The 52,430-nt window shown below is 60.7% G+C and carries 50 protein-coding genes (1 of these 50 only partly in view); 15 read left to right on the top strand and 35 right to left on the bottom strand.

What is annotated here, in order from left to right; translation table 11 throughout:
- Positions 1 to 18 precede the first annotated feature (18 nt).
- The 3 genes from PMI25_RS10640 to PMI25_RS10630 form a co-directional block, all read right to left on the bottom strand.
- Positions 19 to 990: a thymidylate synthase gene (locus PMI25_RS10640; RefSeq protein WP_007965583.1), complete on the bottom strand. Its 972-nt coding sequence runs from the start codon at positions 988 to 990 to the stop codon at positions 19 to 21.
- 50 nt (positions 991 to 1,040) lie between these two features.
- On the bottom strand, positions 1,041 to 1,856 hold the full coding sequence (gene lgt, locus PMI25_RS10635; protein WP_007965581.1) for a prolipoprotein diacylglyceryl transferase: 816 nt from the start codon (positions 1,854 to 1,856) through the stop codon (positions 1,041 to 1,043).
- A gap of 93 nt (positions 1,857 to 1,949) precedes the next feature.
- A complete protein-coding gene (locus PMI25_RS10630) occupies positions 1,950 to 2,732 on the bottom strand; it encodes a sulfite exporter TauE/SafE family protein (RefSeq protein WP_007965580.1) in 783 nt (260 codons plus the stop codon).
- 130 nt (positions 2,733 to 2,862) lie between these two features.
- On the opposite strand from PMI25_RS10630, the gene PMI25_RS10625 reads away from it, so the two are divergent.
- Positions 2,863 to 3,609 (top strand): NRDE family protein, encoded by a 747-nt coding sequence (locus tag PMI25_RS10625; protein ID WP_007965579.1) that lies wholly within the window; start codon positions 2,863 to 2,865, stop codon positions 3,607 to 3,609.
- A 159-nt stretch (positions 3,610 to 3,768) separates the two neighbouring features.
- Here PMI25_RS10625 and ptsP read toward each other — a convergent pair whose 3' ends face one another.
- Entirely contained in the window at positions 3,769 to 6,048 is a 2,280-nt protein-coding gene (gene ptsP, locus PMI25_RS10620) for a phosphoenolpyruvate--protein phosphotransferase (protein ID WP_007965577.1), read from the bottom strand.
- A 22-nt stretch (positions 6,049 to 6,070) separates the two neighbouring features.
- On the bottom strand, positions 6,071 to 6,550 hold the full coding sequence (locus PMI25_RS10615) for an RNA pyrophosphohydrolase (RefSeq protein WP_003229203.1): 480 nt from the start codon (positions 6,548 to 6,550) through the stop codon (positions 6,071 to 6,073).
- Positions 6,551 to 6,693: 143 nt separating this feature from the next.
- On the opposite strand from PMI25_RS10615, the gene PMI25_RS10610 reads away from it, so the two are divergent.
- Positions 6,694 to 7,350, top strand: a complete 657-nt coding sequence (locus PMI25_RS10610; protein ID WP_007965576.1) for an HAD family hydrolase — start codon at positions 6,694 to 6,696, stop codon at positions 7,348 to 7,350.
- Between the two features lie 118 nt (positions 7,351 to 7,468).
- On the opposite strand, the gene PMI25_RS10605 is transcribed toward PMI25_RS10610, so the two are convergent.
- Entirely contained in the window at positions 7,469 to 7,894 is a 426-nt protein-coding gene (locus PMI25_RS10605) for a DUF2269 domain-containing protein (protein ID WP_007965575.1), read from the bottom strand.
- 39 nt (positions 7,895 to 7,933) lie between these two features.
- Positions 7,934 to 9,448 (bottom strand): threonine ammonia-lyase, biosynthetic, encoded by a 1,515-nt coding sequence (gene ilvA / locus PMI25_RS10600; RefSeq protein ID WP_007965574.1) that lies wholly within the window; start codon positions 9,446 to 9,448, stop codon positions 7,934 to 7,936.
- Between the two features lie 301 nt (positions 9,449 to 9,749).
- Between ilvA and rpiA the strand changes: the two genes are divergently transcribed.
- A complete protein-coding gene (gene rpiA / locus PMI25_RS10595) occupies positions 9,750 to 10,424 on the top strand; it encodes a ribose-5-phosphate isomerase RpiA (protein ID WP_007965573.1) in 675 nt (224 codons plus the stop codon).
- Positions 10,425 to 10,570: 146 nt separating this feature from the next.
- Here rpiA and PMI25_RS10590 read toward each other — a convergent pair whose 3' ends face one another.
- The 4 genes from PMI25_RS10590 to PMI25_RS10575 form a co-directional block, all read right to left on the bottom strand.
- Positions 10,571 to 11,488 carry an SdiA-regulated domain-containing protein gene (locus PMI25_RS10590; protein ID WP_007965572.1) on the bottom strand — a complete coding sequence of 306 codons (918 nt, stop codon included), beginning with the start codon at positions 11,486 to 11,488 and terminating at the stop codon, positions 10,571 to 10,573.
- A 197-nt stretch (positions 11,489 to 11,685) separates the two neighbouring features.
- Positions 11,686 to 12,609, bottom strand: a complete 924-nt coding sequence (locus tag PMI25_RS10585; protein WP_007965571.1) for an SdiA-regulated domain-containing protein — start codon at positions 12,607 to 12,609, stop codon at positions 11,686 to 11,688.
- A gap of 301 nt (positions 12,610 to 12,910) precedes the next feature.
- On the bottom strand, positions 12,911 to 13,576 hold the full coding sequence (locus PMI25_RS10580) for a fumarylacetoacetate hydrolase family protein (protein WP_007965570.1): 666 nt from the start codon (positions 13,574 to 13,576) through the stop codon (positions 12,911 to 12,913).
- A 39-nt stretch (positions 13,577 to 13,615) separates the two neighbouring features.
- The gene (locus PMI25_RS10575) at positions 13,616 to 15,010 is read right to left on the bottom strand and encodes an FAD-binding oxidoreductase (protein ID WP_045122034.1); all 1,395 of its coding nucleotides are present in this window, start codon (positions 15,008 to 15,010) and stop codon (positions 13,616 to 13,618) included.
- A gap of 204 nt (positions 15,011 to 15,214) precedes the next feature.
- On the opposite strand from PMI25_RS10575, the gene serA reads away from it, so the two are divergent.
- Positions 15,215 to 16,444 carry a phosphoglycerate dehydrogenase gene (gene serA / locus PMI25_RS10570; protein WP_003229219.1) on the top strand — a complete coding sequence of 410 codons (1,230 nt, stop codon included), beginning with the start codon at positions 15,215 to 15,217 and terminating at the stop codon, positions 16,442 to 16,444.
- 63 nt (positions 16,445 to 16,507) lie between these two features.
- Here the strand turns inward: serA and PMI25_RS10565 are convergent, their stop codons facing one another.
- Positions 16,508 to 16,933: a DUF4399 domain-containing protein gene (locus PMI25_RS10565; protein ID WP_007965567.1), complete on the bottom strand. Its 426-nt coding sequence runs from the start codon at positions 16,931 to 16,933 to the stop codon at positions 16,508 to 16,510.
- A gap of 135 nt (positions 16,934 to 17,068) precedes the next feature.
- On the opposite strand from PMI25_RS10565, the gene PMI25_RS10560 reads away from it, so the two are divergent.
- A complete protein-coding gene (locus tag PMI25_RS10560) occupies positions 17,069 to 17,632 on the top strand; it encodes a transporter substrate-binding domain-containing protein (protein WP_007965565.1) in 564 nt (187 codons plus the stop codon).
- Between the two features lie 107 nt (positions 17,633 to 17,739).
- Here PMI25_RS10560 and PMI25_RS10555 read toward each other — a convergent pair whose 3' ends face one another.
- Both PMI25_RS10555 and PMI25_RS10550 read right to left on the bottom strand, forming a co-directional pair.
- On the bottom strand, positions 17,740 to 18,225 hold the full coding sequence (locus PMI25_RS10555) for a DUF523 domain-containing protein (RefSeq protein ID WP_007968019.1): 486 nt from the start codon (positions 18,223 to 18,225) through the stop codon (positions 17,740 to 17,742).
- Between the two features lies 1 nt (position 18,226).
- Complete coding sequence (locus PMI25_RS10550; protein ID WP_007968017.1) at positions 18,227 to 18,859, bottom strand: 2OG-Fe(II) oxygenase; 633 nt, start codon at positions 18,857 to 18,859, stop codon at positions 18,227 to 18,229.
- 108 nt (positions 18,860 to 18,967) lie between these two features.
- Between PMI25_RS10550 and PMI25_RS10545 the strand changes: the two genes are divergently transcribed.
- Positions 18,968 to 19,720, top strand: a complete 753-nt coding sequence (locus PMI25_RS10545) for a DUF2059 domain-containing protein (RefSeq protein ID WP_007968015.1) — start codon at positions 18,968 to 18,970, stop codon at positions 19,718 to 19,720.
- Between the two features lie 103 nt (positions 19,721 to 19,823).
- Here PMI25_RS10545 and PMI25_RS10540 read toward each other — a convergent pair whose 3' ends face one another.
- The gene (locus PMI25_RS10540; protein ID WP_007968013.1) at positions 19,824 to 20,771 is read right to left on the bottom strand and encodes an alpha/beta hydrolase; all 948 of its coding nucleotides are present in this window, start codon (positions 20,769 to 20,771) and stop codon (positions 19,824 to 19,826) included.
- A 99-nt stretch (positions 20,772 to 20,870) separates the two neighbouring features.
- On the opposite strand from PMI25_RS10540, the gene PMI25_RS10535 reads away from it, so the two are divergent.
- Together PMI25_RS10535 and PMI25_RS10530 are read left to right on the top strand one after the other, a co-directional pair.
- On the top strand, positions 20,871 to 21,449 hold the full coding sequence (locus PMI25_RS10535) for a DUF6436 domain-containing protein (protein ID WP_007968011.1): 579 nt from the start codon (positions 20,871 to 20,873) through the stop codon (positions 21,447 to 21,449).
- Positions 21,450 to 21,551: 102 nt separating this feature from the next.
- Positions 21,552 to 23,963, top strand: coding sequence for a penicillin acylase family protein (locus PMI25_RS10530; protein WP_007968009.1), 2,412 nt, complete (start codon positions 21,552 to 21,554; stop codon positions 23,961 to 23,963).
- A gap of 115 nt (positions 23,964 to 24,078) precedes the next feature.
- Here PMI25_RS10530 and PMI25_RS10525 read toward each other — a convergent pair whose 3' ends face one another.
- The gene (locus PMI25_RS10525; protein WP_007968007.1) at positions 24,079 to 25,044 is read right to left on the bottom strand and encodes a GlxA family transcriptional regulator; all 966 of its coding nucleotides are present in this window, start codon (positions 25,042 to 25,044) and stop codon (positions 24,079 to 24,081) included.
- A 305-nt stretch (positions 25,045 to 25,349) separates the two neighbouring features.
- Here PMI25_RS10525 and PMI25_RS10520 point away from each other — a divergent pair, with 305 nt between their 5' ends.
- The gene (locus PMI25_RS10520) at positions 25,350 to 25,991 is read left to right on the top strand and encodes an HD domain-containing protein (RefSeq protein ID WP_007968005.1); all 642 of its coding nucleotides are present in this window, start codon (positions 25,350 to 25,352) and stop codon (positions 25,989 to 25,991) included.
- Between the two features lie 91 nt (positions 25,992 to 26,082).
- Here PMI25_RS10520 and PMI25_RS10515 read toward each other — a convergent pair whose 3' ends face one another.
- The 8 genes from PMI25_RS10515 to PMI25_RS28755 all read right to left on the bottom strand — a co-directional run bounded on the left by PMI25_RS10515 (position 26,083) and on the right by PMI25_RS28755 (position 34,894).
- Entirely contained in the window at positions 26,083 to 26,973 is an 891-nt protein-coding gene (locus PMI25_RS10515; protein WP_007968003.1) for an ABC transporter permease subunit, read from the bottom strand.
- Positions 26,970 to 27,851 (bottom strand): ABC transporter permease subunit, encoded by an 882-nt coding sequence (locus PMI25_RS10510; RefSeq protein ID WP_171061891.1) that lies wholly within the window; start codon positions 27,849 to 27,851, stop codon positions 26,970 to 26,972. The genes PMI25_RS10515 and PMI25_RS10510 overlap by 4 nt, the downstream gene beginning before the upstream one ends.
- 35 nt (positions 27,852 to 27,886) lie before the next feature.
- Positions 27,887 to 29,029, bottom strand: a complete 1,143-nt coding sequence (locus tag PMI25_RS10505; RefSeq protein WP_003229245.1) for an ABC transporter ATP-binding protein — start codon at positions 29,027 to 29,029, stop codon at positions 27,887 to 27,889.
- 67 nt (positions 29,030 to 29,096) lie between these two features.
- On the bottom strand, positions 29,097 to 30,194 hold the full coding sequence (locus PMI25_RS10500) for a polyamine ABC transporter substrate-binding protein (protein WP_007967999.1): 1,098 nt from the start codon (positions 30,192 to 30,194) through the stop codon (positions 29,097 to 29,099).
- A 187-nt stretch (positions 30,195 to 30,381) separates the two neighbouring features.
- On the bottom strand, positions 30,382 to 31,491 hold the full coding sequence (locus PMI25_RS10495) for a polyamine ABC transporter substrate-binding protein (protein WP_007967997.1): 1,110 nt from the start codon (positions 31,489 to 31,491) through the stop codon (positions 30,382 to 30,384).
- Positions 31,492 to 31,662: 171 nt separating this feature from the next.
- A complete protein-coding gene (locus PMI25_RS10490; RefSeq protein WP_007967995.1) occupies positions 31,663 to 33,027 on the bottom strand; it encodes an aspartate aminotransferase family protein in 1,365 nt (454 codons plus the stop codon).
- Positions 33,028 to 33,083: 56 nt separating this feature from the next.
- Complete coding sequence (locus tag PMI25_RS10485; protein ID WP_007967993.1) at positions 33,084 to 34,442, bottom strand: glutamine synthetase family protein; 1,359 nt, start codon at positions 34,440 to 34,442, stop codon at positions 33,084 to 33,086.
- A gap of 95 nt (positions 34,443 to 34,537) precedes the next feature.
- Positions 34,538 to 34,894, bottom strand: coding sequence for a glutamine amidotransferase (locus PMI25_RS28755; protein WP_150113620.1), 357 nt, complete (start codon positions 34,892 to 34,894; stop codon positions 34,538 to 34,540).
- A gap of 278 nt (positions 34,895 to 35,172) precedes the next feature.
- Here PMI25_RS28755 and PMI25_RS10480 point away from each other — a divergent pair, with 278 nt between their 5' ends.
- Together PMI25_RS10480 and PMI25_RS10475 are read left to right on the top strand one after the other, a co-directional pair.
- A complete protein-coding gene (locus tag PMI25_RS10480; RefSeq protein WP_003229254.1) occupies positions 35,173 to 36,549 on the top strand; it encodes a glutamine synthetase family protein in 1,377 nt (458 codons plus the stop codon).
- A 259-nt stretch (positions 36,550 to 36,808) separates the two neighbouring features.
- On the top strand, positions 36,809 to 37,447 hold the full coding sequence (locus PMI25_RS10475; RefSeq protein WP_007967991.1) for a TetR/AcrR family transcriptional regulator: 639 nt from the start codon (positions 36,809 to 36,811) through the stop codon (positions 37,445 to 37,447).
- A gap of 183 nt (positions 37,448 to 37,630) precedes the next feature.
- On the opposite strand, the gene PMI25_RS10470 is transcribed toward PMI25_RS10475, so the two are convergent.
- From PMI25_RS10470 to PMI25_RS10435, 8 genes are all read right to left on the bottom strand, one after another.
- The gene (locus PMI25_RS10470; RefSeq protein ID WP_007967989.1) at positions 37,631 to 37,846 is read right to left on the bottom strand and encodes a TOBE domain-containing protein; all 216 of its coding nucleotides are present in this window, start codon (positions 37,844 to 37,846) and stop codon (positions 37,631 to 37,633) included.
- Between the two features lie 32 nt (positions 37,847 to 37,878).
- The gene (ssuB, locus tag PMI25_RS10465) at positions 37,879 to 38,685 is read right to left on the bottom strand and encodes an aliphatic sulfonates ABC transporter ATP-binding protein (RefSeq protein ID WP_007967987.1); all 807 of its coding nucleotides are present in this window, start codon (positions 38,683 to 38,685) and stop codon (positions 37,879 to 37,881) included.
- The gene (gene ssuC / locus PMI25_RS10460) at positions 38,682 to 39,464 is read right to left on the bottom strand and encodes an aliphatic sulfonate ABC transporter permease SsuC (protein ID WP_007967985.1); all 783 of its coding nucleotides are present in this window, start codon (positions 39,462 to 39,464) and stop codon (positions 38,682 to 38,684) included. The genes ssuB and ssuC overlap by 4 nt, the downstream gene beginning before the upstream one ends.
- An 8-nt stretch (positions 39,465 to 39,472) precedes the next feature.
- Positions 39,473 to 40,621, bottom strand: a complete 1,149-nt coding sequence (gene ssuD / locus PMI25_RS10455) for an FMNH2-dependent alkanesulfonate monooxygenase (RefSeq protein ID WP_003229262.1) — start codon at positions 40,619 to 40,621, stop codon at positions 39,473 to 39,475.
- A 25-nt stretch (positions 40,622 to 40,646) separates the two neighbouring features.
- A complete protein-coding gene (locus tag PMI25_RS10450; protein ID WP_007967983.1) occupies positions 40,647 to 41,627 on the bottom strand; it encodes a sulfonate ABC transporter substrate-binding protein in 981 nt (326 codons plus the stop codon).
- Between the two features lie 90 nt (positions 41,628 to 41,717).
- Positions 41,718 to 42,311 carry an NADPH-dependent FMN reductase gene (ssuE, locus tag PMI25_RS10445; protein WP_007967982.1) on the bottom strand — a complete coding sequence of 198 codons (594 nt, stop codon included), beginning with the start codon at positions 42,309 to 42,311 and terminating at the stop codon, positions 41,718 to 41,720.
- 316 nt (positions 42,312 to 42,627) lie between these two features.
- Positions 42,628 to 43,266, bottom strand: coding sequence for a peroxiredoxin (locus PMI25_RS10440; protein ID WP_007967980.1), 639 nt, complete (start codon positions 43,264 to 43,266; stop codon positions 42,628 to 42,630).
- Positions 43,267 to 43,561: 295 nt separating this feature from the next.
- Positions 43,562 to 44,887, bottom strand: a complete 1,326-nt coding sequence (locus PMI25_RS10435; protein ID WP_007967978.1) for an OprD family porin — start codon at positions 44,885 to 44,887, stop codon at positions 43,562 to 43,564.
- 366 nt (positions 44,888 to 45,253) lie between these two features.
- On the opposite strand from PMI25_RS10435, the gene tauA reads away from it, so the two are divergent.
- Positions 45,254 to 46,240 (top strand): taurine ABC transporter substrate-binding protein, encoded by a 987-nt coding sequence (gene tauA / locus PMI25_RS10430; RefSeq protein WP_007967976.1) that lies wholly within the window; start codon positions 45,254 to 45,256, stop codon positions 46,238 to 46,240.
- Between the two features lie 134 nt (positions 46,241 to 46,374).
- On the opposite strand, the gene argA is transcribed toward tauA, so the two are convergent.
- Together argA and argE are read right to left on the bottom strand one after the other, a co-directional pair.
- Positions 46,375 to 47,673, bottom strand: a complete 1,299-nt coding sequence (argA, locus tag PMI25_RS10425) for an amino-acid N-acetyltransferase (protein ID WP_007967974.1) — start codon at positions 47,671 to 47,673, stop codon at positions 46,375 to 46,377.
- Between the two features lie 238 nt (positions 47,674 to 47,911).
- Complete coding sequence (argE, locus tag PMI25_RS10420) at positions 47,912 to 49,057, bottom strand: acetylornithine deacetylase (protein WP_007967972.1); 1,146 nt, start codon at positions 49,055 to 49,057, stop codon at positions 47,912 to 47,914.
- A gap of 156 nt (positions 49,058 to 49,213) precedes the next feature.
- Between argE and PMI25_RS10415 the strand changes: the two genes are divergently transcribed.
- A complete protein-coding gene (locus PMI25_RS10415; protein WP_007967970.1) occupies positions 49,214 to 50,584 on the top strand; it encodes a CYTH domain-containing protein in 1,371 nt (456 codons plus the stop codon).
- 134 nt (positions 50,585 to 50,718) lie between these two features.
- On the opposite strand, the gene PMI25_RS10410 is transcribed toward PMI25_RS10415, so the two are convergent.
- Positions 50,719 to 51,189: an Lrp/AsnC family transcriptional regulator gene (locus PMI25_RS10410; protein ID WP_007951785.1), complete on the bottom strand. Its 471-nt coding sequence runs from the start codon at positions 51,187 to 51,189 to the stop codon at positions 50,719 to 50,721.
- Between the two features lie 126 nt (positions 51,190 to 51,315).
- Between PMI25_RS10410 and PMI25_RS10405 the strand changes: the two genes are divergently transcribed.
- Together PMI25_RS10405 and PMI25_RS10400 are read left to right on the top strand one after the other, a co-directional pair.
- Positions 51,316 to 51,654 (top strand): hypothetical protein, encoded by a 339-nt coding sequence (locus tag PMI25_RS10405; RefSeq protein ID WP_007967968.1) that lies wholly within the window; start codon positions 51,316 to 51,318, stop codon positions 51,652 to 51,654.
- Between the two features lie 91 nt (positions 51,655 to 51,745).
- Positions 51,746 to 52,430, top strand: the start of a protein-coding gene (locus PMI25_RS10400) for a GspE/PulE family protein (protein WP_007967966.1). It continues 1,100 nt past the right edge of the window; 685 of the gene's 1,785 nt are visible here — the first part of the coding sequence; the start codon lies at positions 51,746 to 51,748; the stop codon falls past the right edge of the window.

The following is a 52,430-nucleotide window of genomic DNA, read 5'->3' as shown; positions in this document are numbered from 1 at the left end:
AGGTTTTTGTATTGCTTGTCAGACCGCCATCGGCGCGGTCATTGGCGCATGGTGCTCATAGCCTTCCAGCGAGAAATCGCTCGGCTCCACCAGCTCCAGCCACTCCGGCTGGTACACACCGGTCTTGGCAAACTCCGGTACACGATCGGAGATTTTCAGTTTCGGCATGGCAAACGGCTCGCGCTTGAGCTGTTCGTTGAGCATGTCCAGGTGATTCTCGTAGACGTGCGCATCACCGATGAAATAGGTGAACCAGCGCGGCGTGTAGCCGGTCAGGCGCCCGATCAGGCTGAGCAGCGCAGCGCCTTCGGTGAGGTTGAACGGCGTACCCAGACCCAAGTCGTTGGAGCGGATGTACAGGGTCAGGGAGATCTCTTTGGTCTCGACGTTCGGGTGGAACTGGTACAGCAGATGGCATGGCGGCAGGGCCATTTCATCGAGCTGGGCGACGTTCCAGCCGTGGAACAGGATGCGGCGGCTGCCCGGATCGTTGATGATCGTGTCGACGCACTGGCGCACCTGATCGATGGCTTTGTACAGCACCACGTAGGCCTGGCCGTCTTCTTCGCCCTGGGCGATCTGCTTGTAGCCATTGCTCAGGGTCTGTTCGATGGCGGCGGTGTTGCTCAGCGGGATCTGCTTGTACGCCGGCCATTTGCGCCATTGCACGCCGTAGATTTCGCCGAGGTCGTCTTCGCCCTGACGGAACGGATTGGCCAGCCACTGCGCGTTTTCGTTGGCGTTCTGGTCCCAGACCTTGCAGCCCAGCGCACGGAATTCAGCGGCGTTGTTCACCCCACGCAGAAAACCGCACATCTCACCGATGGCCGATTTGAACGCCATCTTGCGGGTGGTGATCGCCGGAAAGCCTTCCTGCAGATCGAAACGCAGCATCGCCCCCGGGAAGCTGATGGTGTTGATGCCGGTGCGGTTGGCCTGTTTGCTGCCGTTCGCAATGACGTGCGAGACCAGTTCGAGATATTGCTTCATGAGTTACCTGTGTCCTTTGAGCCCCGGCGTCGCGCGCCGGGGTTCGTAGTTTAAGCGGTCGGCGCGAGCGGCGCTGCCGGCGCACGACGATAGGCCAGCCAGATCAGGAACAGCCCGCCGACGATCATCGGTACGCACAGCACCTGACCCATGGTCAGCCAGTTCCAGGCCAGGTAGCCCAGTTGCGCGTCCGGTACGCGGACGAACTCGACGATGAAACGGAAGATGCCGTAGAACAGCGCGAACATGCCCGATACGGCCATGGTCGGACGCGGCTTGCGCGAGAACAGCCACAGGATCAGGAACAGCGCCACGCCTTCGAGCGCGAACTGATACAGCTGCGACGGGTGACGCGGCAGCTGCGCCGGATCGCTGAACGGCGGAAAGATCATCGCCCACGGCACGTCGGTCGGCTTGCCCCACAGCTCGGCGTTGATGAAGTTGCCGATACGCCCGGCGCCCAGGCCGATCGGCACCATCGGCGCGACGAAGTCCATCAGTTGGAAGAAGGTCTTGCCGTTACGCTTGCCGAACCACAGCGCGGCGAGCATCACCCCGATGAATCCGCCGTGGAACGACATGCCGCCCTTCCACACTTCGAAAATCAGTGTCGGGTTGGCGATGTAGGCGCTCAGGTCATAGAACAGCACGTAACCCAGACGGCCACCGACAATCACCCCCATCGACAGCCAGAACACCAGATCGGAGAGCTTCTCCTTGGTCCAGGTCGGGTCGAAGCGGTTGAGCCGGCTCGACGCCAGCAGCCATGCGCCGCCGATGCCGACAAGGTACATCAGACCGTACCAGTGGATTTTCAGCGGACCGATGGCCAGGGCCACCGGGTCGATCTGCGGGTAAGGCAGCATTGCGACTCCTCGTTAGAGTTGAAAGCAGAATTCCCGGGCGACGCTGCCACCTCAGGATTAAGTCAGGATTGCGGTCTGTTCTGAACCCGAAGCTCAGAGCAGAAAATTCAGGCCAACGCAGAACAGCAAAGCGGCGAACAGTCGTTTCAGCAAGCGTGGCGACAACCTGTGCGCCAGACGCGCGCCGAGACGGGCGAACACCATGCTGGTCAGGGCAATGCCCAACAGCGCCGGCAAATAGACAAAACCGAGACTATGAGCTGGCAACAACGGATCGTGCCAGCCCAGAATCATGAAACTTGATGCACTGACCAGGGCGATCGGCAGGCCACAGGCTGACGAGGTCGCCACAGCTTGCTGCATTGGCACGCTGCGCCAGGTCAGGAACGGCACGGTCAGTGAACCACCGCCGACGCCAAATATCGCCGAAGCCCAACCGATCACGCTCCCCGCCACGGTCAGACCGAGTTTGCCGGGGACGGTTCGACTGGCCTTGGGCTTGATGTCCAGCGCCAACTGTAGCGAGATCACCAAGGCAAATACGCCGATGATCTTTTGCAGGTTCGGCCCGGAAATCGCCTCCGCCGTCAGCGCACCGAAACCGGCGCCTAGCAGTATGCCAACCGCCATCCACTTGAAGATCGGCCAGCGCACCGCACCACGTCGATGGTGTTCACGCACGGCATTGACCGAAGTGAAGATGATGGTCGCCAGCGATGTCCCTACCGCCAGATGCGTGAGGATCGACTGATCGAAGCCCTGCAAGGTAAAACTGAACACCAGCACCGGGACAATAATGATCCCGCCGCCCACCCCGAACAGCCCGGCCAGCACGCCCGCACAGGCGCCCAACGCCAGATAGAGCAGAAATTCCACGGCCGTCTCCCAGACGCATCCCCAAAACCGGAGCGGCATGGTAACGGATGCATGCCCTTTGGCTCCACTGACGATGGATGCACGGACGCCGACTGCGTAGAGTGAGCAGAAAACACACAAGGACCACCTTATGTGCCTGATCGTTTTCGCCTGGCGCCCGGGCCATGCCCAGCCGCTGATCGTCGCGGCCAACCGTGACGAGTTCTACGCCCGCCCGAGCCTGCCGCTGGCGCCATGGGCCGACGCGCCGCACGTGCACGCGGGGCGCGATCTTGAGGCGGGCGGCACGTGGCTTGGGATTGGCGCCAACGGGCGCTTCGCCGCGCTGACCAATATCCGCGACCCGCACCAACCGCCGGCGCGCAAGTCGCGGGGCGAACTGGTGGCGCGGTTTCTCACGGGTGATGCTTCGATTGATGATTATTGGCGCGATGTGGTCGGTCGCTCGCCGGAGTACGCCGGGTTCAACCTGCTGCTGGGCAATGCCCATGAGCTGTGGCACTTCAATGCGCGGACGTCGGAACCGGTGATGCTCGAGCCGGGGCTCTACGGGCTATCGAATGCCGGGCTGGATACGCCGTGGCCGAAGTTGCTCAAGGCCAAGGCAGCGCTGAGCGCGGTGCTGGATGATCCACAGCCCGCGCGGTTGCTGGACTTGCTGGGCGATGCGCAGACCGCGCCGTTTGCCGAATTGCCGGACACCGGGGTCGGGCTGGCTACAGAATCGCTGCTGTCGAGTGTGTTTATTGCCAGCCAGAGTTACGGGACTCGGGCGAGTACGGCGTTGATCGTGCAGGCGGATGGCACGCGGCGGATGGTGGAGCGCAGTTTCGGGCCGTATGGCGGGCATTTGGGCGAGGTGGAGATCAATACCTGAAAGTGAGCAACCATTGTGGCGAGGGAGCTTGCTCCCGCTCGGGTGCGAAGCAGCCGCAACCCAGCCAATGCGATCTCTCAGAAGAATCTCATTGACCGGATTGGGAGCGCTCCGCACTCAAGCGGGAGCAAGCTCCCTCGCCACAGGGTCATCAGCCTTTCAGAGGGCCTTGTTGACCGCCGGCGGATTCATCTTCGACAGCCCGAGATTCTTCAGCGCCAGTTGCAGCGAACTGTGGATCACTTGCGGGTTGTCGATCTTCATCAGCTCCGCCAGCAGATCCTTGGCCTTGCTCAGGTTGATCTGACGCAGCATCCACTTCACTTTCGGCAGGTTGGTGGCGTTCATCGACAGGCTGTCGAAGCCCATCGCCATCAACAGCACCGCCGCTGCCGGATCACCGGCCATTTCGCCGCAGATGCTCACCGGTTTGCCTTCGGCATGTGCGTCGCGCACCACGGTTTGCAGGGCTTGCAGCACCGCAGGGTGCAGGTAGTCGTAGAGATCGGCCACTCGCGGGTTGTTGCGATCGACCGCCAGCAGGTACTGAGTCAGGTCGTTGGAGCCGACCGACAGGAAGTCCACCTGCCGCGCCAGCTCCTTGGTCTGATACACCGCAGCCGGAATCTCGATCATCACCCCGATCGGCGGCATCGGTACGTCGGTGCCTTCGTCGCGCACTTCGCCCCAGGCCCGGTGGATCAGGTGCAGGGCTTCTTCGAGTTCGTGGGTGCCGGAGATCATCGGCAGCAGGATCCTCAGGTTGTTCAGGCCTTCGCTGGCCTTGAGCATCGCGCGGGTCTGCACCAGGAAGATTTCCGGGTGGTCGAGGGTCACGCGAATCCCGCGCCAGCCGAGGAACGGGTTGTCTTCTTTGATCGGGAAGTACGACAGCGACTTGTCACCGCCGATGTCCAGGCTGCGCATGGTCACCGGTTGCGGATGGAACGCGGCAAGCTGCTCGCGGTAGATCGCCAGCTGTTCCTTTTCGCTCGGGAAGCGCTGGTTGATCATGAACGGCACTTCGGTGCGATACAGGCCGACACCTTCGGCGCCGCGCTTCTGCGCCCGCGCCACGTCCGCCAGCAGCCCGGTGTTGACCCACAACGGCATGCGATGGCCATCGAGGGTCACGCACGGCAGATCACGCAGGGTGTCGAGGCCCAGCGCCAGTTGTTTCTCTTCTTCGACCACTTCGGCGAACTGCTTGCGCAGCACATCGCTGGGGTTGGTGTAGACCTCGCCGCGGGTGCCATCGACGATCACCTCGATGCCGTCGACCTTGGCGTACGGCAGGTCGACCAGGCCCATCACCGTCGGAATGCCCATGGCCCGGGCCAGGATCGCGACGTGGGAGTTACCCGAACCGAGGACCGACACCAGACCGACCAGCGTGCCTTCCGGCACCTCGCCGAGCATGGCCGGCGTCAGCTCTTCGCTGACCAGAATGGTTTTCTCCGGGTAGACCAGGTTCTGCTGACGCTCTTCCTGCAAGTAGGCCAGCAGACGCCGGCCGAGGTCTTTGACGTCCGACGCACGCTCGCGCAGGTAGGCGTCGTCCATCAGTTCGAAACGGTTGACGTGCTCGGTGACCACCTGACGCAGCGCGCCCTGGGCCCACTGGCCGGTCTTGATCACGGTGGTGATTTCGCTGCCCAGCGAGGCATCGTCGAGCATCATCAGGTAGACGTCGAACAGCGCACGTTCTTCCGGGCGCAACTGGGTGGCGAGTTTGGCGGACAACGCGCGCATGTCGGCGCGCACGCCTTCGATGGCGGTCTTGAACAGCGCCAGCTCAGCGTCGATGTCGGTGATGTGCTTGTCCGGCACAACGTCCAGGTCCGCGGGCGGCAACATGACCACTGCAGTCCCGACCGCCGCACCCGGCGAGCCCGGTACGCCGACGAACTTGGCTTCCTGAATGCCCTTGCCCTGACGGCCCAGACCACGGATCGACCCGGTGGCCTCGGCGTGGGCGATAACGCCGGCGAGCTGCGCACTCATGGTCACGAGGAAGGCTTCTTCACCTTCGTCGAACTGGCGGCGTTCTTTCTGCTGGATGACCAACACGCCGACGACGCGGCGGTGGTGAATGATCGGCGCCCCGAGGAAGGAGGCGTAGCGCTCCTCGCCGGTCTCGGCGAAGTAGCGGTAGCGCGGGTGATCCGCGGCGTTTTCGAGGTTCAGGGGTTCTTCACGCGTGCCGACCAGACCCACCAGACCTTCGTTGGGTGCCATGCTGACCTTGCCGATCGAGCGCTTGTTCAAGCCCTCGGTGGCCATCAGGACGAAGCGGTTGGTCTCGGGATCAAGCAGGTAGACCGAGCAGACCTGGCTGCCCATGGCCTCTTTGACGCGCAACACAATAATCCCCAACGCCGCCTTGAGATCCTTGGCGGAGTTAACTTCCTGGACGATCTTGCGCAGCGTATTGAGCATGGCTCGGGGTCGAACTCCGTCGTCAGTCGCGCGCTAAAAGGCGCGGGGCAAGCTCTTTGAGGGCGCGTCGATACACCTCGCGCTTGAATGTCACCACCTGGCCCAACGGATACCAATAACTGACCCAGCGCCAGCCATCGAACTCCGGTTTACCGGTCAAATCCATCCGCACCCGCTGCTCGTTGGAGATCAGGCGCAGGAGAAACCATTTCTGTTTCTGGCCGATGCACAGCGGTTGGCTGTGGGTACGCACCAGACGTTGCGGCAAACGATAGCGCAACCAGCCCCGCGTACAGGCCAGTATTTCAACATCTTCACGTTCCAGGCCAACTTCTTCGTTCAGCTCGCGGTACAAGGCGTCTTCCGGCGTCTCCTCGGGGTTGATTCCCCCTTGTGGAAACTGCCAGGCATCTTGATTGATACGGCGAGCCCATAGCACCTGGCCGGCGTCATTCGTCAGAATGATCCCGACATTGGGGCGGAAACCATCGGGGTCGATCACGGCAACAACCTCGCAAACGCATGTCGCCGCATTGTTCCACAAAGCTTGATAAGGCGGCAACGAAGGTTCCTACCTTATGTGCACTCTTGTGAAAAGACCGTATTCTTGTCGCCTTTTTACTGACTTTTCAGCGGGTAACTGCAATGCGCCTGGCTCTATTCGATTTGGACAACACCCTTCTGGGCGGCGACAGCGATCACGCCTGGGGCGACTATCTGTGCGAACGCGGCTTCCTTGATCCGGTGGCGTACAAGACGCGCAACGACGAGTTCTATCAGGATTACCTGGCCGGCCAGCTGGATAACGCCGCGTACCTGAACTTCTGCCTGGAAATCCTCGGCCGCACCGAAATGGCCGTGCTTGAGCAGTGGCATAACGACTACATGCGCGACTGCATCGAACCGATAATGCTGCCCAAGGCGCTGGAACTGCTGAAAAAGCACCGCGACGCCGGCGACAAACTGGTGATCATCACCGCCACCAACCGCTTCGTCACCGCGCCGATTGCGGTGCGCCTGGGCGTTGAAACCCTGATCGCCACCGAGTGCGAGATGATCGATGGCCGCTACACCGGACGCAGCACTGACATTCCGTGCTTCCGCGAAGGCAAGGTGACGCGCCTGAATCGCTGGCTGGAGGAAACCGGGTATTCGCTGGATGACAGCTATTTCTATAGCGATTCGATGAATGATTTGCCGTTGCTGGAGCAGGTGGCGAATCCGGTGGCCGTAGACCCGGATCCGAATCTGCGGGCCGAGGCCGAGAAGCGCGGATGGCCAGTCATTAGTCTGCGCGGCTGATATAGCTATCGCTGGCAAGCCAGCTCCCACAGGTTTTTCAGGTGGTCACACCATTTGTGTTCGCTACAGATCCTGTGGGAGCTGGCTTGCCAGCGATTGAAGCAACGCAGTCTCAGCCTTAAACAGGCTTGGCGCCCATCAACCCGGCAATGGCGATAAAGCAGACAAAGCTGAACAACGCCAAGGCAAAACTGAACCTGCCAACCCCACCCGGCGCCTTGCGCAACCGATTCAACCGCACCAGCAACCAGAACCACGCCAGCGCGGCCACGGTGTACAGCACGCTTGAGGCCAGCAGCCAGGTTTGCCCCAGCGGCCAGCCGACCAGATGCACCATGCCCCAGCCGGTGAACGGCATGCTCAACAGCGCCAGGCCCATCAACAGCCAGATGAACACCCGTGGCCGTTGCAAGGTGCGACTACCGGCCGTTGCATCACCTTTGCGGCGCGCCAGAAAAACCCAGATCCCCAGCCCCAGCGCACTGGCCAGCAACACCACGGTGGCGACCATGTGCGCGGTTTTCAGGGCGGTTAACGTTTCCATTGTTCGATTTCCTTATGGCCTGCCCATCAGCGTAGCCGCTCAGCCAAGAAACAGCTTATAGGCCGCGTTGTCGCTTTCGTCCCAGTACGGGTAGCCGATCTCCGCCAGCGCCGCCGGTACCAGATGACGCTCGTCATGCGGTACTTGCAGACCTGCGACGACACGGCCATCCGCCGCACCATGGTTGCGGTAATGGAACATCGAGATGTTCCAGCGTCCGCCGAGCTTGTTGAGAAAGTTGAACAGCGCGCCCGGGCGCTCCGGGAATTCGAAGCGCAGCACCACTTCATCGACCACCTGCGCCGCGCGCCCGCCGACCATGTGGCGGATGTGCAGCTTGGCTAGCTCGTTGTCGGTCAGATCGATGACCGGAAAGCCCTGCTCGGCCAGACTCGCCAGCAGTGCGCTGCGCGGATCGTTTTCCGGGTGCGTCTGCACGCCGACGAAGATGTGCGCTTCGCTGCCGGTGTTGTAGCGGTAATTGAATTCGGTGATCTGGCGCTTGCCGATCGCTTCGCAGAAGGCCTTGAAGCTGCCGGCCTGCTCCGGAATGGTCACGGCGATGATCGCTTCGCGGCCCTCGCCCAGCTCGGCGCGCTCGGCGACGTGGCGCAGGCGGTCGAAGTTGACGTTGGCCCCGGAGTCGATGGCGACGAAAGTCTGGCCGCTGACACCACGCGACTCGACGTATTTCTTGATCCCGGCCACGCCCAGGGCACCGGCAGGTTCGGTGATCGAGCGGGTATCGTCGTAGATATCCTTGATGGCCGCGCAGATCTCGTCGGTGCTGACGGTGATCACTTCGTCGACGTAATCCTTGCAGATGTCGAAGGTGTGTTGGCCGATCTGTGCCACCGCCACGCCGTCGGCGAAGATGCCCACGGTCGGCAGAACCACGCGCTCACCGGCGGCCATGGCCGCTTGCAGGCAGTTGGAGTCGTCCGGCTCGACGCCGATGACCTTGATGTCCGGACGCAGGTATTTCACGTATGCCGCGATGCCGGCAATCAGACCGCCGCCGCCCACCGGCACGAAGATCGCGTCCAGCGGTTGCGGGTGCTGGCGCAGAATTTCCATCGCCACGGTGCCCTGCCCGGCAATGGTGTGCGGATCGTCGTACGGGTGGATGTAGACGTAGCCCTTCTCGTCGACCAGTTTCAGCGAATAGGCCAGCGCTTCCGGGAACGAATCGCCGTGCAGCACGACTTTACCGCCGCGCGAACGCACGCCTTCGACCTTGATCTCCGGGGTGGTCTTGGGCATCACGATGGTCGCTTTCACGCCCAGCACTTTCGCCGCCAGCGCCAGACCCTGCGCATGGTTGCCCGCCGACGCGGTGACCACGCCACGGGCGCGCTCTTCGTCCGTCAGCTGGGTCAACTTGTTGTAGGCGCCGCGAATCTTGAACGAGAACACCGGCTGCAAGTCTTCGCGCTTGAGCCAGATGTCATTGCCCAGCCGCTCGGAGAGCTGGCGAGCGTTCTGCAGCGGGGTTTCTACGGCAACGTCATAAACGCGCGAGGTGAGGATCTTTTTGACGTACTGTTCGAGCATCGGAAAGCATCACTGGCGATTGGGCGGGACCGACGAGTCTAACCCGGCTTTTGGGCGCACGACCACACTGAACAGGGGGTTTTAGGGTGTGGAGACCTATTGTGGCGAGGGAGCTTGCTCCCGCTCGGCTGCGCAGCAGTCGTAAATCAGAACATACGATTTGTCTGAAAGAATGCAAAAGGACCGCTTCGCGCTCCAGCGGGAGCAAGCTCCCTCACCACAGGAGTGTTTCCCCCTGCCTTGTCGCGGGGCCTATAATGCCGGCCTTTCCGTTCTCCCCTTGCCCGCTTCCGGAGCCCGCATGACCCAGGATCAACTCAAACAGGCAGTGGCTCAGGCCGCCGTCGACTTCATCCTTCCGAAACTCGACGACAAGAGCATCGTCGGGGTCGGCACCGGCTCCACCGCCAACTGCTTCATCGATGCCCTGGCCCAGCACAAGGGCGCGTTCGATGGCGCGGTTGCCAGCTCCGAAGCCACTGCCGCGCGCCTCAAGGGCCACGGCATTCCGGTGTATGAACTGAACACCGTCAGCGACCTGGAGTTCTACGTCGACGGCGCCGATGAAAGCGACGAACACCTGAACCTGATCAAGGGCGGCGGCGCCGCCCTGACCCGCGAGAAGATCGTCGCGGCCGTGGCCAAGACCTTCATCTGCATCGCCGATGCCAGCAAACTGGTGCCGGTGCTGGGCGAATTCCCGCTGCCAGTGGAAGTGATTCCGATGGCTCGCAGCCACGTCGCCCGCCAGCTGGTGAAACTGGGCGGCGACCCGGTTTACCGCGAAGGCGTGCTGACCGACAACGGCAACATCATCCTCGACGTACACAACCTGCAGATCACCAACCCGGTGGAACTGGAAGCGCAGATCAATGCGATCGTCGGCGTGGTCACCAACGGTCTGTTCGCGGCGCGGCCGGCGGATCTGTTGCTGTTGGGTACCAGCGAAGGTGTGAAGACCCTCAAAGCTGAATAATCCAGGCTGCCCACATTTTTATGGGCAGATGAAAAAACCTGTGGGAGCGAGCTTGCTCGCGAAAGCGTCGTGTCAGGCAATGAATGGGCTGACTGATCTGACACATTCGCGAGCAAGCTCGCTCCCACAGTGTTTTGTGGTGTTAGTCAAGGTTGCGCAGGTTTCCTGAAGACGTAGAACAAGTTCGGCTCACTCACCAGATACAACGTCCCGTCGTCATCCATCGCAATGCCCTCGGCCTGCGGTACGCTCTTCTGTAAACCCTGCCGCCCCTTGTTCAGCGACAAGGTACTCAGCGGCCGCCCGTCCACATCCAGCTCCAGAATCAGCCCCGACTCGTCGGACAGCGCCAGCAAATGGCCGCTGCGCTCGTCGTATTGCAGGCTCGACAGATCGCGCACGAACATCCTGGCATCGCGCTTGGGGTTGTTGATCACGTGCACCGCGTAGGACTTTTCCGGATTGAAGTGCGGAAAACCGTGCACCTCATAAATCAGCATGGGGTCACGCTCCTTGGCGACGAACAGGCGCTTGCCCACCGAGTCATAGGCCAGGCCTTCGAAGCCCTTGTTACCGCTCATGTGCACGCCGAGGGTCATCTGTTCAGCGTCCGCCGCATCGAGAAACGCAGTGTCCTGCTCAAGATGAACCTTGATCAGGCGTTGCTGGCGCTCGTCGGTGATCACATAGGTGTCGGCGCTGATGAACTCCACCGCTTCAGGATCGCCGAAGCCGATCAGCGCGATGCGCCGCAGGATTTTGCCGTCGAGGGACAACTCGACCAACTCGGCATTCTTGTTGGTCACGGTGAACAGGCTTTTGCGCACCGGATCGTAGGTCAGCGCCGAGACATCGTCGTTCAGGCCGTCGATGATCCTGGCCTCGACCTCGACCCGGTATTGATCCAGACCAATGGCCTCGTTGCTCAACGGCTGCCAAAAGGTATGCAGATTGAACCAGGCGCGCTCGAACAGGCGCAGGTATTGGCCGATCGCGATCAACACGATCAGGACAACAACCGACAGGATGATAAACAGGGGCTTGGGACGGGCAAGTCGACGCATTCAGGCAGGCTCGGGATCAAAACAGGCGGATGAAATATCACGCCTGTCTGAACTGAAGCTTAATGGCCACTTGCCCTTTCCCACAACAGAACCGTGCAGGAGCTGCCGAAGGCTGCGATCTTTTGATCTTGATCTTGAAAAACAAAAGCAAAAGATCGCAGCCTGCGGCAGCTCCTGCAGGGGAGAGATTCGGGCTGCTACTTTTGCTTTTCGAAGCGATAGAACAGGTTCGGCTCGCTGACCATGTACAGCGTACCGGCGTCGTCCATGGTCACGCCTTCGGCGCGGGGGATGGTGTCCTTCAAACCATTGAAGCCGCCAAGCAGGGTCATGAAGCTGACCTGCTCGCCCTTCTCGTCCAGTTCCAGCAACAGATGCGAGTCAGCAGACAGCACCAGGGTGTGGCCGGTACGCGGGTCGATGGCCAGCGCCGAGAGGTTGCGGATATCCAATTCATCATTGGCAAGCTTCTGCTTGTCGCCCTTGAGGATCTGGCTACCGTCGCTTTTCCAGGTAAACAGCGCAGGCGGACGCTCTTCGCCCAGCAACAACTGCTGGTTGCGCGGATCCCAGGTGATTGCTTCGAACGCCTTGTTCTGGTTTTTCGACGGGCCGAGGTCGTATTTCGGGAAATCGGCGATATTCAGTTCGCGAGTGCTGGCATCGACCTTGACGATGGTCAGCAGGTGCTCGCGCTCATCGACGATCGCCATCAGGCCGTTTTCCATCACGGTCACGCCTTCGGGGTTGGTCCAGCCCACCAGCGGCATCTTGCGCAGCACATCACCTTGCAGAGTCAGCTCGACCAGGAACGGATTCTTGCCCATCACCGAAAACAGGGTTTTGGTCTGCGGGTTGTAGGACAGGTCCGAGGCCTCGTCCTTTTCCATGCCCGGCAGCAGTTTGCCGTCGATGACTGCGCGATAGTCCGGCAGCCAGATACTCGCCTTTTGCTCGGTCTGGCTCTCGAAACGCTCACGCAGCCACAGCAGGCCACGGTCGTCCCAATGCATGATATGCGCCACGCCATAAGCGACAGCGAGCACCAGCAACAGCCAGACATACCAGCGCAGGGCGAAACGTGAGCGACGAGGAGGATTGAGCTGAGTGTGAGCTGACATCAGGGACGCATTCCGAAAATTCAGGCTATGGGTAATAGCACAAAGAGGCCGGCTCAGACGCCAGAATGAGAGGAATTATCCGGACAGAATGTGAAAAAAACGGCAAATGGCGGGATTGGCGTGTGCTGCCAGCAATCTTCAGGGCACCTCAAAGCAATGTGGGAGCGAGCACTGTGGTGAGGGGATTTATCCCCGATGGGCTGCGAAGCGGCCCCAAAAACTGGGACTGCTGCGCAGGCCATCGGGGATAAATCCCCTCACCACAACAGGCTCGCTCCCACAGGGTGTTACGGTTTCGCGGTCAGCGCACGCTGCTGCTGAAGCTGCTCGCGCCAACCAGTTCCAGCACGATGTCGTCGCCGACATTCAGCGGGCCGACGCCCACTGGCGTGCCAGTGAGGATCACGTCGCCGGCCTGCAGCGAGAAGCAGCCAGCCATGTGCTGGATCATCGGCACGATCGGGTTGAGCATGGCGCTGCTGTTGCCGTCCTGACGCACTTCGCCGTTGATGGTCAGGCGGATGCCGATGTCGGTCAGGTCCGGGAAAGTGCTGCCGACCACGAACGGTGCGATCACCGCTGCGCCATCGAACGACTTGGCAATTTCCCATGGCAGGCCCTTGGACTTGAGCTCGGCCTGCTTGTCGCGCAGGGTCAGGTCCAGCGCCGGGGCGAAACCGGAGATCGCGTCCAGCACTTCTTCGCGGCTCGGTTTTGTCGACAACGGCTTGCCGATCAACACGGCGATTTCCGCTTCGTAGTGCACCGAACCGCGCTCGGTCGGAATGCTGAAACCGTCTTCCAGCGGCACCACACAACTGCCCGGCTTGATGAACAGCAACGGTTCGGTAGGAACCGGATTGTCCAGTTCCTTGGCGTGTTCGGCGTAATTACGCCCGATGCAGACCACTTTCCCGATCGGGAAGTGGATGCGCGTGCCGTCGACATACTGGTGCTGATAGCTCATTTACCGATTCCTGCCTTCATTGATTCAGGGGATTGCCAATCAAACCGCGAAGATCTTGCCCGGGTTCATGATGCCATTCGGGTCGAACACCGCTTTGACCGCTTTCATGTACTCGATTTCGACCGGTGAACGGCTGTACGTCAAGTAGTCGCGCTTGGTCATGCCCACGCCGTGCTCGGCGGAGATCGAACCGTTGTATTTCTCGACGGTTTCGAACACCCACTTGTTGACGGTCGCGCACTTGGCGAAAAACTCGTCCTTGCTCAGGTTATCCGGCTTGAGAATGTTCAGGTGCAGGTTGCCGTCGCCAATGTGGCCGAACCAGACGATTTCGAAGTCCGGGTAGTATTCGCCGACGATCGCATCGATTTCCTGCAGAAATGCCGGGACTTTCGACACGGTGACCGAGATGTCGTTCTTGTACGGCGTCCAGTGCGAAATGGTCTCGGAGATGTACTCGCGCAGCTTCCACAGGTTCTGCAACTGGGTTTCGCTCTGGCTCATTACACCGTCCAGCACCCAGCCCTGCTCGACGCAGTGTTCGAAAGTTTCCAGCGCCGTGTTGGCCACTTCTTCGCTGGTCGCCTCGAATTCCAGCAGCGCGTAGAACGGACACTCGGTCTCGAACGGCGCCGGCACATCACCACGGCCCAGCACTTTGGCCAGGGCCTTGTCGGAGAAGAATTCGAACGCGGTCAGGTCGAGTTTGCCCTGGAAGGCGTGCAGCACCGGCATGATCGAGTCGAAGTCGGCGGTGCCGAGGACCATCGCGGTGAGGTTTTTCGGCGCGCGATCCAGGCGCATGGTCGCTTCGACCACGAAACCGAGGGTGCCTTCGGCGCCGATGAACAGCTGGCGCAGGTCGTAGCCGGTGGCGTTCTTGATCAGGTCCTTGTTCAGCTCCAGCACATCGCCCTTGCCGGTGACCACTTTCATCCCGGCGACCCAGTTGCGGGTCATGCCATAGCGAATCACCTTGATCCCGCCGGCATTGGTGCCGATATTGCCGCCAATCTGACTGGAACCGGCGGAGGCGAAGTCCACCGGGTAGTACAGGCCGTTTTCTTCGGCGACGTTCTGCAAATGTTCGGTGACAACGCCCGGCTGACACACGGCGGTGCGGTCGGTGAGGTTTACGTCGAGAATCTGGTTCATGTAGTCGAACGAGACGACCACTTCGCCATTCGCGGCCACCGCGGCGGCGGACAGCCCGGTGCGTCCGCCGGAAGGCACCAGCGCCACCTTATGGGTGTTGGCCCAGCGGACGATGGCCTGCACCTGTTCGATGGTCTTGGGGAACACAATGGCGCACGGTGCGGGCGCGAAGTGCTTGGTCCAATCCTTGCCGTACGCATTCAGGGAGTCGGCGTCGGTCAGGACCTTGCCAGGCTCGACCAGGGTCTTCAGTTCATCAATCAGGGCAGGATTGGTCATCGACAGAACTCTCGAACAATTCATGGTCATCCTGAAGACGCTTCACGTCGCAGGAATGAGTGTTTAGCGGGGTGGCTATGCTAGCATACCGACCCCGCAGGCCAGTGCCCAAGGCCAGTTCTGCGGTGACGGCTTTCTTGTCGTCCAGGTCAATGTCTGTTGACCATTTCCTGCCATTTTTCTCCGGGATACAGGTTTACGCAGATGAGCAAGACTTCTCTCGATAAGAGCAAGATCAAGTTCCTTCTTCTCGAAGGCGTCCACCAATCGGCTGTCGACGTCCTCAAGGCGGCGGGCTACACCAGCATCGAATACCTGACAGGCTCCTTGCCGGAAGCCGAGCTCAAGGAAAAGATCGCTGACGCTCACTTCATCGGCATTCGTTCGCGCACCCAACTGACCGAAGAGATCTTCGATCACGCGAAGAAGCTGGTCGCGGTCGGCTGTTTCTGCATCGGCACCAACCAGGTTGACCTGAGTGCTGCCCGCGAGCGCGGTATCGCCGTGTTCAACGCGCCGTACTCCAACACCCGCTCCGTCGCGGAACTGGTACTGGCCGAAGCGATCCTGCTGCTGCGCGGCATTCCGGAGAAAAACGCTTCCTGCCACCGTGGCGGCTGGATCAAGTCCGCAGCCAACTCCTTCGAGATCCGTGGCAAGAAACTCGGCATCGTCGGCTACGGCTCGATCGGTACTCAGCTGTCGGTTCTGGCGGAAGGCCTGGGGATGCAGGTGTTCTTCTACGACACCGTGACCAAGCTGCCGCTGGGCAACGCCACTCAGGTCGGCAACCTGCACGAGCTGCTGGGCATGTCCGACATCGTTACCCTGCACGTACCGGAAACCGCGGCGACCCAGTGGATGATCGGCGAGAAGGAAATCCGCGCCATCAAGAAGGGCGGCATCCTGATCAACGCCGCGCGCGGCACCGTGGTCGAGCTGGACGCCCTGGCGGACGCGATCAAGGACAAGCACCTGATCGGCGCGGCCATCGACGTGTTCCCGGTGGAGCCTCGCTCCAACGACGAAGAGTTCGAAAGCCCGCTGCGTGGCCTGGACAACGTGATCCTGACCCCGCACATCGGTGGCTCGACTGCCGAAGCGCAGGCCAACATCGGTCTGGAAGTGGCGGAAAAACTGGTCAAGTACAGCGACAACGGTACCTCCGTATCGTCGGTGAACTTCCCGGAAGTGGCCCTGCCGGCCCACCCTGGCAAGCACCGTCTGCTGCACATCCACGAGAACATTCCGGGCGTGATGAGCGAGATCAACAAGGTCTTCGCCGAAAACGGTATCAACATCTCCGGTCAGTTCCTGCAGACCAACGAGAAAGTCGGTTACGTGGTGATCGACGTCGACGCCGAGTACTCGGAGCTGGCGCAAGAGAAGCTGCAACACGTCAACGGTACTATCCGTAGCCGCGTGTTGTTCTGATCGAACGCCGAGCAATGAAAAAGGGAGCCCCTCGGGGCTCCCTTTTTCATGCCGGCTGAAAAGTCATTTCACCGTCACGGTGATCTTTTCCGAAACGATTGGCGGATCGAAGGCCATGTGGCCCTTGTCGCCCAGTTCCAGCTGCAAGGTGTGCTTGCCAGGCGTCAGGGTCAGTTCGGTCTCGGTTTGGGCCTTGCCGAAGTGAATGTGGTTGGCATCGGTCGGGATTACGCTGCCCGCCGGAACGATTTCCTTGGCATCGACCAGCAGGTGATGGTGCCCGGTATTGGCGGTAGGGTCGCCCGCCGGCGCAAGGGCAATGCCTTTGACTTCAAACTTGACCTTGAATGTCTTGTCCACAACGGCACCGCTGCTCGGCTCGACGATACTCACTGAAGCACCGGCCGGCGCCGGGGTCGCTGCACTGGCCAGCACTGAAACACCCATCAACAGGCCAGCCAAGGCTGCTCGTGACATAAACGTTTTCATTCTCTTCTCCAGTTTTTCCGTAAAATCCGCGCGGTCATGACAACTTCATGACCATTCGTTGTCGAAGGCACTCGACAACCATAGCAAAGCGAGCCTGACTCAGAGCATCGCGATAATGATTTCAAAGGAGTGACCATGCGTTTTCTGCCTGGCCTGATCTGCCTGCTACCCCTTTTGAGCCCTCTGGCTCACGCCGAACTGATTGATGACGTCAACGACCGTGGCGAGTTGCGCATTGCCCTTGAGGCTAATACACCGCCCTTCAATTTCAAGGATGGCGACACACTCACGGGGTTCGAGGTCGAGCTTGGGCAACTGCTGGCCAACGAGCTGGATGTGCGCGCCGACTTCATCGTCACCGACGAAGCCGACCTGCTCCAGGGCGTTGAAAGCGGCAAGTACGACGTTGCGCTCAACCACATAGCACTGACACCTGAACTCAAGGATCGTTTCGACTTCAGCGAGTCTTACGGCAAGGTCGATTCGCAGTTGTGGGCAAAGAAGGATGAGCAGCCACGGCCGATGGTGCTGGTGCAGGCACTGACCGAGGAGAAGCCGAAGGCGACCCCGGTGGAGCTGGCGATTCCGTTTCAGAAGGGCAACCCGGCGTTTCATGCCAGCCTGGAAGGTGCGTTGCAGCGGATCAAGGCGGATGGACGCTTGGCGGCGTTGTCGCAAAAGTGGTTCAGCGAACCGTAGGAGCTGCCGCAGGCTGCGATCTTTTGATCTTGATCTTGATTTTGAAGATCAAGAGATCGCAGCCTCGTTTCACTCGGCAGCTCCTACAGGGGGTTTGTGGTGGGCTTTTAGTCGAGGTGGGTCAGGGCCATTGCGGCCTGCGACAGCTCGAGTTCACTGAAGATTTGCACCCCATGGCGTTTAAGCAGCGCAGCCGTCACGCCTTCGCCACTGACCTTCACCCCACTGAACGTCCCGTCATAAGTCAGCAAATTCCCGCAGGAAGGACTGTTGGCCTTGAGCACCGCGACGCGGATGCCATATTTGTGCACCAGCGCCAGCGCCTGCCGCGCGCCGTCGAGAAACTGCGCGCTGACGTCCTCGCCTTCGGTGGTGATCACCGCCGCCGTGCCATCGAGCACTTCGGCTCCCTGCCCGCCGGGGATTTCCGCCGCTGCACGCGGGGTCGGCAAACCGCCAGCCACTTCCGGACACAGCGGCACTACACGGCCCTCGGCGATCCACTGTTCGAGCAGATCGAACGGCCCGCTGGCCCCGCCGTCGTAGCGCACGCGGTGGCCCAACAGGCAGCGGCTGACCAGAATCTTCTGCATATCAGAACGGCTCGTTGCCACGGCGGCGGAACCAGCCGGTCAGCGACAGGCGCTCGCGGTTGGCCGGCAACACTTCATGGGGCACTTCGCCGGAGAGAAACACCACCAGACAGCCGCCAGTGGGTTGCACGTCATGCACCCGGTCTTCGTCCAGATACATGCGCAACTGACCGCCGTCTTCCGGCAGCCACGCGTCATTGAGGTAGACCACCGCCGAGACCATGCGCCGGTCATCATCGCGAAAACGGTCAACGTGCTTGCGGTAAAACGCACCCGGCGGGTATAGGGCGAAGTGGCACTCGAAATCCTCCAGCCCCAGGAACAAGCCGCGATTGAGCGCCTCGCGCAGGCTGTCCATCAGGTGCAGATAACGGTCGCTGGCTTCGGCCTGGCCCGGGTCGATCCACTGGATGTGGTCGCCACGAATGCCCTCGCGAATCTCCGAAAACGGCCCACGACCCACCGCTGCCGGCGCCAGCTCGCCCTCGGCCTCACGTTTGCGGCACTCGGCCGCCAGCTCGCGGGTCAAACCTGCGGGCAGGAAAATGTTCTGCTGCGACCAGCCATGCTCGGCCAGGTCGTCGACGATGCGTAACAGCAGCGGGTGTTCGGAGGATATTTGCATGGCGCGCATAGTATGCCGGCGGCAAGAAATCCGACAGAGCCACGCGGCGGCTTGATACGAATTCTCGACAAGTACCGGCACCGCACGGAGAATAGTCCGCTGCTGACAGGAGTCCCTATGCGCCGTTTGCTTTTTTCACTGTTGATGTTCTGCGTTTTGCCCGCTTGGGCGGACGGCCACGATCAGTTGTACAAGATCGCCGGCTGGCCAGATCAACGTGCGCATTTCAATGATGCCCTGAGTGCCGCGCAGCAGCGCTACCAGAACAACCTGCCGCCAGCGGTGTTCCAGGCCCTGGTCAACAACAGCAACCAGCGCTTCGCCCCGCAGGCCATGGATCAGCGTGCCGAAGCGCAATTGCGCCAGCACCTTGCCGATCCACAACCGGCACTGACCTTCTTTCAATCGCCACTGGGCAAGAAAATCGTCGCTGCTGAATTGCTTGCCACCCGTCGCGATCAACTGGCGAAGAACGCCAAGGGCTTGCCAAAAATGCAGGTCAGCGACAGCCGTTTGCTGATCATCGGCCATCTGGCGCAAGCGCTGCCGGCGCGCGAAGCCGGTGCCGAGGTCAGCCTGGCGATTGCCGGCGTGGCGGCGGACAGTTTGAGTTCGATGATTCCTGGCCTGCTCGGCGGCGGTCAGGCGCAAGGCATGCTGAACGGCCAGCGCCAGCGCCTGATGGACCAGATCGGCGCCGATTTGAATAACACGCTGCTCTACGTTTATCGCGATCTGTCGGATGACGAACTGGAGCAGTTTGCGACCTTTGCCGAATCCAGCGAGGGCAAGGCGTATTACCAGGCGGCGCTGGCGGCGATTCGCGCGGGGTTGGCGGTGGGGCAAAGCTCCTCGAACCTCAGCCAGTGATCTTTATCGCCTGACCGGCCGCCTTCGCGAGCAAGCTCGCTCCCACATGTTGATCAGGTCTCCTGTGGGAGCGAGCTTGCTCGCGAAGAGGCCTTAACAGACGCTATAGATTCCGCCCCCTGATCCGCTTGTTCAGAAACTCGAAATACTCCTCACGCATCTCCAGCGTCTCGTTCGCCAGATGATGCCGCGCCTCCGGCAGCAGCAGTATCTGCGGCCGGTCGAACTTCCACTTCAGCACCTGCAAGTTGTGCTGCCAGTCCACGGTCATGTCCGCCTGCCCCTGAATGATCAGCGGCCGTCGCGGACTTTTTTTCGCGTGTTCGACGCGGATGATCCAGCGCGACAGCGCACCGACCCACGCGGTCGGCAAGCGCTTGGGCTGTAACGGATCGGTCTGCAGGAACGGCAGGAAATCCGGGTCGTTGGAGTTCTCGCTGAAGCGCCGGGTGACGCCCCGCACGAAAGGCCTCAGTAAATAATAACTGAGCTGCGACCAGCCCCAGGCGCGCGGACGCACCAGCGGCGCCAGCAGGATCAATTGCCCCTGCGCCGGACTGTTCTCGCCATGGTTGAGCACATGGTCGACGACGATCGCGCCGCCAGTGCTTTGTCCGCACAGGTGCCAGGGCTGCGGCAGGGCAATCGAACTGGCTTCAGCGAACAATGCCTGCAAGGTGTCCTGATATTCGGAGAAGTCGCGGATGCTCGCCCGCGCTCCGCTCGACAAACCATGGCCCGGCAAGTCGCAGGCGATGACGGCAAAATCCTGATCCAGCGCCCACTCGATCACATGCCGATACAGCCCGGTGTGATCGTAAAAACCGTGCAGCAGAAACAGCGTGCCCTTGACCTTCTCCGGCCACCAGCAATGGCTGACCAGTTCGTAACCATCGACTTCGAAACGGCCCATGCCGCGCCAGACATCGCGCTCGGGGAAGTCGGTTTTATAAAACCGCTGATACGCCTTGGCCTCGTCCGACAACGGCTGCCACTGGGCCAAAGGCTTGAGGCTGGCGCGTAAATGATCGGCATCGAAAGTGTCAGGCATGCGGGTATTCCAAAGCGGTAAACAGACTTTATCGGCCTGCGATATTCATCTGTTGCGACAAGCATGGCAAGCTAGCCCACCTTCGAGGACCCAAAAACCATGCGCTCGCCCTACCGCACCGCACTGTTTGCCAGCCTGCTCGCGCTTGTGTGTGCCGGGGTGCTGTGGGCGGCGTACGACTGGTTTCAGGGGCGTTATCTGCGCGCGTTCAGTCAGCACACGGCGGTGTTTTCCGGGGATCCGTTGCGTCTGCCGGTTGAGCTGGCCGGTCCCGGCAAAATCCGTCTTGTGCATTTTTGGGATCCGGCCTGCCCGTGCAACGTCGGCAATCAACAGCACCTGACGGAAATGGTCGAGCAGTTCGGCGCGCGCGGTGTGGAATTCTTCGCCGTGCAGCGCGCCGGCTCCCACGGCCAGTTGCCCGCCACCCTGAGCAATCTGAAAACCATTGTGGTGTTGCCCGGTTCCGAGCAGGTACCGGCCAGCCCCGCCGTGGCGATCTGGGACCGCAGCGGCAAACTGGCGTACTTCGGCCCGTACAGCGAAGGGCTGACCTGCAACTCCAGCAACAGCTTTATCGAACCGATCCTCAACGCGCTGATGGATGATCGCCCGGTCAACGCTACGCATACCCTGGCGGTCGGTTGTTATTGCCCGTGGCCGGTGGTGGTGCAGTAAGGCATTCCGGACTTTTCGAGGACAGCGATGCACGGCACGGAAGGTCTGTGCTAATTGTTTGCAGCCCGACGGGCGGCAATCCCGCATGCACAAGGAGTCACCATGAAACGCGTGTTCACCGTTCTTGCCTTGCTCATCGTTGTCCTGCTCATCGCCATCGGCGGTTACGTCTACAGCAAGCAACCGACGCGTCAGGGCCAGGTGGAGCTGCGCAATCTGCAGGGTTCGGTGACCGTGCGTTACGACGAACGCGGGGTGCCGCATATTCGTGCCGAGAACGAATCCGATCTGTATCGCGCCCTCGGCTACGTGCACGCTCAAGACCGGTTGTTCCAGATGGAAGCCATGCGCCGCCTCGCGCGCGGCGAGCTGGCCGAAGTGCTCGGGCCGAAGCAGCTCGACACCGACAAATTGTTTCGCAGCCTGCGCATCCGCGAACGCGCTGCCAGCTATGTCGCCAGTCTCGATAAGCAATCCCCGGCGTGGAAGGCCCTGCAAGCCTATCTGGACGGCATCAACCAATATCAGGACAGCCACGCCGCGCCGATCGAGTTTGACGTGCTGGGCATCCCCAAACGGCCGTTCACCGCCGAAGACAGCATCAGCGTCGCCGGTTATATGGCCTACAGCTTTGCCGCCGCGTTTCGCACCGAGCCACTGCTGACTTACGTGCGCGATCAACTCGGCGCCGATTACCTCAACGTCTTCGACCTCGACTGGCAGCCCAAGGGCGTGCTTGCCAAAGGTCACGCCAACAAGACGCCGGCCCTCGCCGCCAGCGACTGGAAAGACCTCAACGCCCTCGCCCGCCTCAGCGAGCAGGCGCTGATTGAAAACGGCCTGCCGCAATTCGAAGGCAGCAACGCCTGGGTGATCGCCGGCAGCCGCAGCCAGAGCGGCAAACCGCTGCTGGCCGGTGATCCGCACATTCGTTTCTCGGTGCCGTCGGTGTGGTACGAGGCGCAACTGTCGGCGCCGGGGTTTGAGTTGTACGGCCATCATCAGGCGCTGGTGCCGTTCGCGTTCCTGGGGCACAACGTGGATTTCGGCTGGAGCCTGACCATGTTCCAGAACGACGATTTGGATCTGATCGCCGAGAAGGTCAACCCGGACAATCCGAATCAGGTCTGGTACCACGGCCAGTGGACCGATCTGGTCAGCACCGAGCAGCAGATCGCGGTGAAGGGCCAGGCGCCGGTGAAGCTGACCTTGCGTCAGTCGCCCCACGGCCCGATCGTCAACGACGCCCTCGGCACTGCTGCCGGTAAAACACCGATCGCCATGTGGTGGGCGTTCCTCGAAACACCGAACCCGATTCTCGAAGGTTTCTACCAGCTCAACCGCGCCGACACCCTGGCCAAGGCCCGTGCGGCGGCAGCCAAGGTGCAGGCGCCGGGGCTGAACATCGTCTACGCCAACGCCAAGGGTGATATCGCCTGGTGGGCCTCGGCGCTGTTGCCGAAACGCCCGGCCGGGGTAAAGCCGGAGTTCATTCTCGACGGCAGCAGCAATCAGGCGGACAAGGACGGCTACTACCCGTTCAGCGCCAACCCGCAGGAAGAAAATCCGGCGCGCGGCTACATCGTCTCGGCCAACTTTCAGCCGCTGTCGCCGACCGGGATGGAGATTCCCGGCTACTACAACCTCGCCGATCGCGGTCAGCAGCTCAATCGCCAGCTGAGCGACAAGAGCGTGAAATGGAGCAACGAGGCCAACCAGAAGCTGCAACTGGGCACCACCACCGCCTACGGCCCGCGTACCCTGGCGCCATTGCTGCCAGTGCTGCGGGAAGTGGTGAGGGATCCGGCGCAGCTGAAACTGGTCGAGCAACTGGCGCAGTGGCAAGGCGACTATCCGCTGGATTCGGTCAGCGCCACAGTGTTCAACCAGTTCCTCTACGACCTCGCCGATGCGGCGATGCGTGATGAGCTGGGCAACGATTTCTTCGAGACTTTGCTGTCGACCCGGGTGATTGATGCAGCCCTGCCGCGCCTGGCGGCGAACGCGGATTCGCCCTGGTGGGACAACCGCAACACGCCGAACAAGGAAACTCGTGCCGACATCGTCAAAGCGGCGTGGCAGGCGAGCATGACGCACCTGAAACAGAGCTTCGGCGACAATCCGTCCGACTGGCAATGGGGCACGGCGCACACCCTGACCCATGGTCATCCGTTGGGACAACAGAAGCCGCTGGACCGCATCGTCAATGTCGGACCGTTCGCCGCGCCGGGCAGTCATGAAGTGCCGAACAACCTTTCGGCCAAGCTCGGCCCGGCGCCGTGGCCGGTGACTTACGGGCCTTCGACGCGGCGCCTGGTGGACTTCGCCGACCCGGCGCACAGCCTGACCATCAACCCGGTTGGCCAGAGCGGCGTGCCGTTCGACAGCCATTACGACGATCAGGCCGAGGAGTACGTCGAGGGGATGTACGTGCAGGCGCACTTCAGCGAGGAAGAGGTGACGGCCAATACTCGCAGTACGTTGAAGCTGTTGCCGGCAAGGTCTACGCAGTAGTCTTGTGCTGACAGCACCGGCCCCTTCGCGAGCAAGCTCGCTCCCACATGGGAATGCATTTCAAATGTGGGAGCGAGCTTGCTCGCGAAGGGGCCACCAGCCACACCGCAAGAACTCAGAGCATCAACGCAAAATTCAGCCGAAACTGCTGCGGCGTCACGCCCAATCGACGGTTGAACACACTGCGCATGTGCTGCGCATCGCGAAACCCGCACTGATAGGCCACGGTCTTCAGCGGTGCCGTGGTGCTTTCCAGCAGTACTCGCGCCGCATCCACTCGCGCACTTTCGACGAACTCTGCCGGGGTGACCCGAGCCTCACGGGCGAACACCCGGGAGAAGTTGCGCGCACTCATGTTCGCCGCGTTCGCCAGATCGGCAATCGTCAGATCGCCGGTGAGGTTGGCCAGCACATACAACTGCACCATCGCCACCGCCGACGTCGGCTCCGCATGCGGCGTGAGGAACGGGCTGAACTGCGATTGCCCGCCAGAACGCTGGGTGAATACCACCAGCCGCTTGGCCACACTCAGCGCCACTTCAGCGCCGTGATCGCGGGCCAGCAGGTACAGCGACAGATCGATCCCGGCGGTGACCCCGGCCGAGGTGTAGAGCGCACCGTCTTCGACGTACAGGCGATCGGCCTCGACTTGGGTCGATGGACACAACTGTGCCAAGGCTTCGGCATCGTTCCAGTGGGTGGTCACGGTGCGCCCTTCCAGCAACCCCGCCCGCGCCAGCATGAACGCGCCGTTGCAGATCGAGCCGAAACGCCGTGCACGCGCGCAGGCCTCGCGCAGCCAAGTGTCGAATGGCTTGCCGAAATCCATGAACGGCAACTGCGGGCCGCCGGCGACGAGCAACAAGTCATAAGCATCCGGCGCTTCGCTGAAATGCCGGTGAGCGCTGAGGTTCAGGCCATTGGAGCAAGCCATCGCCCCACGTTCGAGGCCGATGACCTCCAGCCGATAGTGATCCTCAGGCGGCAGAAAACGATTGGCCTCGGCAAACACATCCATCGGCCCGCTGACATCCAGCGCCTGCACGCCGGGAAATACCACGATGGCGACGTTTTTGTTCATAAGCCTCCTGGGGAATTTTTGTGGCGAGGGGATTCATCCCCGATCGGCTGCGCAGCAGTCGTAAATCCTCACTGCGCGATTCACCTGATACACCGAAACAGCAGGTTTTGGGACTGCTGCGCAGTCCATCGGGGATAAATCCCCTCACCACAGAGGAGCGCGGTAAGTGCTCAAGCCGTGAGTTGGCACGATTTGCAGGTCGATTGGCAAGGATCGCAGCCATGCGTTGATTGTCCGTTTAGTGCCTCGGGGAACAGACTTTGTCCATCAGCGCCACGACGGCGTTTTCGACGAGGAAACACCTTATGAGCACGACCATTGCCGGCATCAAGATCCCCGACAGCGCCCTCGCCCGGGCCACCACCGAGTACATTCGCGACATCGAATCCGACCTGCTCTACCACCACTCGCGCCGGGTATTTCTGTTCGGTGCCTTGAGCGGTGAGCGCCGGCAACTGGCCTACAACCCGGAGCTGCTGTACGTCGGCGCGATGTTCCATGACCTCGGGCTGGTCGAAGGCTATCGCAGCGCCGACGAGCGTTTCGAAGTGGATGGCGCCAACGCGGCAGCGGCGTTTCTCAAGCCGTACGGTCTGAGCGATGACGATATCGAGCAGGTGTGGCTGTCGATTGCCCTGCACACCACGCCGGGGGTGCCGAAGCATTTGCGGCCGACCGTGGCGCTGGTCACCGCCGGGGTTGAGATGGACGTGCTGGGCATGGATTACGCGGCGTTCAGCAGCACCCAGCGCGAGGCGGTGGTGCATGCGCATCCACGCGGAGAAGGTTTCAAGGAATGCATCATCTGCGCGTTTGCCGACGGCTTGCGCCATCGCCCGCAGACCACGTTCGGCAACGTGAAGACCGATGTGCTGGTGGATCAGGAGCCGGGGTTCAAGCCGATGAACTTTGTTGAAGTCATCCGCCAGTCACCCTGGATTTCCTGAGCCCGAAAGCAAAAGATCGCAGCCTGCGGCAGCTCCTACAGTGGAATGCGATCCCTGTAGGAGCTGCCGCAGGCTGCGATCTTTTTGCCTGTCAGGCCGCTTCCGGCGCAGGCGCGCGGCGCACGTCCGGTTGCTTCCACGAATCGGCGGCGCCTTCTTCGATGGCTTGCTGGATGGCTTTCTTGCGCGCTTCTTCGGCACGGCGGCTGAAGAACCACACCAGGAATGTCACGATCGACACCGCCAGCAGAATCAGACTGGCCACCGCGTTGATCTCAGGCTTCACGCCCAGACGCACCGCCGAGAACACTTCCATCGGCAGCGTGGTCGAACCCGGGCCGGAAACGAAGCTCGCCAGTACCAGATCGTCCAGCGACAGAGCGAACGACATCATGCCGCCCGCTGCCAGCGACGGCGCGATCATCGGGATGGTGATCAGGAAGAACACCTTCCACGGCCGCGCGCCCAGATCCATCGCCGCCTCTTCGATCGACAGGTCCAGCTCACGCAGACGCGCCGACACCACCACCGCCACATACGCCGCACAGAACGTCGTGTGGGCGATCCAGATGGTGACGATGCCGCGCTCCTGCGGCCAGCCGATCATCTGCGCCATGGCCACGAACAGCAGCAACAGCGACAGACCGGTGATCACTTCCGGCATCACCAACGGTGCGGTGACCAGGCCACCGAACAGCGTGCGGCCCTTGAAGTGGGTGATGCGGGTCAGCACGAAGGCTGCCAGCGTACCCAGCGCCACCGCCGCCACCGCGGTGTAGCAGGCGATCTCCAGCGAACGCACCACCGAACCCATCAACTGGGTATTGTCGAGCAGGCCGACGTACCACTTGATCGACCAGCCGCCCCACACCGTCACCAGTTTCGAGGCGTTGAACGAGTAGATCACCAGGATCAGCATCGGCAGGTAGATGAACAACAGACCCAGAACCAGCATCAGGCTGGAGAAACGGATGCGTTTCATTCTTTGCCCTCCATTTCCTTGGCCTGACTGCGGTTGAACAGGATGATCGGCACAATCAGGATCGCCAGCATCACCACCGCCAGGGCGGACGCCACCGGCCAGTCACGGTTGTTGAAGAACTCTTGCCAGAGCACTTTACCGATCATCAGGGTTTCCGGGCCGCCGAGCAGTTCCGGGATCACGAACTCGCCGACCACCGGGATGAACACCAGCATGCAGCCGGCGATGATCCCGTTCTTGGACAGCGGAATAGTGATTTTCCAGAAGCTGTTGAAGGTGCTCGAACCGAGGTCGGAAGCCGCTTCCAGCAGGCTCTGGTCGTGCTTCACCAGGTTGGCGTACAGCGGCAGGATCATGAACGGCAGGTACGAATAAACCACGCCGATGTACACCGCCAGGTTGGTGTTGAGGATCTGCAGCGGCTCGTCGATAAAGCCCATGCTCATCAGGAAACCGTTGAGCAGGCCGTTGTTGCTGAGGATGCCCATCCACGCGTAAACGCGGATCAGGATCGCGGTCCAGGTCGGCATCATGATCAGCAGCACCAGCACCGTCTGCAGCTCTTTGCGGGCACTGGCGATGGCGTAGGCCATCGGGTAGCCGATCAGCAGACACAGCAGCGTGCTGAAAAACGCCATCTTCAGCGAGCCGAGGTAGGCGGCGATGTACAACTCGTCGTCGCCGAGCATCGCGTAGTTGCCCAGGTTCAGCAGCAGTTGCAGCTTCTGCTCGGCGAAGGTGTAGATCTCGGTGTACGGCGGGATGGCCACGTCGGCTTCAGCGAAGCTGATCTTCAGGACGATGAAGAACGGCAACATGAAGAACAGGAACAGCCAGATGAACGGAACCCCGATGACCAGTTGCCGGCCATTGGGAATTATTCGGTTGATCCGTCGTTTGAACTTGCGCATGTTCATGAGCGAAGTACCACGCCGCTGTCGTCTTCCCACCACACGTAAACCTGATCGCCCCAGGTCGGACGCTGGCCGCGACGTTCGGCGTTGGCAACGAACGACTGCACCAGCTTGCCGCTCGGCAATTCGACGTAGAACACCGAGTGCCCGCCGAGGTAGGCGATGTCATGCACCTTGCCGCTCGACCAGTTGTATTCGCAGGTCGGCATTTCGGCGGTGACCAGCAGCTTCTCCGGACGAATCGCGTAGGTCACGGATTTGTCCTGCACCGAGGTGCTGATGCCGTGGCCGACGTAGATCTGCCGGTCGAGGTCCTTGCAGGTGATAGTCGCGTGGCCTTCGGCGTCGTCGATCACTTCGCCTTCGAAGATGTTCACGTTGCCGATGAATTCGCAGACCAGACGGCTGGTCGGGGTTTCGTAGATGTCGATCGGGCTGCCGATCTGGGCGATCCAGCCCAGGTGCATGATCGCGATGCGCTCGGCCATGGTCATGGCCTCTTCCTGGTCGTGGGTCACCATCACGCAGGTCACGCCCACGCGCTCGATGATTTCCACCAGCTCCAGCTGCATCTGCGAACGCAGTTTCTTGTCCAGTGCGCCCATCGGCTCGTCGAGCAGCAGCAGCTTCGGCCGCTTGGCCAACGAGCGTGCCAGGGCCACACGCTGCCGCTGACCGCCGGACAGTTGATGCGGCTTGCGCTTGGCGTACTGGCTCATTTGCACCAGTTTGAGCATCTCGGCCACGCGCGCATCGATCTCGGCGTTGGGGATCTTGTCCTGCTTGAGGCCGAAGGCGATGTTCTGCGCCACGGTCATGTGCGGGAACAACGCGTACGACTGGAACATCATGTTGATCGGTCGCTCGTACGGCGGCATGTCGGTGATGTCGACGCCGTCGAGGAAAATGCGCCCCTCCGTGGGCCGTTCGAACCCTGCCAGCATCCGCAGCAGCGTGGATTTGCCCGATCCCGAACCGCCGAGCAGGGCGAAGATCTCGCCTTTCTTGATTTCCAGGGACACATCGTCCACGGCAATCGTCTCGTCGAACTTCTTCGTGACCCGGTCGATTTTGACCAGCACCTGCTTAGGTGTCTGGTCGCCCTCGAGGGCTTTCTTATAGGCGCCGGAGGCAACTGCCATTTACGAAACTCCCAGAAAAAAACAGTGCAGTTCGCCCTACGCGGACGAACCCAGGATAGTTTGTGCCTTACTTGCCCGACTTGACCTTGGTCCAGCTACGGGTCATCAAACGCTGAATGTTGGGTGGCAACTCGACCGACACGTAGGTCTTGTCGAGGACTGCCTGCGGTGGATAAACCGCTTCATCGGTGCGGATGGACTGTTCCATCAGCTTGTCCGACCCGGGGTTGGGGTTGGCGTAACCGACGTAATCACTGACCTGGGCGATCACCTCAGGTTTCAGCAAATAGTTGATGAAGGCGTGGGCCTCTTTGACGTTGGACGAGTCCTTCGGAATCGCCAGCATGTCGAACCACAGCGCGCCGCCCTCTTTCGGAATCGAGTAGGCGATGGTCACGCCCTTCTTGGCTTCTTCGGCACGGTGTTTGGCCTGGAAGATATCGCCGGAGAAACCGATGGCCACGCAAATATCGCCGTTGGCCAGATCACCGATGTATTTCGAAGAGTGGAAGTAGGTCACGTACGGGCGCACGGCCAGCAATTTGTCGGTGGCCTTGGCGTAGTCCTTCGGATTGGTGCTGTTGGCGTTCAGGCCCATGTAGTTGAGCACGGTCGGCATCATTTCATCCGCCGAGTCGAGGAACGCCACGCCGCAACTGTGCAGCTTCTTGATGTTCTCCGGTTCGAACAGCACGCTCCAGGAGTCGATCTTGTCGATGCCGAGCACCGCTTTGACTTTCTCGACGTTGTAGCCGATGCCGTTGGTGCCCCACAGGTATGGCACGGCGTACTGGTTGCCCGGGTCGTTCTGCTCCAGACGCTTGAGCAGCACCGGATCGAGATTCGAGTAGTTCGGCAACTGCGACCTGTCGAGCTTCTGGAACGCGCCCGCCTTGATCTGCTTGCCGAGGAAATGGTTCGACGGCACGACCACGTCGTAACCGGTACGCCCGGCCAGCAGCTTGCCTTCCAGGGTTTCGTTGGAGTCGAACACGTCGTACACCGGTTTGATCCCGGTGGCTTTCTCGAAGTCGGCCAGGGTGGTCTCGCCGATGTAATCCGACCAGTTATAAATATGCACCGTACCGGCGGCCTGGGCTCCGACAGCGATCGTCAGGCCGGCAGTGGCCAGCAGGGCTTTGCGCAAAGAAGAAAAAATAGGCAAGTGGAGGTCCTCTAAATTAGTTGGGCCCAAGTTGCCCCGCGTTACATGACAGCCATGGCTGCCCGGCAACCAAACCGGCGCGCAACTTACCCTCGAAAAACCGTTCCTGCAAAACTTCCTGTCATTTAATTGATCCGCTGGCCGCCGTCGCGGCGACGACGGCCAGTGGTTGTTGCTTCAAACCGGCTTATTTACCGGATTTGATCTTGGTCCAGCTGCGGGTCATTTCACGCTGGGTAGCGGCCGGCAGATCGGCGATCGCATACAGCTTGGCCTGCACGTCGGCTGGCGGGTAGATGCCCGGGTCGCTGGTGATGTCTTTGTTCACCAGCGGCGTTGCAGCGGCGTTACCGTTCGGGAAACGTACAGCGTTGGTGATGCCGGCCATGACTTCAGGCTTCTGCAGGAAGGTCATGAACTTGTAGGCGCCTTCGACGTTTTCGGCATCTTTAGGGATGGCGACCATGTCGAAGAAGCTGCCAGCGCCTTCCTTCGGAATGGCGTAGCTGACTTTGACCTTGTCACCGGCCTCGGCGGCACGGGACTTGGCCTGCTGCACGTCACCCGAGTAGCCGACCGCTACGCAGATGTTGCCGTTGGCCAGGTCCGAGATGTACTTGGAGGAGTGGAAGTAGGTGATCGAAGGACGAATCTTGAGGAACAGGTCCTCGGCTTTCTTGATGTCTTCTTTCTTCTGGGTGTCGGTAGGCAGGCCCAGGTAGTGCAGCGCGACCGGAAGCATTTCGGTCGGCGAGTCGAGGAAGCTCACGCCGCAGCTCTTGAGCTTGGCGATGTTTTCCGGCTTGAGCAGCACGTCCCACGAGTCGATGGTGTCGACGCCCAGCGCAGCCTTGACCTTCTCCGGGTTGTAACCGATGCCGATCGAACCCCACATGTACGGGAAGGCGTGCTTGTTGCCCGGGTCGCTGACCGACACGGCCTTGAGCAGGTCCTGGTTCAGGTTCTTCCAGTTAGGCAGCTTGGACTGGTCCAGTTCCTGATAAACACCAGCCTTGATCTGCTTGGCCAGGAAGTTGTTCGACGGCACGACCACGTCATAACCGGACTTGCCCGCCAGCAGCTTGGCTTCCAGGGTTTCGTTGCTGTCGAATACGTCGTAGACGACCTTGATCCCGGATTCTTTCTCGAAGTTGGCGATGGTGTCCGGCGCGATGTAGTCGGACCAGTTGTAGACGTGCAGTACCTTGTCATCCGCCTGAACCGCACCCGCCATCATGCCCGCAACGGACAAAGCGAGAAGAGTCTTGCCAGCAAGCTTTTTACCTAATGCCTTCATGCGTCATGCTCCAAATTTTTCTTTTTTGAACCACTTTGTTCAGCGGCCGAACCCGGACAACTGGAACTGCGGCTAGTCTGGCAAGATCGGAGGCGGTCTTTCAAGAAAAGGCCAACCTTTCTGACACCTTCGAGCGAGAGCGCCGCAGCTCCCCCGCTCGAAGCCTAGCACTTAGGCCTGCAACGCACTGAGGGTCAGATCCAGGCATTTACGTGCCTTGGTCACCAGCTCATCGATCTCCGCCTTGCTGATCACCAGCGGCGGCGCAATGATCATGGTGTCGCCCACGGCGCGCATGATCAGGCCGTTATCGAAGCAGAACTGCCGGCAGATCATGCCCACGCCCCGACCTTCGTAACGCTTGCGAGTGGCCTTGTCCTGCACCAGCTCGATCGCCCCCAGCAGACCAACGCCGCGCACTTCGCCCACCAACGGGTGGTCGTTGAGTTCGCGCAGACGTTTCTGCAAATACGGTGCCGTTTCGTTGTGCGCGTTCTCGATAATTTTCTCGTCGCGCAGAATCCGGATGTTTTCCAGACCCACCGCCGCCGCCACCGGGTGCCCGGAGTAGGTGAAGCCGTGGTTGAAATCGCCGCCCTCGTTGAGCACCTTCACCACTTCGTCACGGACGATCAGGCCACCCATCGGGATGTAGCCTGAGGTCAGGCCTTTGGCGATGGTCATCATGTCCGGCTTCAGGTCGTAGAAATCTGAACCGAACCACTCGCCGGTTCGGCCGAAACCGCAGATCACCTCGTCAGCGACGAACAGGATGTCGTACTTGGCGAGAATTTCCTTGATGCGCGGCCAGTAGGTGTCCGGCGGAATGATCACGCCGCCGGCGCCCTGAATCGGCTCGGCAATAAAGGCGCCGACGTTATCCACGCCGACTTCGAGAATTTTCTCTTCCAGCTGATTGGCCGCCCAGATGCCGAACTCTTCCGGCGACATGTCGCCGCCCTCGGCGAACCAGTAAGGCTGCGCGATGTGGACGATGCCCGGAATCGGCAAGTCGCCCTGCTCGTGCATATAGGTCATGCCACCCAGGCTAGCGCCGGCCACGGTGGAACCGTGATAACCGTTCTTGCGGCTGATGATGACTTTCTTGTTCGGCTGGCCCTTGATCGCCCAGTAGTGGCGAACCATGCGCAGCATGGTGTCGTTGCCTTCGGAGCCGGAACCGGTGAAGAACACGTGGTTCATGCCTTCCGGCGCCACGTCGGCAATGGCCTTGGCCAGTTCCAGCGCCGGTGGGTGCGCGGTCTGGAAGAACAGGTTGTAGTAAGGCAGTTCGCGCATCTGCTTCGCGGCGGCGTCAGCCAGCTCATCGCGGCCATAACCGATCGCCACGCACCACAGACCCGCCATGCCATCGAGGATCTTGTTGCCCTCGCTGTCCCACAGGTACACGCCCTTGGCGTTGGTGATGATCCGTGGACCCTTCTCTTTCAGCTGCTTGAAGTCGCTGAACGGGGCCAGGTGGTGATCGCTGCTCAGGGCTTGCCACTCACGGGTTTGCGGGTTATTGCTGGTCATGCCAATTCTCCTTGTTATCGGTGAAGGCGCGGCTGCTGCCAGCCGCGCCCGGCGTATCAGACGGCGAAGAGCAGGTACTCACGCTCCCAGGAACTGATTACGCGCTTGAAGTTTTCATGCTCGGCCCGCTTGACCGCGACGTAGCCGGTGATGAAGGTCTTGCCCAGGTACTTCTCGATGGTCGCACTGTTCTCCATACGCTCCAGCGCATCCTCGATGGTCAGCGGCAGGCGCAGGTTGCGGCGTTCATAGCCACGGCCAACGACTGGCGCGCTCGGATTGAGGCCTTCGACCATGCCGATGTAACCGCAGAGCAGGCTCGCGGCAATCGCCAGGTACGGGTTGGCGTCGGCACCCGGCAGACGGTTTTCCACGCGGCGGTTCTGCGGGCCGGCATCCGGTACGCGCAGGCCCACGGTGCGGTTCTCTTCGCCCCACTCCACGTTCACCGGCGCCGAAGTGTCCGGCAGGAAGCGGCGGAACGAGTTGACGTTCGGGGCGAACAGCGGGAGCAGTTCCGGGATCAGTTTCTGCAGGCCACCGATGTGGTGCAGGAACAGCTGGCTCATGGTCCCGTCTTCATTGGAGAACACGTTCTTGCCGGTCTCGATGTCGATGATGCTCTGGTGCAGGTGCATCGCACTGCCCGGCTCGCCGGTCATCGGCTTGGCCATGAAGGTCGCGGCCACGTCGTGCTTGAGTGCGGCTTCGCGCATGGTGCGTTTGAACACCAGGATCTGGTCGGCCAGCGACAGCGCGTCACCGTGACGGAAGTTGATTTCCATCTGCGCCGTGCCGTCTTCGTGGATCAGCGTGTCGAGGTCCAGTTCCTGCAGTTCACACCAGTCGTAGACGTCTTCGAACAGCGGGTCGAATTCGTTCGCCGCTTCAATGGAAAACGACTGACGCCCGATCTCCGGACGACCCGAGCGGCCGATTGGCGGCTGCAGCGGATAGTCAGGGTCGTCACTGCGCTTGGTCAGGTAGAACTCCATCTCAGGCGCCACGATCGGCTGCCAGCCCTTGTCGGCATAGAGTTTGAGGACTTTCTTGAGGACGTTGCGCGGCGACAGCTCGATCGGGTTGCCTTGCTTATCGTAGGTGTCGTGGATCACCTGGGCGGTTGGCTCGATGGCCCATGGCACCAGATACACGGCGTTCTGGTCGGGGCGGCAGATCATGTCGATGTCGGCCGGGTCGAGCAGTTCGTAATAGATGTCGTCTTCGACGTAGTCGCCGGTCACGGTCTGCAACAGAACGCTTTCCGGCAGGCGCATGCCCTTCTCGGCGATGAATTTGTTGGTCGGCGAGATCTTGCCCCGGGTGATACCGGTCAAGTCGCCGATCATGCATTCGACTTCTGTGATCTTGTGGTCTTTCAACCAATCGGTGAGCTGGTCGAGGTTGTTACTCATAAATGCCTCTGGGCTGAGTCTCCTGACATCGTGTCAGGCAAAGTTTGACGCCGTGGCGTCGCGTTAAAGGGGGCTTGCTTGCGCGCAGTGCCGGCTTACGCCTGGCACCGCGCATAGACAATGAAAGAGGAGCTTACCTGCCCTTTACGCTGGCGTTGCATTTCCTGTGCACATTCAATACGTGCAGAATCACGAGCACGGCTGGAGAAGCGGCACAGGTTTTGAGACTCAAAGGGATCTATATTGGAAGGGGACGCCATAAACAGAATGCTTTGTCGTACGTCCAGAATAACGGACGCTGCCGTTCTGGCTGCTGCCGACGAGAATATCGTCGACGGGCCGCAAGCCTTGCGGGCTGCACTACGGACGGATTTGTCGCCACTGATGTGTTGAGCATGCAGACCGGACTGTTGCGAGCAGTCGGTGATGCCGATTAACGGCAGGCGAGACATGAAGCACCCCGGTATTATTGCTGTTATGGGTTTGATCGGAGCTTAGCCTTGTTCATTTTTTTACACAACACCCCCGTAAAAAATACAACACGGCCTGCTCAAGCCCGCGGGTGCCAAGCGTCCCAAGGACAAAAAACTGCCCCAAAGTGCCCCATAAATGCACTTGCAGCGCTTTTTTAGGGCAAAAAAGGCCTCGCTTGACTTCGGCAGGCCGTTCGGGTTGACTGAAACCAGAAAAGATCAATGATTGATATTTTTAACAACAAAGGTGTTGCATCATGTCGGTACCCCCGCGTGCCGTTCAGCTTAACGAAGCGAACGCGTTCCTTAAGGAACATCCTGAGGTTCTGTACGTTGACCTTCTGATTGCGGATATGAATGGTGTGGTGCGCGGCAAGCGCATCGAACGCACCAGCCTCCACAAGGTTTACGAGAAAGGCATCAACCTGCCGGCCTCCCTATTTGCTCTGGATATCAATGGCTCTACGGTGGAAAGCACCGGCCTGGGTCTGGACATCGGCGACGCCGACCGGATCTGCTATCCAATCCCCGATACCCTGTGCAACGAGCCATGGCAGAAGCGCCCTACCGCGCAACTGCTGATGACCATGCACGAACTCGAAGGCGACCCGTTCTTCGCCGATCCGCGCGAAGTGCTCCGTCAAGTTGTTGCAAAGTTTGACGAACTGGGCCTGACCATCTGCGCAGCCTTCGAGCTGGAGTTCTACCTGATCGACCAGGAAAACGTGAACGGCCGCCCTCAGCCGCCACGTTCACCGATCTCCGGCAAACGCCCGCACTCGACTCAGGTCTACCTGATCGACGACCTCGACGAATACGTCGACTGCCTCCAGGACATTCTGGAAGGCGCCAAAGAGCAAGGCATCCCGGCCGACGCCATCGTCAAGGAAAGTGCCCCGGCGCAGTTCGAAGTGAACCTGCACCACGTCGCCGACCCGATCAAGGCGTGCGACTACGCGGTACTGCTCAAGCGTCTGATCAAGAACATCGCCTACGACCATGAAATGGACACCACCTTCATGGCCAAGCCTTACCCGGGCCAGGCGGGTAACGGTCTGCATGTCCACATCTCGGTGCTCGACAAAGATGGCAAGAACATCTTTGCAAGCGAGGATCCCGAGCAGAACGCCGCGCTGCGTCACGCGATCGGCGGTGTGCTCGAGACCCTGCCGGCGCAGATGGCTTTCCTCTGCCCGAACGTCAACTCGTACCGTCGCTTCGGCGCGCAGTTCTATGTACCGAACTCGCCGTGCTGGGGCCTGGACAACCGCACCGTGGCGATCCGCGTACCGACCGGTTCTGCCGATGCCGTGCGTATCGAACATCGCGTGGCCGGTGCCGACGCCAACCCGTATCTGCTGATGGCTTCGGTCCTGGCTGGTGTGCATCACGGTCTGGTGAACAAGATCGAACCGGGCGCTCCGGTCGAAGGCAACAGCTACGAGCAGAACGAACAAAGCCTGCCGAACAACTTGCGCGATGCCCTGCGCGAGCTGGACGACAGCGAGGTGATGGCCAAGTACATCGATCCGAAATACATCGATATCTTCGTCGCCTGCAAGGAAAGCGAGCTGGAGGAGTTCGAACACTCCATCTCCGACCTTGAGTACAACTGGTACCTGCATACCGTTTAAGCGGATTGCAGGAATAAAAAGCGCTGCCGGCCATTTCAGCCCGCAGCGTTTTTTTATGGCAGAACACAAACCCCTGTGTTTGGTGTGAATGGCCGCCTGCGGCGGATCGCTGGCAAGCCAGCTCCCACAGGTTCTTCGTCGAACATAAATTCCGAGTACACAAACATTCCTTGTGGGAGCTGGCTTGCCAGCGATGGCGTCCGGGCAGACAACATCGAACCCGGCTCGTACAATGCCCGCTGCCCCGCAGGAGACTTCCATGACGCGTCCCGCCCCCGTCCGCAAACCCCGTGCCCGCAGCCAGGCGCGAATCGATTCGATACTCGACGCCGCGCGCACGCTGCTGGCCGCCGAGGGGGTGGCCAGTCTGTCGATCTACAGCGTCGCCGAACGCGCGCAGATTCCGCCGTCCTCCGTGTACCACTTCTTCGCCAGCGTCCCGGCGCTGCTCGAAGCATTGACCGCCGATGTGCACGCGGCGTTTCGCGCCTGCCTGCAGGCACCGATCGACCACGAAGCGCTGCAAGACTGGCGCGACCTCTCGCGACTGATCGAGCAACGCATGCTGGAGATCTACGACGAAGACGCCGCCGCCCGCCAGTTGATCCTCGCCCAGCACGGCCTGACCGAAGTGACCCAGGCCGACCGGCAGCACGACATCGAACTGGGCGACCTGATGCACAAGCTGTTCGACCATCACTTCGAATTGCCGCGCCTGCCAAGCGATGTCGACGTGTTTGCGCTGGCGATGGAACTGGGCGACCGCGTGTATGCACGCTCGGTGCAGCAGTACGGGCAGATCACGCCGCGCATGGCCGAGGAAGGGATGCGGGTGTTTGATGCCTATCTCGGGTTGTATCTGCCGCCTTATCTACCCAAGAGACATCTGGTGAGCTGAATGGCCTCATCGCTGGCAAGCCAGCTCCCACAAGGAGCTTCTGTGTATGCAGATTTGGTGACCGACAGATAACCTGTGGGAGCTGGCTTGCCAGCGATGGCCGCGACACCATCCTCAGCTGATGCAGATAACAAAAAACCCCGAAGGGCTCACGCCTTTCGGGGTTTGTTTTTATCCACAGGCTTACAACTTGGCGATCGACACCTCGGTGGATTTCACAAAGGCGATCACCTCGCTGCCCACCGCCAGTTCCAGCTCCTTGACCGAGCGGGTGGTGATCACCGAAGTGACGATGCCGGAGGCGGTCTGCACGTCGATTTCCGACAGCACGTCGCCGAGAACGATCTCCTTGATCGAGCCTTTGAACTGGTTGCGCACGTTGATGGCTTTGATAGTCATGGCTTTGATTCCTGTCGTTGATAAAGCTTGAGTTATTGCGCCCAACGCAATTGCGTAGGCAGGGGTGAAACAGGTTCCGGCTCCGGCGGTTCGCCGGGCAGGGACAGAACACGGTTGAGCACTTCGGTTTCCAGCGCCGCCAGTCGATGCGAGCCACGTACTCGCGGGCGTGGCAGTTCCACTTGCAGGTCGAGGCCGACTTCGCCGTCCTCGATCAGAATCACCCGGTCGGCAATCGCCACCGCTTCGCTGACGTCATGAGTCACCAGCAGCACGGTGAAGCCATGCTTTTGCCAGAGTCGTTCGATCAGTTGCTGCATCTCGATCCGGGTCAGCGCATCCAGCGCACCCAGCGGCTCGTCGAGCAGCAGCAGGCGTGGTTGGTGAATCAGCGCCCGGGCCAGCGCCACACGCTGCTTCTGCCCACCGGACAAGGCTGCCGGCCACTCGTTGGCGCGATCCGCCAGGCCCACTGCTTCCAGCGCTTCCAGTGCTTGCGGGCGCCAGTTGCCCTTTAGACCGAGTCCGACGTTGTCGATGATCTTTTTCCACGGCAGCAGCCGGGCTTCCTGGAACATCAACCGGGTGTCTTCCCGCGCATCGCTCAGCGGTGCAGCACCGGCCAGCAGCTCGCCGCCAGTCGGTTGATCGAGGCCGGCGAGCAAGCGCAGGAAGGTGCTCTTGCCGCACCCGCTGCGCCCGACCACGGCGACGAATTGCCCCGCCGGAATGTGCAGGTCGATGTCACGCAACACCTGCCGCGCACCGAAGGTTTTCTGCAGGTTGCGCACCACCAGCGGAATCCCGCGCAGCAGGCGTGGAGGTTGTTGAGCGGTCATGCCGCACCTCCCCTGGCCACCTGATAGGCCGGATGCCAGCGCAACCACACACGCTCAAGGCCACGGGCCGCGAGATCAGCAAGCTTGCCGAGCACCGCGTAAAGCAGGATCGCCAGCACCACCACATCGGTCTGCAAAAACTCCCGGGCATTCATCGCCAGATAGCCGATGCCGGAGCTGGCGGAGATGGTTTCGGCAACGATCAGCGTCAGCCACATGAAGCCCAGCGCAAAGCGCACACCGACCAGAATCGAAGGCAGCGCGCCCGGCAGAATCACCTGCCAGAACAGGCTGAAACCGCTCAAGCCATAACTGCGCGCCATTTCCACCAGCGCCGGATCGACGTTGCGGATGCCGTGATAGGTGTTGAGGTAGATCGGAAACAACGTGCCCAGCGCCACCAGGAAAATCTTCGCCGACTCGTCGATGCCGAACCACAGAATCACCAGCGGAATCAGCGCCAGGTGCGGCACGTTGCGGATCATCTGCACCGAGCTGTCGAGCAGGCGTTCGCCCCACTTCGACAGGCCAGTGATGAAGCCCAGCACCAGACCGATGCTGCCGCCGATGGTGAAGCCCAGCGCCGCGCGCCAGCCGCTGATTGCCAGGTGGGTCCAGATCTCGCCGCTGCGCACCAGACTGACACCGGCCTCGATCACCGCCACCGGTGCCGGCAGGATCCGCGTCGACAACCAGCCGGCCGACACCGACAACTGCCACACCGCCAGCAGGAGCACCGGCAACGCCCAGGGCGCGAGGCTGTGGATAAATTTTTTCATGGCGCGCCTCAGCTCTGCGACGCGGCTTTGGGAAGAATGTCGTTGGCCACCATCTCGCCAAACGGGCTGACGTAACCTGCACTTTTCGGCAGCTCCGGACGTTCGATGTCGAGGTGCGGGAACAGCAGTTCAGCGACGCGGTACGACTCTTCGAGGTGTGGATAACCGGAGAAGATGAAGGTGTCGATACCCAGATCCGCGTACTCCTTCACGCGAGCGGCCACGGTCGGGCCATCGCCGACCAGCGCCGTACCCGCACCACCGCGCACCAGACCGACGCCGGCCCACAGATTCGGGCTGACTTCGAGGTTGTCGCGACTTCCGCCATGCAGCGCGGCCATGCGTTGTTGGCCGACCGAATCGAAGCGCGCCAGCGAGGCCTGCGCACGTTTGATGGTGTCGTCGTCCAGATGCGAGATCAGCCGGTCTGCCGCTTGCCAGGCTTCGGCGTTGGTTTCGCGCACGATCACGTGCAGACGAATGCCGAAGCGCACAGTGCGTCCGAGCTTGGCGGCTTTGGCACGAACCTGTTCGATCTTCTCGGCCACCGCGGCTGGCGGTTCGCCCCAGGTCAGCACCATCTCGACCTGTTCGGCGGCCAGATCCTGCGCCGCTTCGGAGGAGCCGCCGAAGTACAGCGGCGGACGCGGTTGCTGGATCGGCGGATAGAGCAGCTTGGCGCCCTTCACGCTGATGTGTTCGCCGTCGTAATCGACGGTTTCGCCTTCCAGCACCCGACGCCAGATGCGAGTGAATTCCACCGAGGCTTGATAACGCTCTTCGTGGTTGAGGAACAGACCATCACCGGCCAGCTCTTCCGGGTCACCGCCGGTCACCAGGTTGAACAGCGCACGGCCGCCGGACAGACGATCCAGCGTCGCTGCCTGCCGCGCCGCCACCGTCGGGGAAATGATCCCGGGGCGCAGGGCGACAAGGAATTTCAGACGCTGGGTCACCGGGATCAGCGACGCGGCGACCAGCCACGAGTCTTCGCAGGAACGGCCGGTGGGAATCAGCACGCCGCCAAAGCCCAGACGATCCGCCGCTTGCGCGACCTGTTGCAGATAACCGTGGTCAACGGCGCGTGCGCCTTCAGCGGTGCCAAGGTAATGGCCGTCGCCGTGGGTAGGCAGGAACCAGAAGATGTTGAGGCTCATGGAGTGGTCTCCTTGGGGATTCGATTTACTGGGCTTGGGTAACCGAGCTTTGGGCCACAGCGGCCGGTGGGGTCCAGATCACATCCTTGATGCTCAACGGCTTGGGAATCAGCTTGAGCTGGTAGAAGGTGTCGGCGATTTTCTGTTGTGCGGCGACCACGTCCGGGGTCAGGAACAGCGCACCGTAGCCCTGGCGTTTCACCGAGGTCAGGGTGATGTCCGCCGGCAGCCCGAGCAGTGGCGCGACCTGCTGGGTCACGTCTTCAGGATTGGCTTTGGACCACTCACCGACAGCACGCACTTCTTCGACGAGGGTCTTGATCACCTCGGGATTTTTCTGCGCGTAAGGTTTAGTCGCGAGATAGAACTGGTGGTTGTCGACGATGCCTTTGCCGTCACGCAGGGTGTGCGCCTGCAGCTGTTGCTCGGCAGCGGCCTGGTACGGATCCCAGATGACCCAGGCATCGACGCTGCCACGCTCGAACGCAGCGCGGGCATCGGCGGGCGGCAGGAATACGGTCTGGATATCGGCGTATTTGAGGCCGGCATCTTCCAGTGCGCGCACCAGCAGGTAGTGCACGTTGGAGCCTTTGTTCAGGGCGACTTTCTTGCCCTTGAGATCCGCCACCGATTTGATCGGTGAGTCCTTCGGTACGAGGATCGCTTCGCTGTTCGGCGCTGGCGGTTCGTAGGCGACGTAGAGCAGATCAGCGCCCGCCGCTTGGGCAAACACTGGCGGAGTCTCACCGGTCACGCCGAAGTCGATCGAGCCGACGTTCAAGCCTTCGAGCAGTTGCGGGCCGCCGGGGAATTCAGTCCATTGCACGTCCACGCCTTGCGCGGCCAGACGTTTTTCGAGAGTGCCTTTGGCTTTGAGCAGCACCAGCGTGCCGTACTTCTGATAACCGATCCGTAAAGTCTCGGCCTGAACTTGAGTAATGGCGCCGAAGGACACAGCCGCAGCAAACAGAGCGACCAGACCACGACGCAAAAATACAGTGCGCATAGCGCTCTCCTTTTTTGCTGTTGGGTTGTGGCTGCACCTGCTTGGCCGTTGACGGCTGAGTAAGGTGAGTACTTCAAATTCCGGTGAGGCTTAAGTGCTCCAGCGAGCACTCAACAAACGTTCATTCAACAGGCCCGGCTCCAGCGGTTTCGGCCGGCGGGCCATGGCGCTGACAAACTGATCCAGCGCTTCATGCAGACGCTGCTCCAGCGCTGGCGCCAACTGCGCCGCGGCACTGCCTTCGCCGTAAGCGATCTGGCTGTCCTCGGCGAAAATGCCTTGCAGCATCTCCTGGGCTTTCAATGCCGACAGCACCGGTTTGAGCGCGTAATCGACCACCAGCATGTGGGCGATGCTGCCGCCGGTGGCCATCGGCAGAACGATCTTGTGGTTCAAGGCGCGTTCGGGCAGCAGATCGAGCACGGTCTTCAGCGCCCCGGAAAACGACGCCTTGTACACCGGTGTGGCGATCAGCAGACCGTCGGCATTTTCAATCTGCGCCAGCAGGTCGAGCACTTTCGGGCTGTCGAAGCGGGCATGCAGCAGGTCTTCGGCCGGGAAGTCCCGCACCTGATAACTCACCACTTCCACCCCCTGCTCCTGCAACCAGCGTTGCGAGCGCTCGAGCAACACTCCTGAGCGGGAGCGCTGGCTGGGACTGCCACCGAGTGAGACGACCAGCATTCAGACAATTCCTTGCGCGTTACAGGCGATTCGCGGGCTGCGATCTCGCGTCGATGGAGTGACCTTACCAGTTGATTTATATATCCATAAATCATATTTATTCATTTGGTTATGCGTTTAAGAGATATGCGATCTGCTTTGTTGCGGGCAAAAAAACAGGCCGTGAAAACGGCCTGAAATCCCCTGCTTAGTGGTTTTGCGTTGAACGGACTGGCGCTATCGCGAGCAGGCTCACTCCTACAGGGGAACGCATTTCAAATGTAGGAGTGAGCCTGCTCGCGATGACGGTGGTGGCTACGCCGCCAATCTCACTGATTCACTTGTTCGGCTGCGGCGTCAGGCGCAGGTATGGCTTGACCGCGCGATAGCCTTTGGGGAAGCGCCGCTTGATTTCTTCTTCGTCCTTGAGCGACGGCACGATCACCACCTCCTCACCGTCCTGCCAGTTGGCCGGGGTGGCCACCTTGTAGTTGTCGGTGAGCTGCAGCGAATCGATCACCCGCAGGATCTCGTGAAAGTTGCGCCCGGTGCTCGCCGGGTAGGTGATGGTCAGGCGAATCTTCTTGTTCGGATCGATCACGAACAGCGAGCGCACGGTCAGCGTGTCATTGGCGTTCGGATGGATCAGGTCATAGAGGTCGGAAACCTTGCGATCGGCATCGGCCAGGATCGGGAAGTTGACGATCGTGTTCTGGGTTTCGTTGATGTCTTCGATCCACTTGTGGTGCGAGTCCACCGGGTCAACCGACAGCGCGATGGCTTTCACGCCACGCTTGGCGAACTCATCCTTGAGCTTGGCGGTGAAGCCCAGCTCGGTGGTGCACACCGGGGTGAAGTCGGCCGGGTGGGAGAACAGCACGCCCCAGCTATCGCCCAGCCACTCGTGGAAACGAATCTTGCCGGCGCTGGAATCCTGTTCGAAGTCGGGGGCGATGTCGCCGAGTCTGAGGCTCATGGTGCTGCTCCTGATGAGTTGTTGGAGAACTCAACTGTAGCTCGGGATTTCACATCATGAAAAAGAATAAATAAGAAGACATCTAGAATCTAAAGGAATATTAAACATCGTTCACTGGACGCTCGCCGGCATCGCGACGAACATCGCCCCCAAGGTTCGAGAAGGCCTTGAGTAGCTGCAAAAGAGGGGAATTCCGGGACAGGCTTACGGGGGTGAGTCTGACCCGGAAATGCAAAAGCCCCGTCCGGCACGGTGCCGGACGGGGCTTTTTTACATCAACCGCTTGAGCGCGCTATTACAGCAGCGGGATCGAGTAGCTGACGATCAGGCGGTTTTCGTCCTGGGAACGGGTGTTCGCCAGATCGGTACGCCACATCGCGTTTTTCCAGGCAACGCCGAGGTTCTTCAGCGGACCTTCCGGAATCACGTAACCGATGGTCAGGTCACGTTCCCACTCGGTTTTTTCGCCCAGCGGAGTGTCGATGTTGTTGCCACGCAGATAAATCAGGTTGGCGGTCAGGCCAGGAACGCCGATCTTGGCGAAGTCGTAGCCGTAGCGAGCCTGCCAGGTGCGCTCGCCAGCACGGGCGAACTTCTGGATCTGCATGTCGGTGATGGTGCTGTTGGACGAGCCGTCACCCTGGTTCAGCCAAGGGAAGTCGCTGTCGCCTTTGGTGTACTGGTAGCCGGCACCGAAGGTGTGACCTTCAACCGAGTACAGGGCCAGGTAGCTGTACAGATCGTTGTCGACTTTGCCCTTGGTGGTAGTGCCACCGTAGTAACCGCTGGTGTAGTAGGCAGCGGTATCGCCGTTGGCACCGTTGTCACGGCTGCGGTAGTAACGCAGGTCGCTTTTCAGCACGCCCGGGCCGATTGCCCAGTTGTGCACCAGACCCAGGAAGTTCTGCGAGTAGAAGTCCTTCAGCTCGCCGTAGTAGTACGAAGCGGTCAGGTCTTTGGTGACCTTGTAGTCAGCACCACCGTAGTAGAACTTGTTGCTGAACACGCCTCTGTCGTAGTTCGAGCTGGCGTTTGCGCCGGCGATCGACATGTTCTCGTTGTTGCTCGAGTTACGACCTTTCACGGCCTCAACCTGACCGGCAGTCAGGGTCAGATCCTTGAACTCGTTCGAGGTGATTGCTTCACCCTGGAAGGTTTGCGGCAGCAGACGACCGTCGTTGTACTTGATGACCGGGTTGTTCGGCATCAGGGTACCGACCTTCAGTTCGGTCTGGGAGATCTTGACCTTGCCGGTCACGCCCAGGCTGGCGAAGTCATGCACTGCACGGTTGCCATCGCTTGGGAACACGGTGCCGCCGGAAGCGGTACCTGCGGAGTTGCCGCTGGTAGCCGGGCTGGAATCCAGACGCACGCCGTACAGGCCGATCGCGTCAACACCGAACTGCACGGTGCCTTGGGTATAGCCGGAGATGAAACGCAGATCGAAGCCTTGGCCCCACTCTTCGTTCTTGTTCGCGCCAGCGCCATCGCGGTTGTCAGTGTTGATGTAGAAGTTGCGCAGGCCCAGAGTGGCCTTGCTGTCTTCGATGAAACCGGCGGCGCCTGCCTGCTGCGCCATAACCCCTACGGCCACAGCCAGGGCCAAGGTGGACTTGTTCATGTAAAGCTCCTCTCGTTTCTAATTCTTGTGTTCCTGGTCCTGGTCGAATGCCCGGATCCGTAGGTTCGCGATTAGCGCCAGAGCGTGACTGACAAGTCAATCGTAACCTTGTGTGTCTACGACCAAGGTCTAATCGCAGTATTTGGGTCCCTGCACAGTACTGACTTTCCTGATAACCCCAAAAAGAATTATTTCATTCTTTTTTATACCATTTGGGTATATGGCCCAGTAATGGCCACCTGCAGCGCAACACAGGATATCGGCTACTAAGCTAATTACTAAATGGTATTTGTTCGCCTATTTTTAGATCGATTAGCGTTGACGTATTCGAATCACGTCAAACCCTATCCAAAAGGCGACGCCATCATGGCCAAACGGGCACTATCTAGTCAATTTGTTACAGTTTGTGTATCGGCGATAATTTCTTTTTCCGCTCAAGCCGCCAACCTCACGATTGGCTATCAAACCGGTATCGACCCGAGCAAAGTTCCTCAGGCCGACGGCACTTACGAAACGACCATCGGCCAGAAGATCGACTGGCGACGCTTCAATAGTGGCCCGGAAGTTGTGACAGCCATTGCATCGGGCGACGTACAGATCGGCAACCTCGGCTCCAGCCCTTTGGCAGCCGCCGCTTCACGCAATCTGCCGATCGTCGCCTTCATTGTTTCGGCGCAGATCAATGCCGCCGAAGCCTTGGTGGTGCGCAATGGCAGCGGGATCAACACCCCGCAGGATCTGGTCGGCAAGACCATCGCCACGCCCTTCGTTTCCACCTCCCACTACAGTCTGCTCGGCGCTCTCAAGCACTGGGGCCTGGACACCTCGAAAGTCAAAGTGGTGAATCTGCAACCGGCGGAAATCGCCGCAGCCTGGAAGCGAGGGGATATCGATGGCGCGTTTGTCTGGTCGCCAGCACTGGGTGAAATCCGCAAGACCGGCAAGACCCTGACCGATGCCGCTCAAGTCGGCCAATGGGGCGCGCCAACATTTGAAGTCTGGGTTGCGCGCAAGGATTTCGCCGAGAAGCACCCTGAGGTGGTAGCCAAATTTGCCAAGGTCACTCTAGACGCGTTTGCCGATTACGCCAGCCATAAAGACAGCTGGACGGCCGACTCGGCGCCGGTGCAGAAAATCGCCAAATTGACCGGTGCCAACGCCGCTGATGTACCGGAGCTGCTGGCCGGCTCGGCCTTCCCCGATGCCAAGGCACAGCAAACCACCGCACTGCTGGACGGCGGCACGGCGAAGGCGATTGGTGAGACGGCAAAGTTTTTGAAGGAACAGGGCAAGGTCGAGACGGTGCTGCCGGACTATTCGCCGTACGTCAGTGCGAAGTTTGTACCTGAATAAAGATACATATGTGGCGAGGGAGCTTGCTCCCGCTGGAGGCCGAAGGACTCCCAATTCCGGCAAACACCGGTTTGGGGCCGCTTCGCAGCCCAGCGGGAGCAAGCTCCCTCACCACAAGAATCCCTCGGTAATCTTCAGAGGGTCTTTTCGAAGATCTTCGAGTTGCGCTGATAGTTGTACAGCGACGCCCGCGCCGCCGGCAGGCGCTCGACGCTGCTTGGCTCGAAACCGCGTTCGCGGAACCAGTGCGCGGTACGGGTGGTGAGGACGAACAGGGTTTTCAACCCTTGCGCCCGGGCACGGGTCTCGATGCGCTCCAGCAGCTCATCGCCGCGACCACCGTGGCGATACTCCGGATTCACCGCCAGGCACGCCAGCTCACCGGCGTCCGAATCGGCAATCTGGTACAGCGCCGCACAGGCGATGATCATCCCTTCCCGCTCGACCACGCTGAACTGCTCGATCTCGCGCTCCAGCACTTCGCGCGAACGACGCACCAGAATCCCCTGCTCTTCCAGCGGACTGATCAGGTCGAGCAAACCGCCGACGTCTTCAATCGCCGCCTCGCGCACCAGTTCGAATTGCTCCTGAGCGACCAGCGTACCGCCACCGTCGCGGGTGAACAGTTCGGTCAGCAGCGCGCCGTCCTCGGCATAACTGACGATATGGCTGCGCGCCACGCCGCCACGGCAGGCCTCGGCGGCGGCATCCAGCAGTTCCGCTTGATAGTTGTTGCCCAGACGCGCCAGATGCGCCGGCACCTGTTGCGGACGCAGTTCGCGCACCAGTTTGCCGTTCTCGTCGATCAGACCGAGGTCGGCGCCGAACAGCAGCAGTTTGTCGGCCCCCAGATCAATCGCGGCGCGGGTGGCGACGTCTTCGCACGCAAGGTTGAAGATTTCCCCGGTCGGCGAATAGCCCAGCGGTGACAGCAGCACAATCGAGCGTTCATCGAGCAGACGATTGATGCCTTTGCGGTCGACCCGGCGCACTTCACCGGTGTGGTGGTAGTCGACACCTTCCAGCACACCGATCGGCCGCGCCGTCACAAGGTTGCCGCTGGCCACCCGCAGACGCGAGCCCTGCATCGGCGACGAGGCCATGTCCATCGACAGTCGCGCTTCGATGGCGATGCGCAGCTGACCGACCGCGTCGATTACACATTCCAGGGTTGCCGCGTCGGTGATGCGCATGCCGTGATGGTAGTGCGGGGTCAGGCCGCGAGCAGCGAGACGGGTTTCAATCTGCGGGCGCGAACCGTGAACCAGCACCAGACGCACGCCGAGGCTGTGCAACAGCACGAGGTCGTGGACGATGTTGCCGAAGTTCGGATGCTCCACGCCGTCGCCGGGCAGCATGACGACGAAGGTGCAGTCGCGGTGGGCATTGATGTAAGGGGACGCGTGACGAAGCCAATTGACGTATTCGGGCATGAACCTGGGCCTGTAATAAATAGCAGCCGGAAAAAGGGCGAAACGGAAAACGCACAGCGGGCTGATGGTTATCGTCGGAACAGGCTTGGCGACACGCGCGCTCTCCTCATGAATACGGGTTGGACTTCCATTAATTTAACGGCTTCCCCAGTAGGAGCTGCCGCAGGCTGCGATCTTTTGATCTTTAAAAACAAAATCAAAAGATCGCAGCCTGCGGCAGCTCCTACAAGGGATGCGATCAATTCTTCAGGCAGTAATGTTCAATCAACTGCCGCAATAGATGCACGGTAGGCTGCAAACGTGACATTTCAAGGTATTCGCCGGGCTGGTGTGCACAGGCGATGTCGCCAGGGCCGAGCACGATGGTTTCGCAGCCAAGGCGCTGAAGATAAGGCGCTTCGGTGCCGAACGCTACTGCTTCAGCGCGGTGACCGGTGAGCTTTTCGGCAATACGCACCAATTCGGCCTCTTCGGCCTGCTCGAACGGCGGCACTTCCGGGAACAACGGCTTGTAATCGATCTTCACCTGATGCCGCTCGGCCACCGGATTGAGCTTGCGCAGGATTTCCGCGCGCAGGACTTTCGGGTCCATGCCCGGCAGCGGGCGCAGGTCGAACTCCAGCGAACACTGGCCGCAAATGCGATTCGGGTTGTCGCCGCCATGAATGCAGCCGAAGTTCATGGTCGGCTGCGGCACGCTGAACTGCGGGTTGTTGAATTCACGCTGCCAAAGCAGGCGCAAACCGCGCAGTTCGCCGATGGCATCGTGCATCGCTTCGAGGGCGCTGTGACCCAGGCGCGGATCCGACGAATGGCCGCTCTGCCCGAGGATATCGATGCGCTCCATCATGATGCCCTTGTGCATGCGGATCGGCTTGAGCCCGGTCGGCTCGCCGATCACCGCCGCACGGCCCAGCGGCTTGCCGGCCTCGGCCAGCGCGCGAGCACCGGACATCGAGCTTTCTTCATCACAGGTGGCGAGGATCAGCAGCGGTTGCTTGAACGGCTGGTCGAGCAGCGGCTGCACGGCTTCGATGATCAGCGCGAAAAAACCCTTCATGTCGCAACTGCCCAGCCCGACCCAGCGGCCATCGACTTCGGTGAGTTTCAGCGGATCGGTCTGCCACAGCGCATCGTCGTACGGCACGGTATCGCTGTGCCCGGCCAGCACCAGGCCGCCGGGACCGCTGCCGAAACTGGCGAGCAGGTTGAATTTGCCGGGGCTGACCTGCTGGATATCGCAGTAGAAGCCCAGATCACCCAGCCAACCGGCAAGCAAATCGATCACTGCCCGGTTGGATTGATCCAGGCTCGGTTGGGTGCAACTGACCGACGGTGCGGCGATCAGTGCCGCGAACTGGTCTTGCATGGATGGCAAAGGCATCGCTGACTCCAACTCCCGATTTGAAGTCCATCATAGAGCCATCCGGCGCTCGGAATAAACCGCCGCAGGGCGTAGGAAGTTTGAGTCCTGTACACTGCACGGCCTTGGCAGCCACACATTCCCCCGGCTGCGCTCCCGATCCTGGATTTTCCGGCCATGCAGAAAGAAACCGAAATCAAACTCCGCGTCAGCCGCGAAACCCTCGCTGCCCTGCGCGAGCACCCGCTACTGAAAAAACGCAACAAAAATGGCTGGGAACGCCGTGAGTTGATGAACCAGTACTTCGACACCCCCGAGCGCGACTTGGCCCAGGCCAAAGTCGCCCTGCGTCTGCGCAAGGACGGTGACGAAGTGATTCAGACCCTCAAGACCCGCGGCCAGAGCGTTGCCGGTCTGTCCGAGCGTAACGAGTACGACTGGAAGTTGCCCAAAGCCAAGCTCGACGTGAAGAAACTCGACGGCGAATGCTGGCCCGAGGCGCTGGCCGAGCTGGACAAGAAAACCCTGAAGCCGATCTTCACCACCGACTTCGTCCGCGAGCGCGCGGAAATCGCCTGGGGCCGCGGCAAGGCCAAGGTGGTGATCGAAGCCGCGCTGGATCTTGGTCATGTGGTGGTCGGCAAACAGAAAGAAGAAATCTGCGAGCTGGAACTGGAATTGCGCGAAGGCGAACCGGCCGCACTGCTGGAACTGGCTGCCGAACTGGCCGAAACCCTGGCCCTGATGCCGTGCGACATCAGCAAGGCCGAGCGCGGCTACCGTCTGTACGACGCCAACAGCTACTCGCTGAGTCTGCCGGCGCCGCAACTGACCCCGGAAACCCAACTCGACGACGCCTTCGCCGCACTGGCCTGGCACTTGCTCGGCAGCAGCCAGCGTCTGGCCGAACAATATCGCTTCAACGGCCACTGGCGCCTGCTGCAGGACTGGGTCGAGAACCTCGCGGAAATGCGCGCCTTGCTCAGCAGCCTCGGCCAGGCTGCACCACGTCCGGCCACTCACGACCTGCGCGTGGCGCTGGACGCATTGCTCGAAGACTGGCGCCCGCTGGTTCAGGTCGGCATCGAAGACGAAGACGTGCGCAAGGCGGCGCCGGAGCAATTCCTTGAAGAGCTGGAGGATCCGCGCTGGGGCCTGTTTTCGCTGACGGTTTCGCGCTGGCTGCTGGCCCGCACCTGGACCGCCGAGCGTAACACCCGCGGCAATCGCCAGGGCGCGGCGCAACTGCACAGCTGGTTGCCACGCATGCTCGGCGAGGAAGCCACTTCCCTGCAATTGCAGCGCTATCAGCAGCAACCGGAAGATCTGGCCGAGCAACTGCCGCGCATCGAACGCATCCAGGTCTGGCTGCACCACGCGCGCAACGTGCTGGAGATCGCGGAAATGGATCGCCTGTACGGCGAGCTGAACAAACTGGCGCAACTGGCCAACGAACCGACCATCACTGACGAACTGCTCGATGCACGCAAGCAGCAGGCGATTGCGGTTTATCAGAATCGTGCGTGGAAAATGCTGCTGCGTATGTGATGCTCAGCAACACCTGAAACTGTGGCGAGGGAGCTTGCTCCCGCTGGAGGCCGAAGGACTCCCGATTCCTGCAATTGCAGATTTTGGGGCCGCTTCGCGACCCATCGGGGATAAATCCCCTCGCCACAAAAGGATCAGCGCAAGACTGGCAGGCTGGTCGTCGACTTGATTTCCGACAGCGCCACAATCGAATTCACTTCCTGGATCCCCGGCACCAGCGACAGCTTCTCGAAAAAGAATCGCTCATACGCCTCGATGTCCGCCGCGACAATCCGCAACAGAAAATCCACCGCGCCCATCAGCACATAACACTCCAAGACTTCCGGAAAGCCGCGAATCGCCTCGGTGAACTCGGTGAAGTTCGAGCGTCCGTGGGCGTTGAGTTTGATCTCGGCGAAGATCTGCGTATTCAGGCCGATCTTCTTGCGATCGAGCAAGGTCACCTGCCCGCGAATGATGCCCTCCTCCTTCATCCGCTGAATCCGCCGCCAGCACGGCGATTGCGAAAGGCCCACCTGCTCGGCGATCTGCGCGCTGGACAGCGACGCGTCCTCTTGCAGAAGGGCGAGAATGCGCCGGTCGTAACTGTCCAGCTCGCTGTGCATAACCAATCCCCAAAATGATCATTTACCGAATTGTTCTTGTCGAGCAATCCACTGATCCGCTCATCTTAGACAAGAAATGCCCAGCATCGAATGTAAAAATTCCTCCACTGACTCTGGAGACCGGACATGCCTCACCTCGAAGCCGTAAATACCCCTGCGCCCCGCGCCGATGTGTGGAACGTCAACAACGCCCACTGCTGCGCGTGTTACCAGTTGCTCGCCGAAGCCGAGCCGGATCTGCTGGTACGGGTGCTGAACCTGTTCGCCCTGCAATTCCTCACCCCGCAGCAGGTCCACGTCGAGCGGCTCGACGATCTGCTGTCGATCGATATCGTCATCGACGGTCTGAGCTGGCATCGCGCCGAGGTGATTGCGGAAAAACTTCGTAACCTGATTAGCGTCTGCTCGGTAAACCTGCAAAACGCCGATGCGGCGTGGGATGCGCCGGCGCAGGCCAGCGCCTGAAAAATCCGGCAATGCCTTTGTCGGGTAGTGGCCCAACGGTCGGCGGGGCCACGACTATCCTTTGCGCACAGTCGTTTAAAAGGAAGCCCGCATGTCCGTTCAACTCGCCACTCAGGACCGCTGGCTGGATCTCAACGATGTGTTGCGTGAGCTGGTTGCCCAGGGCTTCATCAGCCAGGACTCGGCGGAGCAGGCGCTCAATGCCCGGCGCCGCCACGCGACCCACGGCCAGCAGCATCCGCTGGAATTTATCGCCAGCCAGCAACTGGATGACCTCAGCCGTCCGGGCAAACACCTCGACCTGGAAAGCCTGACCCTGTGGCTGGCGCAGCAGGCCGGCCAGCCGTACATGCGCATCGACCCGTTGAAGATCAACGTTGCGGCGATCACTCCGCTGATGTCCTACGCCTTTGCCCAACGGCACAAGATTCTTGCGGTAGCGGTCGACCGCGATGCGGTGGTGGTCGCCAGCGCCCAGCCCTACGTCACCGGTTGGGAGGCCGACCTGACCCATGTGCTGAAGCTGCCGATCAAACGGGTGGTCGCCAACCCGGTGGACATCCAGCGCTTCAGCGTCGAGTTCTTCCGCCTCGCCAAATCGGTCAGCGGCGCCAGCACTGCCGACGCGCAGAGCGGCAACCTCGGCAACTTCGAACAACTGCTCAACCTTGGCGCCAGCGATCAGGAGCCGGATGCCAACGACGCGCACATCGTCAACATCGTCGACTGGCTGTTCCAGTACGCCTTCCAGCAGCGCGCCAGTGATATCCACATCG

It is taken from the genome of Pseudomonas sp. GM30 (assembly GCF_000282275.2).
In the GTDB taxonomy this organism is placed as follows: Bacteria; Pseudomonadota; Gammaproteobacteria; order Pseudomonadales; family Pseudomonadaceae; genus Aquipseudomonas.
This window is presented reverse-complemented; position numbering and strand designations above follow the sequence as displayed.

Coding starts and splice junctions, on each gene's coding strand:
- PMI25_RS10640 (WP_007965583.1), bottom strand. CDS start 990: ATGAAGCAATATCTCGAACTGGTCTCGCACGTCATTGCGAACGGCAGC.
- lgt (WP_007965581.1), bottom strand. CDS start 1,856: ATGCTGCCTTACCCGCAGATCGACCCGGTGGCCCTGGCCATCGGTCCG.
- PMI25_RS10625 (WP_007965579.1), top strand. CDS start 2,863: ATGTGCCTGATCGTTTTCGCCTGGCGCCCGGGCCATGCCCAGCCGCTG.
- ptsP (WP_007965577.1), bottom strand. CDS start 6,048: ATGCTCAATACGCTGCGCAAGATCGTCCAGGAAGTTAACTCCGCCAAG.
- PMI25_RS10610 (WP_007965576.1), top strand. CDS start 6,694: ATGCGCCTGGCTCTATTCGATTTGGACAACACCCTTCTGGGCGGCGAC.
- PMI25_RS10605 (WP_007965575.1), bottom strand. CDS start 7,894: ATGGAAACGTTAACCGCCCTGAAAACCGCGCACATGGTCGCCACCGTG.
- ilvA (WP_007965574.1), bottom strand. CDS start 9,448: ATGCTCGAACAGTACGTCAAAAAGATCCTCACCTCGCGCGTTTATGAC.
- rpiA (WP_007965573.1), top strand. CDS start 9,750: ATGACCCAGGATCAACTCAAACAGGCAGTGGCTCAGGCCGCCGTCGAC.
- PMI25_RS10590 (WP_007965572.1), bottom strand. CDS start 11,488: ATGCGTCGACTTGCCCGTCCCAAGCCCCTGTTTATCATCCTGTCGGTT.
- PMI25_RS10585 (WP_007965571.1), bottom strand. CDS start 12,609: ATGTCAGCTCACACTCAGCTCAATCCTCCTCGTCGCTCACGTTTCGCC.
- PMI25_RS10580 (WP_007965570.1), bottom strand. CDS start 13,576: ATGAGCTATCAGCACCAGTATGTCGACGGCACGCGCATCCACTTCCCG.
- PMI25_RS10575 (WP_045122034.1), bottom strand. CDS start 15,010: ATGACCAATCCTGCCCTGATTGATGAACTGAAGACCCTGGTCGAGCCT.
- serA (WP_003229219.1), top strand. CDS start 15,215: ATGAGCAAGACTTCTCTCGATAAGAGCAAGATCAAGTTCCTTCTTCTC.
- PMI25_RS10565 (WP_007965567.1), bottom strand. CDS start 16,933: ATGAAAACGTTTATGTCACGAGCAGCCTTGGCTGGCCTGTTGATGGGT.
- PMI25_RS10560 (WP_007965565.1), top strand. CDS start 17,069: ATGCGTTTTCTGCCTGGCCTGATCTGCCTGCTACCCCTTTTGAGCCCT.
- PMI25_RS10555 (WP_007968019.1), bottom strand. CDS start 18,225: ATGCAGAAGATTCTGGTCAGCCGCTGCCTGTTGGGCCACCGCGTGCGC.
- PMI25_RS10550 (WP_007968017.1), bottom strand. CDS start 18,859: ATGCGCGCCATGCAAATATCCTCCGAACACCCGCTGCTGTTACGCATC.
- PMI25_RS10545 (WP_007968015.1), top strand. CDS start 18,968: ATGCGCCGTTTGCTTTTTTCACTGTTGATGTTCTGCGTTTTGCCCGCT.
- PMI25_RS10540 (WP_007968013.1), bottom strand. CDS start 20,771: ATGCCTGACACTTTCGATGCCGATCATTTACGCGCCAGCCTCAAGCCT.
- PMI25_RS10535 (WP_007968011.1), top strand. CDS start 20,871: ATGCGCTCGCCCTACCGCACCGCACTGTTTGCCAGCCTGCTCGCGCTT.
- PMI25_RS10530 (WP_007968009.1), top strand. CDS start 21,552: ATGAAACGCGTGTTCACCGTTCTTGCCTTGCTCATCGTTGTCCTGCTC.
- PMI25_RS10525 (WP_007968007.1), bottom strand. CDS start 25,044: ATGAACAAAAACGTCGCCATCGTGGTATTTCCCGGCGTGCAGGCGCTG.
- PMI25_RS10520 (WP_007968005.1), top strand. CDS start 25,350: ATGAGCACGACCATTGCCGGCATCAAGATCCCCGACAGCGCCCTCGCC.
- PMI25_RS10515 (WP_007968003.1), bottom strand. CDS start 26,973: ATGAAACGCATCCGTTTCTCCAGCCTGATGCTGGTTCTGGGTCTGTTG.
- PMI25_RS10505 (WP_003229245.1), bottom strand. CDS start 29,029: ATGGCAGTTGCCTCCGGCGCCTATAAGAAAGCCCTCGAGGGCGACCAG.
- PMI25_RS10495 (WP_007967997.1), bottom strand. CDS start 31,491: ATGAAGGCATTAGGTAAAAAGCTTGCTGGCAAGACTCTTCTCGCTTTG.
- PMI25_RS10490 (WP_007967995.1), bottom strand. CDS start 33,027: ATGACCAGCAATAACCCGCAAACCCGTGAGTGGCAAGCCCTGAGCAGC.
- PMI25_RS10485 (WP_007967993.1), bottom strand. CDS start 34,442: ATGAGTAACAACCTCGACCAGCTCACCGATTGGTTGAAAGACCACAAG.
- PMI25_RS28755 (WP_150113620.1), bottom strand. CDS start 34,894: ATGTCTCGCCTGCCGTTAATCGGCATCACCGACTGCTCGCAACAGTCC.
- PMI25_RS10480 (WP_003229254.1), top strand. CDS start 35,173: ATGTCGGTACCCCCGCGTGCCGTTCAGCTTAACGAAGCGAACGCGTTC.
- PMI25_RS10475 (WP_007967991.1), top strand. CDS start 36,809: ATGACGCGTCCCGCCCCCGTCCGCAAACCCCGTGCCCGCAGCCAGGCG.
- PMI25_RS10470 (WP_007967989.1), bottom strand. CDS start 37,846: ATGACTATCAAAGCCATCAACGTGCGCAACCAGTTCAAAGGCTCGATC.
- ssuB (WP_007967987.1), bottom strand. CDS start 38,685: ATGACCGCTCAACAACCTCCACGCCTGCTGCGCGGGATTCCGCTGGTG.
- ssuC (WP_007967985.1), bottom strand. CDS start 39,464: ATGAAAAAATTTATCCACAGCCTCGCGCCCTGGGCGTTGCCGGTGCTC.
- ssuD (WP_003229262.1), bottom strand. CDS start 40,621: ATGAGCCTCAACATCTTCTGGTTCCTGCCTACCCACGGCGACGGCCAT.
- PMI25_RS10450 (WP_007967983.1), bottom strand. CDS start 41,627: ATGCGCACTGTATTTTTGCGTCGTGGTCTGGTCGCTCTGTTTGCTGCG.
- ssuE (WP_007967982.1), bottom strand. CDS start 42,311: ATGCTGGTCGTCTCACTCGGTGGCAGTCCCAGCCAGCGCTCCCGCTCA.
- PMI25_RS10440 (WP_007967980.1), bottom strand. CDS start 43,266: ATGAGCCTCAGACTCGGCGACATCGCCCCCGACTTCGAACAGGATTCC.
- PMI25_RS10435 (WP_007967978.1), bottom strand. CDS start 44,887: ATGAACAAGTCCACCTTGGCCCTGGCTGTGGCCGTAGGGGTTATGGCG.
- tauA (WP_007967976.1), top strand. CDS start 45,254: ATGGCCAAACGGGCACTATCTAGTCAATTTGTTACAGTTTGTGTATCG.
- argA (WP_007967974.1), bottom strand. CDS start 47,673: ATGCCCGAATACGTCAATTGGCTTCGTCACGCGTCCCCTTACATCAAT.
- argE (WP_007967972.1), bottom strand. CDS start 49,057: ATGCCTTTGCCATCCATGCAAGACCAGTTCGCGGCACTGATCGCCGCA.
- PMI25_RS10415 (WP_007967970.1), top strand. CDS start 49,214: ATGCAGAAAGAAACCGAAATCAAACTCCGCGTCAGCCGCGAAACCCTC.
- PMI25_RS10410 (WP_007951785.1), bottom strand. CDS start 51,189: ATGCACAGCGAGCTGGACAGTTACGACCGGCGCATTCTCGCCCTTCTG.
- PMI25_RS10405 (WP_007967968.1), top strand. CDS start 51,316: ATGCCTCACCTCGAAGCCGTAAATACCCCTGCGCCCCGCGCCGATGTG.